Genomic DNA, 57671 nt, shown 5'->3' with positions numbered 1-57671 from the left:
GAAACATTGTGCGAATAAATTCGCACCTACATCGCTTAGGCCACGGCTGTTTTCTTTTGCGGCTTAAATCTGATGTAAAAGGAGGTTCCCCCCGGGCCGGTTTCAACTTCTATGGCGGCCTGGTGCCTGGCTGCTATGCTGTAACATACGGCCAGTCCCAGACCGGTACCGGAATCTTTGGTGGTAAAGAATGGAGTGCCTATTTTTTCAAGAACTTCAGGCTCAATGCCTTTGCCCTGGTCCTCTACCGACAGAACCACATTTTGGCCGTCCATAAATGTCCTTATGGTGATGTAGCCACCGGGAGACATGGCTTCGAGCCCGTTGCGCACCAGGTTGAGAATCAGCTGGCGAATCTCCTTTTCATCCAGGAGTAAATCCGGTGTGACTTCAAGCGCCGCTTTAACGTACTTATCGGCACGTGTGGCGTCCGACTGGATTAAAGGCAGCATGGTTTCCACTATGTGACTTAAGTTGAGCGTCTTTTTACTCAAAGTTCTGTTTTTAGCCAGAGAAAGGAATTCGGTAATTATTGAATTAGCCCTGTCCAGTTCCTCGATCATTAAATTGTAATATTCCTTGAATTGGCTGCATTCCTTTTTGCTGCCGAGTAATTGCAGGAAGCCGCGTACTGTGGTCATCGGGTTCCTGATTTCGTGACCGATGCCGGCAGCCATTTCACCAATAAGGTTCAGCCGTTCCAGGCGGGCCATCTCCTCTTCCAGCCGTTTGCGCTCGGTGATATCATTCACTGTACTTAAAATGTGTTGTTCTCCTCTAAAATAAACAACCTCCGCCGAGTAGAGGCATGTAATCAACTCACCCGACTTTTTACAGAATACGCATTCCAGGTTTTTTACAGTTTTACTCTCTTGAAACATTTTAATAATTTCAGAGCGTTCCGGGCTGACCCAAATGTTTATATCGGATACTGTGCGTCCTATTACTTCTTCACGATTGTATCCCAGCACCTGTAAAAAGCTTTCATTTACGTTAATAAAGAGCCCTTCTTTGAACGTGGTGATACTGATTATGCTGGGGCTCGCATTGAAGATTTTAAAGAAACGTTCCTCTGACAGGCGCAGCGCTTCTTCCGTTTTTTTGCGCTCAGTAATGTCGCGGCCGCAAAAGATAACCCCCGTAATTTGGCCGTTATTATCAAATAAGAGATTGCCAACCGTCTCCAACCATAAATAATGACCATTGGCGTGCCTGTAACGGTACTCCAACTTTCCCGGCATTTTTGTTTCTCTACACCTTTTGGTGGCATTTAACACGGTTTCTAAATCATCCGGGTGTACAAATTCAAAAGCCGACTTGCCCAACAAGTAGATCAGCTCATAACCCAGGACATCTTTATGCGACGGGCTCACATACTGGTAAACCCCTTCTATATCAGTCTGGCTGATTATATCCAGCATGTTATCGGTTATTCGATTTAAACGGCTCTCGCTTTCCCTGAACGCCTGCTCTGTTTTCTTGTGCTCGGTTATATCTATAAGAGAAGCAACACTCTTTTTTGTACCCGGAATTATGCTCACAGCCAGAAACACGTCTTTTACATCACCATGCCTGTCAATAAACCGGAACTCATAGTTCCTGGGGGGCGAATCAGGGTCAATTCTTCTCATACGGTGGTACTCCTTCATCATCTCCAGGTCATCACTAGCCGCGAATTCGGTCCAGCTTTTCTTGCCTTCCAGTTCTTTCTTGGCATAACCTGAAAGACTTTCAAATTCCTTGTTAGCCAGGGATATGGTCGTGTCTTCTTCGACGATGAACGTTCCCGCGCCGGTGGTCTCAAAAATAGTCCGGTACTTGTCTTCTGACTCTTTAAGCGCTTCTTCCGCTTGCTTGCGCTCCGTAATATCCCGTACCACACCCAGCAGGTTCTCTTTACCCCCGATGACCGCTCGCTTTAAGTTGACCTCAATCGGGAACAGACGGTCCGTATTGTCTTTGGCTAGCCACTCAAAAATCTGGGGTTCCCCGGCGGACGCCACATTTATAAACCAGTTTACTTCCTCTGTGGTGTAAGGGGGTATGCCGGGAACAATCAGATCCATTTGAGCGGTTAAAATCTCCTCCCGTGTGTAGCCATACATTTCACACGTTTTTTGATTGACGTCAATAATTTTTCCACTGAATAGTTCCTGGAGAAATATAGCCTCGTTGACCCCGTTGAAAATAGCGCGGTAGTTTTCTTCGGAGGTTGATATCCGGGCGGTGTATTCAGCAAACCGGTACAAACCAAGGAAAATAAGGATTGTCAGTATCGACAGGCTTAAAGTAATACATATTCCCAGCAGCCAGGCGGCGTTTACTTCATAATCCGGGGTGAGCAGAACTACCGACCAGCCCTCCGGGTTGATGAATTTGCGGGTCACGTAAAAATTCTGTCCTTCCAGTGCTATTTCCGCTCCATCAGCTGTTTCCGGCAAGCCTAAACTATTAAAAGGCCCGTCCCCGAATTGTCTGGAATCTGTTAACGCTTGTCGGGCAGCCTCATCCAACGGCCATAAACTGGTAAAGAGCAGGTCCGGCTTGCTGGAAAAGAACACAATCCCGTTGGGGTCGATGCAGAAACAGTAAGTGTATTGCCTGAAACTGGACTCCACACTTTCAATCTTTCTTTTGATGACAGCCACCCCGATAATGTTTTGGTGACTATCCCGTACGGGATAGCTGGCGTAATACCCCCTTTCCCCGGAGGTTACTCCCAAAGCAAAATAGCGGCCTGGCTGCCCGGTCAGGGGCTGTGTGAAATAGGGGCGGAAACTATAGTTTTTACCAACATAGCTGTCCGGGGAATGCCGGTTGGATGAGGCAATAGTAATGCCCCTGACGTCCATCAGGTAACAAACTGTGGCGTCCAGGGCATCCCGGTACCGGTCCAGAATCAGGTTGGCACGCTCGATATCCGCGGTGTGGCCTGTCTCCAAAGCGGGAGCTACCAAAGGGGTCCATGCCAAAACCATTACAGCGTGGTCAGTCTCTTCTAATTTATCAAGCAGGTGGCCGGATAGGGCGCCTGCCTGGCTGCTGCTCTCATTTTGCAGTTTTTCACGAGTGATGTTTGCCAGGCAGCGGGAAATATACCAGCCGAGGCAGAGTACGATTATCAGTGTCATCCCGGCCAGGAACGCGTACCTGGAGCGTATGGTGTGCTGCTCTAAAGGGTTCATGTGAATGCCTGCCCTTGTTGTATGATCTAATCCGATCTTCAACAATAATTGATTAATAACCTTCGGGAAAAATGTAACATATTGTCAGAATAAAAGAATTTATGAAAAAGAAATTTAATAAAACATAAGAATAAGGCCCTTGTAATCTGCGGCATAAATAGTGAGCATTGAGGCTAAACAGTTTCTGGCTGGTAAAGCAAATGGTGGACTCCGGCAACGCCCTCTACGTCACCGGCAACCACTGCCGCAAGCTTTTTCGCTATCTGGAAGGGCGGAATATAAAAATAGCCAACGGCCTGGAAAAGACCGTGGCTGAAATCAAAGCGCTCAAGGAGGATGAAAGGGAATACTTCAGGGAAGAATTTATGAATCTCTACCGGGATGCGCCGCCGTACCTGATCCTTGACCGGGGCAGGCTGGTGGCGGCGCACGGTGGGATCAAGGAAAATATGATCGGCAGGTTAAATGAGAGGATCAGGAATTTCTGCTTTTTCGGGGACGCTACGGGAGAATTATCCGATGAAGGCCTTCCAATAAGGAGGGACTGGGCACGGGAGTACAGCGGCGATGCGCTGGTCGTGTACGGGCACACTCCTGTCCCTGAGGCTGCATTCGTAAATAATACCATAGACATTGACCAGGGCTGTGTAATGGGTGGAAAACTCACAGCCCTGCGCTACCCTGAACTTGAGATTGTGCAGGTCCCGTCTTTTGCCGCTTACTACGAGAGGGCCGGCTTTGCGGGGAAAGCCCCCACGGCGGCAGGTGAAAAAAACGGCTTAAATCAGCTGCCCTCAGAGTTAATGATTTAAACCGGCGAATTGAAGCTGGCAGATTTTATATTTTACCCACCATGTCCCAGCTGCGTTTAATACCAGGCTGCCCGGGTTCCCAACCTGCCGGCGCGCCCAAACCGGACGCCTCGGTGAACTGCAGAGCCTGCAGTACGCGTATTATTTCGTCAATGTTGCGGCCAACAGGGCCTGGGTACTTGGCAAAAAATTTGATCAATCCATTGGGAGAAATAATTAGAGTGGTCCTGGTCGCAAAGCCGGTTTCCGGATTATAAGCCCCGTAGCATTTTGAAATCTCATGGGTTGGGTCTGACAGTAAAGGATATTGAACCTTTCTCGCTGAAGGTGAAATTTGTGCGAAAATCTTGTGTGCATATACGCTGTCCGTACTGATTGCCAGAACTTCAGCGCCTAGCCTTCTAAACTGGTCATAACGGTCAGCCACGGCCGCCAGTTCCGTAGGTCAGACAAAGGTAAAGTCGGAGGCATAAAAAAATAATACTACCCAGATATTACGGAAGTCAGAAAGTTTAACCTTGATTCTTTCTCCTCTGTAATAAGCTTCGGCGGTGAAATCAGCTGCCGGCACATCCAAAACAATTGGCTCGTGCACGAAGCAGGTAGGCGATAGGACTTTAGACATGGAATTTACCCCTTAAGTTTTATATCCATTATATGGGATCGAGGGGTTTTCGGTGATTTGTCTCTGTGTCTTTCTCAAAAATGAGACAAGGTGAGACAAAAAAACTGCCCCCCCAAAAGGAGCAGTGAGTGTAGGTTCGATTTCAATCGAACAAGGCGCGTTAGCGCCGAATTTATGTGGTTATTGTGACATTGTGCGAATGAATTCGCACCTACAATTTGTAGGCAGGCAGAACGTTATTGGTTATAGAGTTTTTATTTCCCTTCCTTTTTATCCTCGGGGCAGGAATCATCCTTTACGCTTTGACCGTGACATGTTCCATGACCTGTTTTCGCGCTGGGATTAAAAATAGGAGTGCCGGAGCCGAAGCTGGGCTTGTTTGGTCCGAAGCTCGTGCCCGGTCCAAAGATACCGCCGGGCCCCATACCGACACCAGGGCCGGCGGCAATCTCAGGGGGCGCGCCGAAACCTGGCGCTACTATGCCGGGACCCTCAAGAACGCCGGAACCGAAGGTTAAGCCCGGGCTGGTGCCTATGGCGGGACCAACGCCTATACCGGGGGCGGGGCTTATACTGGGACTGACAGTGGGGCAGACTGTGGGAAGGGGGCAGGGCATTTCGGGCATTTCAGGGCAGGGCAGGCCGGGACAAGGCATAACCGGGCAAGGCATGCCCTGACAGGGCATACCCGGCATGAAGCCAACGGCCGCGCCAACGCCAACTCCAACACCCATGCCGGGGCCAACACCGACACACGGCCCCATACCAATGCCGGGGCCAATACCAACACCCGGCCCCATGCCCATGCCTGGTTCTACGACCACACCGGCGCCGGCGCCAACGCCGACTCCGATGCCCATACCTGGACCAATGATTACACCGGCGCCTGCTCCTACACCGACACCCATGCCGGGGACGAGACCTTCACCGGCGCCGGGACATGGCATGCCAGGCATGTATCCGGCTGCCGGGGCTACCTGCATACCTGGTTCGCATGTATCACACGTGCTGCAATGCACAGTGCTCCAGAACTTGGCCTCTGCCAGCTCCTCGCTGATCAGGTCCAGCACCATTTTCCTGGCCACTTCATTCGGCGCAAGCATGGCCAGCTGAGCCAGATGATGGATCTGGCATAATTCTATGTTGATAATTTGTCTTAAGGTATTACACCAAGCTGACACACCAAAAACCTCCTTTATAAATCATTCTTTCTTTTCTTCCACAGAGAAGAATTGAGGGGCCATGCCAATCTGGCCACCGTGCGTCATGGGCGCGGACGCACCCAGGCCGTAAGCTGCCGCCAGCGCAGCCAGCCTGGCGGTATGGCCCGGCTCCTCCATGGCCATCTGCGCGATCATCTGCCGCAGGCAGGGCGTGGGCGCCATCTGGGCGAGCTGGGCGTAAAGAGGCGCCTCACACTGCTCAGACTGCACGTACATGTCAAGCAGCATCTGGGGATTCATAGCACACATATGACTCATCTGGTTGCTGGCCATTGCTTCTGTTTTAGCATCCATATCTGTAGTCCTCCTGTTTTTTTTGGTTTTCTACATCATATGAAAAAAGAATTACTGTGGTTACTGTTTCCTTTTTATCCACTATTTTTCGGAGGTAGCAATTCCGGTTTAATAAATAATCATAAACAAACAAAATTGCTAAAGAATTGATAAAGAATTAAATATTTCTTGACACTTAATGGGGTTTTTTGTATACTGGATAACAAGTTATTGATAAAAAAGGCTGTGAAGGGGACCAGGGACAGCGTATTGAAAGCTTCAGAGAGCCGGGGTAGCTGAGAACCGGCGCTTTTAGCGGGCCCGACATCACCCCGGAGCTGCAGGCTGAAGAAATTTTTAGTAAGCCGTGCCGGATTGGGCGTCCGTTACAATGTCGTGCTGGAAAACAGCACATTTTAAGAGGCTTCCGGTTGACCGGGAGCAAACAGGGTGGTACCGCGGCAGGTTTACAACCTCTCGTCCCTGGCAGTTCATACAACTGCCGGGTGAGGGGTTGTTTTATTTTGTGAAAATATTTAAAATTGTAGGAAAGGTCTTATAACTTACATTATTAGGGAGAGGTGTGCTCATGATTATTTACCTTAACGGAGAATTTGTTCCCAGGGAACAAGCGGTTGTGTCAGTTTTTGACCACGGCCTTTTATACGGAGACGGTGTCTTCGAAGGCATACGGGCCTACCACGGCAGGGTCTTTAAACTGGGCGAGCACCTGGACCGCCTTTATGAAGGGGCGAGGGCCATAGATTTGCAAATACCTGTCAACAAGGAAGAAATGCAGGAAATTGTTCTGGAAACCCTGCGGCGCAACAACCTGCGCGACGCATATATCCGCCTGGTGGTTACCCGGGGAGTGGGCGACCTGGGCCTTGACCCGCGCAAGTGCCCCAAGGCTTTCATTTTCTGTATTGCCGCTTCTATTGTGCTTTACCCGGACGAGTTATATGAAAAGGGATTATCGGTCATTACCGCGTCTACCCGGAGAAATATTCCCACTGCCTGCATACCCCGGGTTAAGTCGCTTAACTATCTGAACAACATTTACGCCAAGCTTGAAGCCAACCTGGCCGGAATGCCGGAGGCCATTATGCTTAATGACGAAGGTTATGTGGCGGAAGCTACCGGAGACAATATCTTCATTGTGAGAAAGGGTGTCTTGATTACCCCGCCGTCCTATGTGGGCATTCTGGAGGGGATTACCCGCAACGCGGTGCTTGACCTGGCCCGCGAGAAGGGTATCCCCGTAGAAGAGAAACTGTTCACCATGTTTGACGTTTACACTGCCGATGAAGTCTTCTTTACCGGCACCGCCGCCGAAATTATACCCTGTGTTAATGTAGACGGCCGTCTGATTGCCGACGGTAAGCCCGGCAAGCTAACCTGGGAACTTATAGCGGCTTTCCGTGAACTTACCAAGGTCGACGGACCCCTTATTTCCCCTGCGGAGGGAGCCTCAAAACAATAGAATTACCTTGTTTAACTTAAAACGGGCGAGCTGGCCGGCCGTGCACCGGCCATTATTTTTTAGTAAATAAGATCATAATTTAATGAGGCAAAAAAACAGTTGGCAAAAGTCAGTATTCAGGAAGGAATGACAGAAATGAGTGCGGTTAAATTATCAGGGGCGGAAATTTTGCTGAAAAGTATAGAGGCTGAGGGTGTTGACACAATTTTCGGTTACCCCGGCGGCCAAGCCCTGCCAATCTACGACGCCCTTTACGATTCCGGCATCCGGCACATCCTGGCACGCCACGAACAGGGGGCGGCGCACGCGGCGGACGGCTACGCCCGCGCCACGGGAAAACCCGGCGTTTGTTTGGCGACTTCCGGACCCGGCGCAACCAACCTTGTTACCGGCATAGCGAACGCTTACATGGACTCGGTGCCCCTGGTGGCTATTACCGGCCAGGTCACCCGTTCCTCGCTTGGCAAAGACTCCTTTCAGGAAGCTGACATCACAGGCATTACCATGCCCATTGTCAAGCATAATTATCTTGTTAAAGACCCGGCTGAACTGGCACAAACCGTTAAAGACGCTTTCCATATCGCCACCACGGGCAGGCCTGGACCGGTGCTGATCGATATGCCGAGCGATGTATCATTGGAAAAAGTGCCTTACAGAAGGCCGGGGCAGCCTGATTTGCCCGGTTACAAGCCACTGCTGGACGGTGACCATTCCCTGATCATGGAGGCGGCCAGGGCTATAGCAAAATCGGAGCGGCCGTTGATTTACTCCGGGGGCGGTGTGGTTATATCAGGCGCGCAGGAAGAGCTGGTCCGCCTGGCGGAGATGCTGCTGGCTCCTGTTACCAGCACCTTGCTGGGTCTCGGCGGTTTTCCCGGCAACCACCCCCTTTCGCTCGGCATGCTGGGAATGCACGGGACCAAATACGCCAACTTCGCCGTTTGTGAATGCGACCTTTTGATAGCGGTGGGGGCCCGCTTTGACAATCGTGTAACCGGTAAGCTGGAAACCTTTGCCCCGGGGGCCAAGGTGATTCATATAGACATTGACCCCGCGGAAATTGGGAAGAATGTAAGAGTGGACATTCCTATTGTAGGAGATGTCAAAAGAGTCCTGAGGCAACTGCTGGAAGTGCTTCAACCGCGGTTGGGCGCCGCCTGGCAGGAAAAAATCCAGGCCTGGAAGAAAGAATATCCTCTGGAATACCGGGAGAACGGAGATTCATTAAAGCCGCAGTCGATCATCCGGGAGATTTACTACCTCACCAATGGCCAGGCCAGGATTGCCACTGAGGTGGGCCAGCACCAGATGTGGACCGCCCAGTATTACAGCTTTACCAAGCCCCGTTCATTTATTACTTCCGGCGGCCTGGGGACGATGGGATTCGGACTGCCCGCGGCTTTGGGCGTACAGGTAGGCTGCCCCGGTGAAACGGTATTCAATATCGCCGGCGACGGCAGTATTCAAATGAACATCCAGGAGCTTTGCACCGCGGTTAATTATGAGCTTCCAGTGAATGTGGCGATTTTGGACAACGGTTATCTGGGGCTGGTCAGGCAGTGGCAGGAAATGTTCTACAACCGGAGGTATTCCCAGAGCGAGCTGCAGAACCCGGACTTTGTCAAGCTGGCCGAAGCGTACGGCGCCGAGGGATACAGGGTGACCAAGAAATCAGAAGTAACCCCGGTGCTGGAGCAGGCCATCCGGTCCAATAAGCCGGTGATGATCGACTTCATCATAGACCGCGAAGACAACGTCCTGCCCATAGTGCCTCCAGGAGAGTCACTGAACAAGATGTTAGGATAATTGAGAAATGGGAAATGGGAAATGGGAAATGGGACATTGGGATATGGGTCGTGAGATGTGGGAAGTGGGTATATCCTGCATTCCACCAGGGTCATTAATATTGTAGGTCCGGATTTATCCGGACATTGTTCGAATGAATTCGAACCTACAGATTTAATCGCCGGTTGTTAGACTTCAGACGCAGGTGCGAATTCACTAGCGCAAACCAATGGTTATTATTTGTATGTAATTCTGTCCGAATGAATACGGACAACACTTTTCAGCGAGTAATGGGTCAAGGGTATCATTTTTTCTCACGTCCCACGACTCACGGCTCACTTCTCAAACAGGAGGGGAAAGAATGAGGCATACCCTGGCGGTATTGGTAGAAAATAATCCTGGGGTGCTTGCGCGGGTAGCCGGCCTTTTCAGCAGGCGGGGTTTCAACATCGACAGCCTGGCGGTAGGCAGGACAGACAATCCGGCTGTATCCGCGATGACCATTGTGGTGGAGGGCGACGACAGGTACCTCGAACAGGTGAACAAGCAGCTTCATAAACTGGTCGACGTTATAAGGATCAGCGATATTACCAGAGACGCCTATGTGGACCGGGAACTGGTCCTGATCAAGGTCAGCGCCGACTCCAACAAGCGTGCTGAAATCATGCAGCTGGTGGATATATTCCGCGCCCGCATAGTTGATGTGGGTCCCAAGTCACTTACTATCGAGGTCACCGGCAACGACGGTAAAATCAGTGCTTTTGAGGAATCACTGCGACCTTTCGGCATTAAAGAACTGGTCCGGACAGGCAAAATTGCCATGCTGCGGGGGTTTAAAGCCAGTTCTAAAAATAACGTTCATAAAGAGGAGGATGAAAGTTAATGTTCAAAGTGTACTATGATCAAGACGCGGACCTGGGTTTATTAAAAGGGAAAACCGTGGCCATCATCGGTTACGGCAGTCAGGGCCACGCCCAAGCGCAGAACCTCGTGGACAGCGGTATTAATGTGGTGGTAGGACTGCGCAGGGACCTGCCCGACTGGGAAAAGGCCGAGTCTGACGGGCTTAAAGTGCTAACTGTGCCCGAGGCGGCAGAAGCCGGGGATATTATCCAGATCCTCGTCCCTGACGAACTCCAGGCCGGAATCTACAAAGCTGAGATCGAGCCGTATCTTAAAGAAGGAAACGCCCTGATGTTTTCACACGGGTTTAACATCCACTTCGGCCAGATTGTGCCGCCGGCTAATATAGACGTCTTTATGGTAGCGCCGAAAAGCCCGGGCCATATGCTGCGGCGGATGTTTGTGGAAGGCAAGGGAGTTCCCTGCCTGGTCGCGGTTTATCAGGATTACTCAGGCAAAACTAAAGAAATAGGCCTGGCCTATGCCAAAGGTATCGGCGGCACCAGGGCCGGCGTTTTTGAAACAACTTTCAAGGAAGAAACCGAAACCGACCTCTTCGGGGAACAGGCCGTGCTGTGCGGCGGCGTTACCGAGCTGATCAAAGCCGGCTTTGAAACCCTGGTGGAAGCGGGCTACGCTCCTGAAATAGCTTATTTTGAGTGTCTCCACGAGATGAAGCTGATCATCGACCTGGTCAATGAGGGCGGTCTCAGCACGATGCGCGACTCCATCAGCAATACGGCTGAATACGGCGACTACATATCAGGGCCGCGGATTATTACCCAGGAGACCCGCAAGGAAATGAAAAAGATCCTGACCGAGATCCAAAACGGCGAGTTCGCCAAGAACTGGATCCTGGAAAACCAGGCCGGCCGCCCGGTATACAACGCCATTGCCAAACGTGAAAAAGAAACTTTAATTGAAAAAGTGGGAGCCGAACTGCGCAAAATGATGCCCTGGCTCAAAAAATAGACGTGGGAAATGGGACGTGAGAAATGAGACGTAGGACGTGAGAATTTAACGTGGGAGTGGGGCATTAACCGTAGGTGCGACTTTAGTCGGCTAAGGTCGGGGGACACACCTCAATTTGGGTATTACTTTATGGCCGAGGAATGTCCCCACTGGAGTGTTCGGATAAATCCGAACCCACAGTTAATGCGCCAACTAATCTATACCAGGAAAGTTCTATGGTTTTTCCTGTGAGGAATACCTGGGTACCCACTTCCCACGTCTCACGGCCCACGACTAATATTGGGGGAATTTGCTTTGGAGATCACTGTTGCGGAAGCCCTGATCCGTTGTTTAGAGCAGGAAAACGTTGAACTTGTTTTCGGGTATCCGGGCGGGGCGATCCTGCCTGTATATGATGCCCTGAACAAGACCACCATCAAGCACATTTTGGTGCGGCATGAACAAGGCGCCGCCCATGCCGCGGACGGCTATGCCCGGGTGACCGGGAAGGTCGGGGTCTGCCTGGCCACGTCGGGACCGGGCGCCACCAACCTGATTACAGGTATTGCCAACGCTTATATGGACTCGGTCCCGATGGTGGTAATAACAGGCCAGGTGTCAACCGGGATGGTGGGTACAGACGCTTTTCAGGAAGTTGATATCACCGGTATTACAATACCGATCACCAAGCACAACTTCCTGGTAAAAGACCCCAACCAGCTGCCTGTAATAGTAAAAAAAGCGTTTCACCTTGCCTCCACCGGCCGTCCCGGACCTGTCTTAATCGACCTGCCCAAGGATGTGGCCATGGAAAAAATCAAATTCAAATATCCCAAGACGGTAGTTTTGCCAGGATACAAGCCAACTTTTAAGGGGCATCCCTCCATGGTGCAGCAGGCCGGCAGGATCATCATGGAATCCGAACGGCCCGTTATTTACGCGGGTGGAGGAATCCGTATCGCCAACGCTTCGCCGGAACTGCTGCAGTTGGCGGAAAAGATCAACGCCCCGGTGACCCATACCCTGATGGGCCTGGGCTGTTTCCCCGGCGATCACCCGCTTTTCCTGGGCATGCTGGGGCTGCACGGCACCAAGTACGCCAACCAGGCGGTTACGGAATGCGACTGCCTGATAGCCGTCGGCGCCCGTTTTGACGACAGGGTTGTTTCCAAGATCAGCGGCTTCGCGCCTACCGCAAAAATAATACACATAGATATTGATCCTGCCGAGATCGGCAAAAACGTGCGGATTCAACTGCCCATAGTGGGCGACGTCAAAAATGTCCTGGGCGCGCTATTGCCACAGCTGGAAAAGAAAGAGAACGCTCCGTGGCTGGCCAGGATCCGGCAGCTGAAAGAGGAATTCCCTCTGCACTACGACCGGAACGGCTGTCTTAAGCCGCAGTTCGTGGTGGAAAAGCTTAACGAATATAAAGATGACAGGGCTATTGTGGTGACAGATGTCGGCCAGCACCAGATGTGGGCGGCCCAGTACATGCGTTTTAAAGAACCCCGCTGCTTTTTATCTTCAGGCGGCCTGGGGGCTATGGGCTTCTGCCTGCCCGCGGCTGTCGGCGCCAAGTTGGGAGCGCCGGACAGGACGGTTATAACGGTAATAGGCGACGGGGGCATTCAAATGACCATGCAGGAATTGGGCACCGCGGCTGAGCAGAAGCTGCCGCTTAAAATATTTGTCTTAAACAACCAGCGGCTGGGTATGGTCCGTCAGCTTCAGGACTTTTACTGCCAGAAAAGGCACGTCGCCGTAGACTTTCAATTCAACCTGGATTTTGCTGAGCTCGGACGTCTCTACGGTATGGAGGGCTATACAGTGGAAACGGCACAGCAGCTTGAAAAACTGCTGCCTGAGGTACTGGCCTCACCAAAGCCGGTACTTGTGAATTGTATGGTCGACCCTGAAGAAAACGTGCTGCCGATGGTTTTGGACGGCGCCAATATTAACGAGGCTGTTGATTGAGTTCTGGAAGGATGGGAGGATTTATGAGCCAGCGAGTTTACATCTTTGACACCACCCTGAGAGACGGGGAGCAGTCGCCCGGTGTGAGCCTGAATGTGCCCGAAAAGGTCCAAATTGCCAAACAGCTGGCCAGATTGGGAGTTGACATTATCGAGGCCGGTTTTCCAATCTCCTCACCGGGGGATTTTGAGTCGGTACGCGCTATTGCCCGTGAGGTAAAGGGAGTAACAGTGGCCGGCCTTTCCAGGGCCAACTTTCTTGACATCGACCGGGCCTGGGAAGCATTGCGCGGCGCCGAGCAGGCCAGGATTCATACTTTTATCGCTACTTCTGACATTCACCTTAAACACAAGCTGTGCATGACCAGGGAGCAGGTGCTGGAAGCGGCTGTGGCGGCGGTAAAGCACGCTAAAGCTTATACCAGCGACGTGGAGTTTTCAGCCGAAGACGCTTCCAGGTCAGACTTCGATTTTTTATGCCAGGTGCTTGCCGCGGCCATAGAAGCCGGGGCCACCGTTGTCAATATACCTGATACTGTCGGCTACTCCATTCCCCTGGAGTGGGGCAGGCTGATTAATGATATTTGCCACAAGGTTCCGGGGATTGAAAAAGCAGTTGTAAGCGTGCACTGCCATAACGATCTCGGCATGGCCGTGGCCAACTCGCTGGCCGCGGTGTTGAACGGCGCCCGCCAGGTGGAGGGCGCGATTAACGGCATTGGGGAGCGGGCCGGCAACGCTGCCGTTGAGGAAGTGATTATGGCCCTGCACACCCGCAAGGACCAGTTCGGAGTTTTCACCAGAGCCCATACGGAGGAAATATACAGGACCAGCAGGCTGGTGAGCGCCCTGACGGGGATGAAAGTCCAGGCCAACAAAGCCATAGTGGGAGACAACGCTTTCGCTCACGAGGCTGGTATTCACCAGGACGGGATGCTGAAAGACCGCACCACCTATGAGATCATGAACCCGGCTATGATCGGGATCAGCAAGAGCAACCTGGTGCTGGGCAAGCATTCCGGGCGGCACGCTTTTCGCCAGCGCCTGGAAAGCCTGGGCTATGTCCTTTCCAAGGAAGAGCTGAACAGCGCTTTTAACAGCTTTAAAAAGCTGTCAGATAAAAAAATGAATATAACCAGTGAGGATATAGAGGCGATTATTGAGGAAGAAATGAGCCGCCTGCCGCATGCCTTTGCGCTGGATTATCTGCATATCTCCAGTGGTACCGCGGTAGTGCCGACCGCCACTGTGGGTTTAAGGCGGGACGGGCAGCTTTCTGAGGAGGCGGCCTGCGGCAACGGGCCCGTGGACGCCATCTGCAAAGCGGTGGATAAGATCACCGGGATCAACTGCACCATGATCAGCTGGGGAATCAATGCCGTCACCTCCGGCAAGGACGCTCTCGGGGATGTTAACCTGAAGGTCACCACCGACGGTTGCAAAGTATTTACCGGCAGAGGCATCAGCACCGATATTCTGGAAGCGAGCGCCAAAGCCTATATCAACGCAGTCAACAAACTTATCTGGGACTCAATGCACACAGAAAGAGAAGTGGGAAGTGAGAAGTGAGACGTGGGATATTGGGATATGGGCCGTGAGACGTGGGACGTGGGTATATCCTGCATTCCACCGGGGTCTAATATTGCAGGTACGGATTTATCCAGACGATTGTTCGAATGAATTCGAACCTACAATTTGTGTAGTCAGACGTTAGACACAGGTGTTATGCTTATATTCCTGTGGTCTTTAACCCATAAGGGTGTTTTTTAGTCCCGTGTCTCAACTTTACAAATATTAGGTGCGGATTTATCCACACAAGACAGGAAATTAGGAGTTGAGCTAAGATGCCGATGACCATCACGGAAAAAATTCTTGCGGCGCACGCCGGCAGGGAAAAGGTGGAGCCCGGCGAGTTGATTAACGCCAGGGTAGACCTGGTGCTGGGCAACGATATCACCGCGCCTGTGGCTATCAAAGAGTTCGAAAAAATAGGCGCCCCCGGTGTTTTTGACCGGGAGCGGGTAGCACTGGTGCCGGACCATTTTGTTCCCAACAAGGATATTAAATCTGCCGAGCAGTCCAAACAACTGCGGGAATTTGCCAGGGAACACAATTTGGTTAACTACTTCGAAGTGGGTGTCTCAGGTATAGAGCACTGCCTGCTGCCCGAGCAGGGACTGGTAGGACCCGGCGACCTGGTTATCGGCGCCGACTCGCACACCTGCACCTACGGCGCGCTCGGGGCTTTCTCCACCGGCGTCGGCAGCACCGACCTGGCGGCGGCCATGGCTCTGGGTGAAACCTGGCTTAAGGTGCCGGAGTCGATCAAATTCATATTTGACGGGGAACTGCAGCCCTGGGTGGGCGGCAAGGATTTGATCCTGCACATCATCGGTGATATTGGAGTGGACGGGGCGCTGTACCAGGCTATGGAATTCGCCGGCCCGGCTATTGAGAAACTGTCCATGGACGGCCGTTTTTCCATGTGCAACATGGCTATAGAGGCCGGCGGCAAAAACGGCATTATCGCTCCCGATGAGATTACCCGCGCCTATGTAGAAGGCCGCTGCAAGCGCCCGTATAAGTTTTACAAGAGCGATCCGGACGCGCGGTACGCCAGGGTTTACCGTTATGACGCTTCACAGATTGAGCCCCAGGTAGCCTTTCCCCACCTGCCGGAGAACAGCAGGCCGGTCAGGGAGGCGGGGCACGTGGAAATCGACCAGTCGGTAATCGGCTCGTGCACCAACGGGCGGATGGAAGACTTGAGAGAAGCGGCGAATATTTTAAAGGGCAGGCAGGTCCACAAAAATGTGCGCTTGATTGTTCTCCCCGGCACCCAGGAGATCTACCTCCAGGCCTTGCGTGAGGGATTAATTGAAATCCTGGTCAAGGCCGGCGCCGCTGTGAGCACTCCCACCTGCGGGCCCTGCCTGGGCGGGCATATGGGCATCCTGGCCAAGGGCGAGCGCTGCATCGCTACCACCAACCGCAACTTCGTGGGCCGGATGGGACACACGGAGAGCGAGGTTTACCTGTCCAACCCGGCGGTGGCTGCCGCTTCAGCCATACTGGGCCGGATTGCCGGACCATGGGAGGTGTTATAGTATGGAAATTAAAGGAAGAGTGTGGAAATACGGTTCAGATGTGGACACTGACGCTATAATACCGGCCCGTTACCTTAACACCTCCGACCCGGAGGAACTGGCCAGGCACTGTATGGAAGACGCCGATCCGGCCTTTCCCGCCGGTTTTAGGGCCGGCGATATTTTCGTGGCCGGCAAAAACTTTGGCTGCGGCAGTTCCAGGGAGCACGCTCCCATCGCAATTAAAGCAGCCGGCGTTTCCTGTGTAATCGCCAGGACCTTTGCCCGGATTTTTTACCGCAACGCCTTCAACATCGGCCTGCCTATCTTTGAGTCCCCCGAGGCGGCCGAAGATATCCACGAAGGGGATGAGGTGCTGGTGGATGTCGACAGTGGCGTTATCAATAACCTAACTACCGGGAAAACCTACCGGTTTGCCCCGGTACCTCCATTTATGCAGCAGATCATCGCCGCCGGCGGTCTGATCAACTATGTCGCAAATAAATTGGACGTGAGAAGTGAGAAGTGAGAATTGGGAAGTGGGACTGAAGGATAGTGTCTTATGGGTTAAAAGACTCCGAAGGAATGTAAGTACCTACGCCTGACGTCTAACGACCGATTAAAATTGTAGGTTCGAATTCATTTGAACAATTATCCGGATAAATCCGGACCTACAATATTAATGACCCGGGTGGAATGCAGGATATACCCACGTCCCACGTCTCACGGCCCACGACTAAATATAAGGAAGGTCTGGAAATGTACAAAATTGCTGTTTTGCCGGGTGACGGGATCGGCCCGGAAATAAGCGCCCAGGCTGTCAGAGTACTGGAAGCCGTGGCGCGCCGGTTTAACCGGGACTTCTATTTTACCTCCGGACTGGTTGGCGGAGCCGCTTATGATGAAACGGGTTCCCCGCTGCCTGAAAAAACCCTGGCCCTGTGCCGCGACAGTGACGCTATCCTGTTTGGAGCGGTAGGGGGGCCGCGCTGGGACCACCTGCCGGTCAACCTGCGTCCCGAAGTCGGTGGGATCCTGGCCCTGCGCAAGGAATTGGGCTTGTATGCCAACCTGAGGCCGGTAAGAGTATTCCCGGCCCTGGCGGGCGCTTCCACCCTCAAACCGGAGGTTGTGTCCGGGGTGGACCTGGTTATTGTGCGTGAGCTGACCGGTGGGCTGTACTTCGGGAAAAAATACAGGGAGCCGCTGCCTGACGGCGGTACCCGTGTGGTTGACACGCTGGAATACACCACCTCCGAGATCGAGCGGATCGCCCGTGTGGCCTTCAACCTGGCCCGGCAGCGCCGCGGTAAGCTGACTTCTGTTGATAAAGCCAACGTTCTTGAAAGCTCCCGCTACTGGCGGGAAGTAGTGACCGGCGTCAGCCGCGATTACCCTGATGTGAGCCTGGAACACATGTATGTCGACAACTGCGCCATGCAGTTGGTTAAAAACCCGAAACAGTTTGACGTCATGGTTATGGAAAACATGTTCGGCGATATCCTGAGCGACCAGTCCTCAGTGCTGTCAGGTTCCCTGGGCATGCTGGCATCCGCCAGCCTGGGCGGCAATACAGGACTTTACGAGCCGATCCACGGATCGGCGCCGGATATTACCGGGACGCGGCAGGCCAATCCCATTGCTTCCATCCTGTCCGGCGCCATGCTGCTGCGGTTCTCCCTGCAGCTGTCAGAAGAGGCGGACTGTATTGAGAAAGCGGTCGCTGAGACGCTTAACCAGGGCTATCGCACCGCCGACATCGCCCAGCCGGGCATGCCGCTAGTCAACACAACCCAAATGGCCGACCAAATCATAGCACAAATAGAAATGAGAAGTGCCCACTTCCACATCAGCTAAGAGGTGCAGGCATATGTCATCAGTGCAAATTTACGATACAACCCTCCGTGACGGTTCACAAGCGGAAGGGATCTCCTTTTCCTGTGAAGACAAGATTAAAATAGCCTTGAGTCTGGACAAAATAGGCTTTCATTATATTGAGGGCGGCTGGCCCGGTTCCAACCCCAAGGACCTTGATTTTTTCAGCTTAATCCGGAGCCACAGCCTGAAAAACGCGAAGCTGGCGGCTTTCGGCTCTACCCGCAAGGCTTCCCTGGCCGCTGAAAACGACCCGAGCATCCTGGCCATTCTTGATTCCGGCGTCCAGGTGGCGACCATCTTCGGCAAGTCCTGGGATTTTCATGTGCGCGAGGCCCTGGGCACCACCCTTGAAGGCAACCTGGCCATGATCAGGGATACGGTGGCCTTTTTAAAGAGTAAAGGGCTGGAGGTTTTTTACGATGCCGAGCACTTCTTCGACGGGTGCAAGGCCAACCTGGCATACGCCCTGAAAACTATTGAGGCGGCGCAGGAGGGCGGCGCTTCAACAATTATTCTATGCGACACCAATGGGGGCAGCCTCCCCCTGGAGATAAAAGAGTTTGTGGAACTGGCCGCCGGGCGGCTCAGCTTACCGTTGGGCATTCACGCCCACAATGACGGGGACCTGGCTGTGGCCAACTCACTCGTGGCGGTGCAGGCCGGGGCGGTGCAGGTGCACGGCACTGTCAACGGCTATGGTGAAAGGTGCGGCAACGCCAACCTCTGTTCCATTATTCCGAACCTGACCTTCAAGTGCGGCCTGGAGACCATTCCGCGGGAGAATTTAGCCCATCTCACCGAGCTTTCCCGTTTTGTCAGCGAGGTAGCCAACGTGCATCCCGACACCCGCCAGCCGTATGTGGGCATGAGCGCCTTTACCCATAAGGGAGGGGTGCATGTCAGCGCTCTCCTGAAAGATTACAGGTCTTACGAGCACCTGCCCCCGGAACTGGTGGGCAACCGGCGCAGGGTGCTGGTATCGGAGCTGTCCGGCATGTCAAACATGTTGTATAAATATAAAGAGTTAAACCTCCAGGTCGATAAGCAAAGCCCCGAGGGCAAGCGTGTCCTGGAAGAAATAAAAAACCTGGAAAACCAGGGCTACCAGTTCGAGGGCGCCGAGGGTTCTTTTGAGCTGCTTCTGAAAAAGGCCTACAATGGCTACATTGAGCCCTTTACCCTGGAGGCGCTGCGCCTGATGATCGATGTGAAACAGGACGGGACGGCCTATTCCGAAGCTATTATCAAGATGAGAGTCGGCGATAGAGTGGTGCACACCGCCGCCGAAGGCAACGGTCCGGTGAACGCCCTGGACAACGCCCTGCGCAAGGCCCTGGAAAGCTTTTACCCGTGTATCCGGTCCATGCGACTTACTGACTACAAGGTGCGTGTGCTCGACGAAAAGGACGGTACGGGCGCCATGGTGCGGGTGCATATCGAGACCGGCGACGGCCATAGTTCCTGGGGTACGGTGGGAGTTTCCGAGAATATTATCGAGGCCAGCTGGCAGGCGCTGGCCGACAGCCTCGCTTACGGGCTGCTTAAAGGAGATAATCTAGAACAGAAAAAAGATGATAAAGAAGAATAAACACATTAACATGCCGGGGGTGACGCGCTGGTGATCCGTAAATGCGGCAGCAGCGATTTTACACGAATGTATACCATTATCAATGACGCCGCCAGCGCTTACCAGGGGGTTATCCCCGAGGACTGCTTTCATGAGCCTTACATGTCTGAAGATGAGCTGCGGCATGAGATCGACGATGGAGTAGTCTTTTGGGGCTACGAAGACAATGGCGAACTGGTTGGCGTGATGGGTATGCAAAATGTCAAAGATGTTACCCTGATCAGGCACGCGTATGTGCGCACAATCATGCGCAACCAGGGTATCGGCGGCAAACTGCTGTCCTTCCTGCGCACCAAAACTGACCGCCCGGTCCTGATCGGCACCTGGGCGGACGCTGTCTGGGCCATCCGCTTTTATGAAAAACACGGCTTCCGCCTGGTTTCTCAGGCAGAGAAGGACCGGCTGCTCAGGACTTACTGGGTGATCTCCGACCGCCAGATTGAGACCTCTGTAGTCCTCGCTGAACAAAAAACTGTCTAACCGGTTAAAACACCCAGAAAAATTAAACTTCTCCTGCAGGAAACAGCTTCCCCGCTACCGAAATAGGGCACTGCGGGTTTTTTCCATATATAGTGACATAATATTGCTGTTTAAGGATAAAGGAGGTTTCCCCCTTGGAGCAGTTCTGGCTGCCAAGCCTGGACTATCTGAAAGCTGTGCTGAAATTTAATTTGAGCAGCGTGATCGACATCCTGCTGGTAGCTTTTGTCATGTACAGGATTATGATCATGATCAAGGGCACCCGGGCGGTTCAACTGCTCAAAGGAGTCGCGGTCCTGCTGCTGGTTACCGCGATCGCCAGTTTTTTCAACCTGTACACCATCAACTGGCTGCTGGGCAAGGCCATGACCGCGCTGGTCGTGGCGCTGCCGGTGGTGTTTCAGCCTGAGCTGAGAAGGGCGCTGGAAAAGCTGGGGCGCGGCAGGTTTTTAGGCCACAACGTCCTGATTCAGGGGGAAGTCGACGAGACTAAAGTTATCGCGGAAATCACCCGGTCAGTGACTGTCCTGTCGAAAAACAAGATGGGGGCGCTGATCGTTTTAGAGCGGCAAACCGGCCTGGAGGAGTATATCGACACCGGTGTTAAAATTGACGGTATTGTTTCAGCCGAATTCCTGATTAATATTTTCGTGCAGAAGACACCGCTCCACGACGGGGCTGTGATTATCCGGAGAGACAGGGTGGCCGCGGCGGCCTGTTTCCTGCCGCTGAGTGAAAACCCTCACCTTTCCAGCGCCCTGGGCACAAGGCACCGGGCCGGTATAGGCATCACCGAGCATTCCGACGCTGTGGCTGTGATTGTTTCCGAGGAAACAGGCGCCATGTCCGTCTCTGTTGAGGGTATCTTAAGCAGGTATCTGGACGAGGCTGGATTGCAGAAAAAGCTTACTGAGCTTTTAAGAGGCCAACAGTCCGGCTCGCGGTCCTTATTCCGCTACGGGAGGGAGTAGCTTGGCTCGTTTTGACTTGCGCAACAATTCACTCAGGCTGCTTTCCCTGCTGCTGGCCTTTGCCCTGTGGCTTTATGTCAGCAATGAGCAGAACCCGCTCAGGGAAAAAGTCCTGACCATAAATTTGGAGGAAACCGGTCTCTCCCAGAACCTGATCATCACTGGAGGTATGCCTGAGACCGTCAAGGTGAGGGTCCAGGGCAACCGCAACCAGCTGACGAATCTCTCTCCAGTGGATTTCAAGGCCGTGGTGAACATTCCCGAGGGGAAGACCGGTGACTTTTCCGTGCCCGTCCAGGTGAGCACTCCCACGGGGCTGCGGGTGGCCCAGGTTATTCCCGACCAGGTGAACCTGTCTGTCGACAGGATCGTTGAAAAGCAGATTACCGTGGCTGTAAGTCTCAGGGGAACGCCGGCCGAGGGCTTTACCGCCCTGGCCCCGGTCTACCAGCCCAACATTGTTGTGGCCAGGGGGCCTTCCCGCGACATAAACAGCATCAGCCAGGCCACCGCGCTGGTTGACATCCAGGCCGCGGCAAAGGATGTTGACCAGACCATCCAGGTGAACGTGGGCAGTGCCAACGTTACCATAAATCCCGCTGTAGTGCATGTTACGATCCCGATCGTCAGCGCTGTGGCCAACAAAACCGTCCCGGTTGCGCCCCAGGTAAGCGGCAGCCCGGCGGCGGGCTATGCTGTGAAACGCCAGAGCGCTGAGCCTGCGACAGTCCAGCTGTCCGGCGCGGCTGAGGCGCTCAGCGCCATTACCAGCATTAAGACCGAGCCTGTGGATATACAGGGGGCCGACAAGAACATCACTAAAGAAGTGGGACTGACTGTCCCGCAGGGGGTCAGCGCCCAGCCCGGGCGGGTTAAGGTTACTGTGGAAGTGGTCAAGAGTGACTCTGCCGCCACACCGTCCGGCGACAGCGACACCACCAAGCCCAAAACCTGATTTTCAGGGAATTTGACAACAGTTTGCCGCAAAGTTATAATTAGGTGTATTTTTTCGTTGGAAGGGGACTATTTTTGATGGCTGTTTTGTTTGGAACTGACGGTGTGCGAGGGGTTGCCAACCGCGACCTGTCTCCCGAATTGGCCTATAAACTCGGCCGGGCGGGAGCGCATATCCTCACCCGCGAATCCTCCAATAACTGGGTAGTATTGGGAAGGGATACGAGGATTTCCGGCGACATGTTGGAGGCGGCTCTGATCGCCGGAATCTGTTCAGCAGGCGTAAATGTTTTTAAAGTCGGGATCATGCCGACTCCAGTTATTGCTTACTTAACCCGGAAACTTACCGCGGCCGCCGGAGTGGTGATCTCCGCTTCCCACAACCCGGTGGAAGACAACGGTATCAAATTTTTCAGCGCCAGCGGCTACAAGCTGTCCGACCAAATCGAAGCAGAAATCGAGGCACTGGTCCTGGATGAATGCGCCGGGGTGTCCAGCCCCACAGGCGGGGAAGTAGGGCGAGTGTACATGGTGCGTGACGCTCCCGACCGGTATGCGAAATATGCCTGCAGTTCCATCAACACGGATTTGAAAGGGCTTAAAATTGTGGTTGATTGTGCCAACGGCGCGGCCTCCGCTGTTGCCCCGCGCATCTACAGGGAACTTGGCGCGGAAGTGATACCGGTTTTCAGTAATCCTGACGGGTTGAACATCAACCGCGGGTGTGGTTCCACCAACCCTGAGGCGCTGATGGAAGCCGTGGTGTCATCGGGCGCTGATTTGGGCCTGGCCCATGATGGCGACGCCGACCGGGTGCTCGCTGTTGACAGTGCCGGCAGGCTGGTGGACGGCGACCAAATTATGGTCATCTGCGCGCGCAATTTGAAAAAGAAAGACTTACTGGCAAAAAATACGGTTGTAGTGACGGTAATGAGCAACCTGGGACTGCACCTGGCCATGCGGGAATCAGATATCAATGTTGTGGAAACTAAAGTTGGTGACCGCTATGTGCTGGAAGAACTCCTGCGCACGGGAGCCAGGTTTGGCGGAGAACAGTCCGGGCACATCATTTTCCTGGACCACAACACCACCGGCGACGGCATCCTGACCGCCCTGCAACTGCTGTCTGTGGTAAAAGAAGAGGGTCTGCCGCTGGATCAACTGGCCGCACAGATGGAGCGGTTTCCTCAGCTGCTGGAGAATGTGCGGGTACAGGATAAAAACCTGGTGATGAGCAGCCCCGTCCTGGCCAGCGCGATTAAAGAAGAAGAAAAGGCGATGGGCGGTAGCGGTCGCATTCTGGTGCGGCCTTCCGGCACGGAGCCCCTGGTGCGGGTGATGGTGGAAGGAAGAAATTTGGACCAGCTGAAGGAAATAGCCCGCAGGCTGGCGAATACCATATCAGAAATAAAGTAACAGTAAGTTGACATATTTTAGAAAGCCGGCATAATATATTTAATAGGTTGATAGTTCCCGGCTTTTTATCTTTAAGGAGGTGGTAACCGGAAAATAATTCTGACATCCGGCGACTGACGACCGGATTTGCAGGTGCGGCTTCAGTCGCACAATCTATCGTTGGAATCCTGCCCGACAACTAAATACAAGCGCCAGAATCCTTATTCAGTCTCTAACGTCCGACATCCGACATCTGACGACCGAATTGGGGTTGACGAGGAGGGGGTTAATCGAATTTTTCGGCGGGTGCCCCCCGGTCCGGCCGGACCGTCAACGGTATTACAAAACCACCGGGCAACCGGTGGGACAAAATTGCCAGCGGCCAGCGACGGTGTTACCAATACAGGGCAAGTATTGTCATTTTGGCGTGCCCTTAAAAAGTAGCTTTTTTGCCGTGCTTAAAAGAGCCCGGCTTTTTTATTTCTATGTAGTGATTTTATTCACACAAAAGGAATCCAGAATATACCGGCGTCCGGTGTTTGACGCCGACGACCGAATCCGTAGTTGCGACTTCAGTCGCACAACCTATCGTTTTAATCTCTCTTAAAGAAAGAGCAAATTATTGCGATAAGATAAACAAACAAAGCAGATTCTTTTCAGAGCACATTCACTTAGTCAACAACAAGGAGGAGCAAATAAATGTGCGGTATTGTAGGATATATCGGTCCCAAAGAAGCTGTTTCCATTCTGATTGACGGGTTGGAGAAACTGGAATACCGGGGCTACGACTCCGCCGGCGTGGCCGTACCCGGCGACGACAACATCGAGGTATTGAAAAAGGAAGGGAAGCTGGGCAACCTTAGAGAAAATCTGAACGGCCACAACTACAGCGCCAATGTCGGCATCGGGCACACCCGCTGGGCCACCCACGGCAGGCCGTCTGATGAAAACGCCCACCCCCACACTGATTGCACCGGCAAGTTTGCCGTGGTGCACAACGGGATCATTGAAAATTATCTCAGTTTAAAAGAATGGCTTCAGTCACAGGGCCATGTTTTCAAATCTCAGACCGACACTGAGGTGCTACCCCACCTGATCGAGCAGTTTTATGAGGGGGACCTGGTGGACGCGGTGCTGAAAGCCGTTGCCAAACTGGAGGGTTCATTTGCCATGGCAGTGGTTTCCTCTCACGAACCTAACAAACTGGTTGCCGTCCGGCAGGACAGCCCGCTGGTGGTGGGTCTTGGTGAGGGAGAATACTTCCTGGCCTCGGATATCCCGGCCTTACTCAAACACACCCGGATGACTTACATCCTCAACGACGGCGAGGTAGCGGTGCTGGAAAACGACCAGGTCGAGGTTATGGACCTCTCCCGCAACAGAATTAAAAAGAACGTGCTGGAAGTGAACTGGGAAGCCGGGCAGGCCGAAAAGGGCGGCTACGATCACTTCATGCTGAAAGAGATTTACGAGCAGCCCAAAGCCCTGCGGGACACCCTGAGCGGCCGGATCTCGCACGATAGCTCTGAAGTGACCCTGGATGAGGTGAAAATTACCCCGGAAGAAATCAGAGGTTTGAAAAAGATCTTTATCACCGCCTGCGGCACCGCTTATCACGCCGGGTTCGTGGGCAAATACGTCATTGAAAAGCTGGTGCGGCTGCCGGTAGAGGTGGACATTGCCTCAGAGTTCCGCTACCGCCAGCCGATTATCGAGCCGGGCACGCTGGTGATTATTATCAGCCAGTCCGGCGAAACCGCCGACACCCTGGCCGCCCTCCGGGAAGCCAAAAGGCAGGGAGCGCGCATCGTGGCCGTGACCAACGTGGTGGGCAGCTCGGTTTCCCGTGAGGCCGACGACGTGATTTACACCTGGGCCGGCCCCGAGATTGCCGTGGCTTCAACCAAGGCTTATACCACCCAGCTGGCGTCCATGTACCTTTTAGCCATGCACCTGGCCGCCGTCCGCGGCACGCTGCCGGCTGAGGAAATAAAAGAAATCCTCCAGGAAATGAAGAACCTGGCCGCCAAGGCCCAGACAATTGTGGACGACGCAGTTGAAATCAAGGATTTCGCCAAAGAAATATCAACCTGCAAAGACCTGTTTTACCTGGGCCGCGGCCTGGACTATGCCGTTGCTATGGAGGGCTCTTTAAAGCTGAAAGAAATCTCCTACATTCATGCTGAGGCCTACGCCGCCGGTGAGCTGAAGCACGGCACCCTGGCCCTGATCGAGGATAACGTGCCGGTGGTGGCCCTGGCCACCCAGCAGGACCTTTTCGACAAGACGGTCAGCAATATCCAGGAAGTCAACGCCCGTGGCGCCTCTGTACTGGCCCTGGCCATGGAAGGGCACAGGGAAGTGGAAAAGGTGGCCGACAAGACCATCTACATCCCGCAAACCCACTCGATATTGGCGCCGATTCTGACCGTGATTCCGCTGCAGCTGCTGGCCTACCATACTGCAGTGGCGAGAGGGTGCGACGTGGATAAGCCACGCAACCTCGCAAAATCCGTTACTGTGGAATAGAGGGGTATCTGTAATACAACAGCTCTGGGTAAAGGCGGTCTGATCAGCATTCCCGATATCTACATCAAACTTCCCTATGACACCACAAACCGGAGAGGTCAGCCCATGAGACGCTGGCGGTATGTTCCAATTGCAGCTGTTGCATCCACGTACCGGAAAGAGCCGGTTAATGTGGATGGTATTATTCAAGAGGAAGATGAAAGTGCCACTTACCAGGATGCCTATTTGTTGATCAGCAACCGGCATGATGTGCCGGAAGAAGTTGCAGCTGTTTATGTCAAACGCTGGCGAATTGAAGTGTTTTATCGCACGATTAAACAGGAACTGGGACTTACAAACTGCCATTCGTGGTCGGAAGAAGCACATTTTGCGCACATGGAACTACTTTTTACTGTAGGAACGCTATTATGCTACGCAAGATGGGAATGCAATAAAGAAGGCGCCGAAGAAGCCCTATCCCACCGCGAAATGGTCAGGTACTTATTCAACGCCAGTCACCGGATTTGCTGTTACGAACAACAAATCCAAGTCTATTTTGACACAACTGGCGATCGGTTTTCAAGGTTCATCGAAAAATTTTGGCCTCCACATCCATTTTTGTGGTTGTGGAATTGGTGTCATTTACCTATAACTGCATAACTCATGTAGAGCAATATAGCAGTATTTATAGAGCAAAATTTTGTCCGGATAAAAACCGGACAAAAATCTTTCCTTTTTTCTCACGTCTCAAACCGCAGGTACGAATTTATTCGTACAATGGCTTTGTTGAAGCAAAAAGAACGTCCCCTTGCTTCCCCCTTATTAGAACAACTTGGCGGCGTCTTCCTGAGTGAAACAGATCGGGAAGATGGCGGTAAAACCGGCAATGTCGAAGACCTCTTTGACGTGCTCTTTGAGGCATGACAGCGCCACTTTGCCACCGATGCCGTTGGTTTTCTTCGCGGCCATGAGGAGCACCCTTAAACCCGCGCTGCTGATGTAATCCAACTGGTTAAAATCCAGGATGAAAAACTTTTCCCCTCCGTCCAGGGAATCCATCAACTTTTTCTCCAATATACCTGAAGTGCTCGCATCAAGCCTCCCGTTAAGCTCCAGAATAATAACAGACCCGCTCTTGCTTTCCTGGATTTTCATAGTGATTCCCCCTGCGAAAATTTTGTTCAGTTTATTAGGCGCCTGGTACCTAACTTATGAATTTATTAACTTATTGAGTACCTGACGCAAATATGATATCTTGGGCCGGTGTCAATTCAACTTCTTCTTAAGCAGCAGTACATTTTTCCCCTGTTGTCTTTCATATTTCAACTCCTCCATCATTTTCCGGACAAAATGAATTCCCAATCCCCCTGTCTTTCTTTCTTCCAATGGCGCGTTTAGGTCCGGTTCAGGAACTTCTAAAGGATTAAAGGGCGTACCGTCGTCTTCCACTCTGATGTTCAGCTCTTTCCCTTTAATTAACAGGTAAATACTGATCAGGTGTTCGTCATGATCCTCAAATCCATAGGATACGATGTTGGTAAAGATCTCGTCCAGGGCCAGGTTTACGTCCATGATGGTTTTTAGCGGCAGGTGGTGAGAGTATCCGAATTCTTCCAAAGCAAGGCTTAACCGCTCCAGTTCGGAAAGGTTGTTTTTTAGTTCGATCCAAGCTTCATTGACCAAGGTAACTTACCATCCCTTCCTTTGGACCACTGCTTTTCGCCTATCGCCCGGGCATTCCCTTTTTATTTTAAAACATATCACAGTTAAAAGATATTCTCTTTTTCCACTGAGAAACAAATCTATAATCCCTGATTATTAAAAACCTTCATGAAGAAGCCCGGCAGGAGGAGTTGGAAACACCGGCAAAGAATAATTTAGCATAAGATCAAAGTTTTGAGAACTCAAAATCGAATGGTAGCGATTTATGAAGGAGCAGGTTCAAATTCATGCAGATGAATTTATACCGCAAAAAAGCCCTGGACCATCTTGAAACACCTGGGCAACTGGATACGCTGATGACGGTAACCACCCCGCGCGGGTGGCTGGCGCTGGCCGCCATCGGCTTTTTGCTGGCCGCGGCCATTATCTGGGGAACACTGGGCAGTTTGTCCGTCCACGTGGCCGGACAGGGAATTATCCTCCGGCCGGGGGGAATTGTCCAGGTCGCTGCAATGACCGGCGGGCAGGTCAGCGAAGTCCGGGTGGCGCCCGGTGACCTGGTCCAGCCGGGCGAGGCGTTGATCAGTGTCGACCGGCCTGAACAGGCTGAAGACCGGCCCGCCTCGCAGGGCCAGCCCGGGGAGGAGGCGCAGGGGTCGCGGGTAGTCAGCCCCCGGCCCGGCCGGGTACTTGACGTGCTGGTGAAAAAGGGCGACCTGCTCCAGGCCGGGGAGCCGGTTTTGATCCTGGAGCCTGACGCCGGCGGGGAGGACCTGGAGGCTGTCATTTACGTCCCTGCCGAAGAAGGCGAGAAGATCAGCCAGGGTATGGACGCCCTGATTTCGCTCAGCGTGGCCAAAAAGGAAGAATACGGGTACCTGCGGGGCCAGGTCAAGTCCGTGGCCGGATATCCGTCCACCTTTGAGGGTGTGGCCCGCGAAGTGGGCAGCAAGGAACTGGCCCGGCAGTTGATGGGAACCGGGGCGCCTATTGCGGTGCGCGTAAGCCTTACGCGGGACCCCGGCGCCCCCAACGGCTACCGCTGGACCAACGGGCAGGGGCCGGACATGCGGATCAACAGCGGGATTCTTTGTCAGGGATTGATTACCGTGCGCAAGGTGCGGCCGATTGCCTTGCTCTTTCCCGCGTTAGCGGAAAGGGGACACGTAACCATTCAGTAAACCCGGTGGAGGCACGGCGTTATCGTTAGCGAACGATACGGGGACACACCGTCATTTGAAGGTAGGGCATGAGATGTAAGAACCCACGGTTAAAATGTCTCACGTCTCACGATCCCAAACGAGAGGTTTAAAATATGAATTTCTCTTTATGGCCAAGCCGCCCCGGCCTAGATAAAGAGCCGTCCAGAGAAACGAAACGATATAAAAAGGCCAAGCCGCCGGCGCGGCGGGTCAAGACCCCCACGGTCCTGCAAATGGAAGCCGTGGAGTGCGGGGCGGCCAGCCTGGCCATGATCCTGGCTTACCACGGGCGCATTGTTCCCCTGGAGGAATTGCGCCACGCTTGCGGAGTGTCCCGGGACGGCAGCAAGGCCAGCAATATTGTGAAAGCGGCCAGAAGTTACGGCTTAATAGCCGGCGGCTACCGCCGGGATCCCGACGGGCTGAAAGAAATGCGGTTTCCCATGATCATTCACTGGGAGTTCAACCACTTCGTCGTCCTGGAGGGTTTTAAGAAGGGCCGGGTTTACCTGAACGACCCGGGCCAGGGTACCCGGACGGTTTCGGAGGAAGAGTTCGACCGGTCCTTTACCGGCATCGCGCTCACTTTCGAGCCGGGGCCGGATTTCCGGCCCGGCGGGGTGAAGCACGGCCTGATCCCGGCCTTGCGCCGCCGGCTGTCCGGTCTCGAGCCGGCCCTGGCCTACGTCGTGCTGGCCAGCCTGTTCCTGCTCCTCCCGGGCATGGCCATCCCCACCTTCACCCGGGTCTTTGTGGATTATGTCGTTGTTGGTGTGGCGGGCTACTGGCTGCCGGCGCTGCTGGCGGGGCTGGGACTGACGGCCGTCCTGCAGGGAGCCCTGACCTGGTTGCAGCAGTATTACCTGCTGCGGCTGGAGACCAGGCTGGCCCTCAGCACTTCCAGCCGGTTCTTCTGGCACGTGGTCCGTCTTCCCGTGGATTTTTTCTCCCAGCGCTATCTCGGCGACATCGGGAGCAGGGTGGCGCTCAACGACCAGGTTGCCCGGCTGCTGTCGGGAGACCTGGCCAGCACGGCCGTAAACCTGGTGGTGGTGTTTTTTTACCTGGCGATAATGAGCCAGTACGACCTCGTATTGACTGCCGTGGCTGTTCCCCTGGCCCTCTTAAACATAGCCTTTTTGAAATACGTGTCCCACCGAAGGGTGATTGAGAATCAAAAGCTTTTGCAAGAAACAGGCAAGCTGTCCGGGGTTACCTTCTCCGGCCTGCAAATAATCGAGTCCATTATGGCAAGCGGACAGGACACGGAGTTTTTTAACCGTTGGGCCGGCTATATGGCCAGGGTTCTCCGTTCCGAGCAAAGTCTCGGAGTTACCAGCAAGTACCTGGCTGTTTTTCCCACCCTGGTGACCGGTTTTTGCAATACGGCCATCCTGGCTGTAGGCGGGCTGCGGATTCTGGACGGCCATCTTTCCATCGGCATGCTGGTGGCTTTTCAGGGCCTCATAGCAAGTTTCATGGGGCCTTTCGGCAGCATGGTCAACCTGGGGGCCACCCTGCAGGAAGTGGAAGGGAGCATGAAACGCCTGGACGACGTGCTGCAGTACCCGCTGAGCAGAGAGTTGGCAGCAGCCGGGGAGGGCCGCGCCGTTGGCGGTCCGGACACTCTCCCAAATGGAGCGCCCGTCGCAGCGCCGGCAGCCGGGGAGGATGAACCCGGGGCCGTCGGCGAAACCCCGGCCAAACTGGACGGGTACGTTGAATTCCGCAATGTGACTTTCGGCTACAGCCGCCTGGAACCGCCCCTGATCGAGGATTTCAGCATGACTCTGCGCCCCGGCGACCGGGTGGCCCTGGTGGGCGGGTCCGGCAGCGGCAAGTCCACGCTGGCCAAGCTGCTGGCCGGGCTTTACGAGCCTTGGTCCGGAGCTATACTTTTTGACGGAAAGCCCCGCCAAGCCTGGCCGCGCCGGGTGATCTGCAACACGGTGGCCTTGGTGGACCAGGATATCAGCCTGTTTGAAGGAACCATCCGGGAAAATATTACCCTTTGGGACCATTCCGTTCCGGACGCCCACGTGGTCCGGGCGGCGAAGGACGCCTGTATTCACGACGATATTATGGCCCGCGGCGGCGGTTACGCCCACCTGGTGGAAGAGGGCGGGCGCAACTTCAGCGGCGGGCAGCGCCAGCGCCTTGAGATTGCCAGGGCGCTGGCCGGTTCCCCCACCGTTCTGGTTCTGGACGAGGCTACCAGCGCCCTGGACCCCGTGACGGAAAAAGAAGTAGATGACAGCCTGCGGCGCCGGGGCTGCACCTGCCTGATTGCCGCCCACCGTCTCAGCACCATCCGGGATTGCGACGAGATCATTGTTTTGGAAAACGGCAAGGTAGCGCAGCGGGGCACCCATGAAGAGATGAAAGACGTAGAGGGGCCCTATGCCCGTTTGATCAGGGAGCAGTAAATCAGAAGTCAGTAGTTAGAATAAAAATGAATTTTAGAATTTAAAAGAAGAAGTAAGTGAAGTATCTTCTTCGCGCTTATATATTTTAGTTAGTTTTCATTCTGTATTCTGACTCCTGACTTCTGTATTCTTAAAGAACGCCGGAGGTTTCGGACATGCCGGAAGGACTGGAACAAATCATGCTGGGAGCAGCAGCCGTGGAAGTAAGCGGCGGCCGGCCCTTTTTGCTGGCCGGTCCGGACGCGGCCTGGTTCGTCCGGGAGGGCCCGGCCGATATCTTCGCCGTTCAGGTGCGGGACGGTGAGCCGGTGGGCCGGCGGGAACACCTCTTCCGGGCGGAGCCCGGTTCCGTACTGTTCAGTCTGGATCCGGAACGCTACGGCAAGGATCTCGGGCTGCTGGTGGTGGGTAAGGAAGCCTCTTTCCTGAAAGTAGCCGTTACCAGCCTGCGGGAAGCCGCCCGTGACCCCCGCCGCGCCGGGAAAATCGCCGCCCTGATCGACAATTGGGTGGCGGGGCTGGCCGAAGGCATCTGCCGGGAAGTTCCCCCACTGACGTACCGGGAGCTGCAGCCGGGGGATGTAACGGTCGGGGAGGAACTGCCGCTGCGCCCCCGCCGGAAGGTGCTCTGGGTTAAACACGAAGAAAGCAACTTGACGGAGTTTTCCATGCTCCTTTCCAGCATCAGCACGGTGGTCAAAGGAGACGTTTTCTTTCCCGTCACCGCCTACACCTGGCTCTACTCCATCGGCGAAAACCGGATCAAAGTGCTGGACACGGCCGGCTTTCTCCGGCAGGATGCGGACTGGTCCGGCCTGGAAGAGTTCCACAAGCTGGCCCTGGACATCATCGTCCTGAACCGGAAGCAGGCCCGGCTGGACGAACGGCAGCTATTACATAAGAGGACGGACCAGGAGCAGGCTTTCGCCCGGAAGGCCTTCACCCGCCTGGCCGCTTCGGTGGAGGACGGGCGGAAGAAGGCCGGACCGGAGGGCGACGGCAGTGACGCCCTGCTGCAGGCGTGTATGCTGGCGGGCGAAGCGGCGGGCATTAAGATAGTCGCCTCACCGTTTTCCCGCGACGGCCGGAGCAGGGACCCGCTGGGCGACATTGCCAGGGCCTCGCGGGTCAGAACCCGCCGGGTCACGCTGAACGGGGAGTGGTGGACCCGGGACAGCGGGCCCATGGTGGCGTTCATGGAGGAAGACGGCCGGCCGGTGGCTTTGCTGCCCGCTTCCCCCCGGGCCTACACCATTTACGACCCCCGGGAGGGAGCGACTTTGCCCGTGACCGCCGGGACGGCCCGCAGGCTTAAATTATCGGCGTATAGTTTTTTCCGCCCTTTTCCGGCCCGCGCCCTCTCCCTGTGGGACCTGCTAAAATTCTGCGCCGGCGCCGGCTGGAAGAGCGATGTGGACACGGTGGCGCTGATGGGCATGGCGGGCGGCCTGCTGGGCCTGGCCCTGCCGGTGGCCACCGGCTTTTTCTTTGACAGCGTCATCCCGGGCGCGGAGCGGGGGCAGCTTTTACAGCTGGTCCTGTTCCTGCTGGCCGCGGCGGCGGCGGTCGGCCTGTTCAAAATGACCGAGGAAGTGGCTCTGCTCCGCATTGAGGGGAAGATCACCGTCTCCCTGGAGGCCGGCCTGCTGGACCGGCTGTTAAGCCTGCCGCTGCCCTTTTTCCGCCGTTATTCCGCCGGAGATCTGGCGGTCCGGGCCGGCAGCGTCAATACCGTCATTCGTAGTATTTTCCAGATGGGCCTATCCTCCCTGCTTGGAGGTATTTTTTCCTTTTTCAACCTGGGCCTGCTGCTCTTCTACGACGCCAGGCTGGCTTCAGTGGCCGCGGTCCTGGTGCTGGCGGCCGTCACCGTAACCATCGTCCTCAGCCTGGGACAGTTGCGCTATCAAAAGGAACTCGCTGAAATCCAGGGGAAAATATCATCCCTGGTGATGCAGGTGTTGGGCGGGATTGCCAAGTTCCGCGTGGCCGGGGCGGAAAACAGGGCCTTTTACCTGTGGGCCGGGGAGTTTGCCCGGCAGCGCCGGGTGAGCTTCCGCGCCCGCCTCAACGCCAACTGCCTTACTCTGTTCAACACGGTCTTCCCCGCCCTGACCTCCATGGCCATCTTCGCCGCCTACGCCTCCATGGCCGGCTCCGGGCTTTCCACCGGCCGGTTCCTGGCCTTCATCACCGCCTTCGGTGGATTTCTCGCCTCCATGCTGACGCTCTCCTCGACAGTTCTCCAGATTTTGAGCATCGTGCCGGTCTACGACCGGGCCCGGCCTATTTTGGAGACGGCGCCGGAAGTGGACGACAGCAAGGCCGACCCGGGGGAGCTAAAGGGGGACATCGAAGTGAGCCACGTCAGCTTCAGCTACAGCCCGGACGACCCTCCCGTGCTTCAGGACGTATCCATGCGCGTCCGGCCGGGCGAGTTCGTGGCTGTCGTGGGGCCGTCGGGGAGCGGCAAGAGCACCCTGCTGCGGCTGCTGCTGGGCCTTGATCAGCCTTCATCCGGGGCCGTATACTACGACGGCCAGGACCTGGCGGGCCTGGACGTGCGGGCCGTGCGCTCCCAGTGCGGCGTTGTAATCCAGAACAGCCGGCTCATGGCCGGGGACATCTTTACCAACATCGCCGGGCTGGCCAACCTGTCCATGAACGACGCCTGGGAAGCCGCCCGCATGGCCGGCGTCGAAGAAGAGATCCGCCGGATGCCCATGGGCATGTTTACCATGATCAGCGAGGGGGCCACCAACATTTCCGGCGGGCAGCGGCAGCGGCTGCTCATCGCCAGGGCCATTGTCAAAAAGCCCCGCCTCGTCTTCTTCGACGAGGCCACCAGTGCTCTGGACAACCACAGCCAGGCCGTCGTCAGCCGCAGTTTGGAAAAGCTGCAGGCCACCCGGGTGGTGATCGCCCACCGCCTGAGCACCATTATCAACGCCGACCGGATCTACGTGCTGGACAAAGGCCGGGTAGTCCAGAGCGGCAGTTACGAGCAGTTAATGCGGGAGGAAGGACTGTTTGCCGATATGGCCAGGCGGCAACTGGCCTGAGGAGTGAGTCACGGGTACGGTTTAACAGGTTTGCGGAAAGGTAGGGATGAAAAATAGAAAGCATTTTGGAACTACTTATCACCCTGATAAAAAACATGTCTGTTATCATAGTTCTGGCTTATGTCGTAACCAGGAGCCGTGTTTTTACCTCAATATTAAAAGGGGAGCTCGATTTAAAAAATCAGTTGTGCCTGATAGGTGTATTCGGGTTGTTTTCCATTTACGGAACCCTGAGCGGAATACAGCTACTGGGCGCTATTGCCAATATAAGAGATCTGGGGCCGATGATAGCCGGCCTGATGGGAGGCCCTATTGTCGGTTTGGGAGCCGGACTCATAGGAGCGGCGCACCGCTACTTCCTGGGCGGGATGACAGTCCTTCCCTGTACTATTTCCACCGTTATCGCCGGTCTGGCCGGTGGAATGATCTTCGTCCTGCGCCGGGGACAACTGCCCGGGGTGGCTTTCGCCGCGCTTTTTGCCGCCTTGATGGAGTCTTTGCACATGGGGCTGACACTGCTTTTGGCCAGTCCTTACCAGGCCGCCCTGGCCCTCGTTAAACAGCTGTCCCTGCCCATGGTGCTTGCCAATTCACTGGGAATCGGTATTTTTACTTTTATAGTTGCGAACCTGATCAAAGAACGGGAAACTGAAGCCGTTAAAAAGCGCATAGAAGGAGAGCTGCAGGTTGCCCGGGAAATTCAGATGAGCATTGTGCCCAAGATTTTCCCGCCTTTTCCCAACAGAAAAGAATTTGACATCCACGCCGTTCTCGAGCCCGCCAGGGAAGTGGGGGGGGATTTATACGATTTCTTCCTGTTGAATGAGGACACCCTTTGCTTTCTGGTGGGGGATGTTTCCGGCAAAGGGGTGCCGGCGTCTTTATTCATGGCGGTGACCAAGACCCTGTTAAAGGCCAGGGCGCATGAAGAATTAACGCCAGAGCAGATCCTTGACGCTGTAAATAATGAATTGTGTGCGGATAATGACTCTGCCATGTTTGTAACAGTGTTTCTGGGAATCTTACATATTCCTTCGGGGCACGTAAAATGCAGTAATGCCGGACATAACCGGCCCTTTGTCCTGAGAGCGGACGGCAGCCTGGAAAAGCTGCCGAAAATGCGGGGGATCGCCCTGGGGGTTATGGAGGGTTTTTCATTTGCTTCTTACGATTTTAGCCTGCAGAGGGGAGATACTATCCTGCTCTATACAGACGGGATAAATGAGGCCATGAACCCGGCAGGGGAGTTGTTCGGCGAAGAAAGACTGGAAGAAATTCTTAAAAATAACATTAATGCCGCTGCCGCCGGGTTGACCAGGGCATTGAAAGACGCGGTCCGGGATTTCGCCGGCGGGGCGGAGCAGTCCGACGACATTACCGTTATGGCGCTCAAATGGCATCAGGGGACGCCGTTGAAATGTCAGGAGCAACATTCTTGATTCTTCCCTCTATTCGGGCGGTAATACGGCCAGCCTGCCGTATGTTTTCGGCTAAAGCATCCGGAGCAGAATGTGGGTGTCGGAGAAAACAACCGTTTTGCAAACGTCAAATCCATCACCGCCCGCTGCCACAAAGTTGATGGCGGCAACCCTGTATGTTTTGACGGTGTCCCTCATGTCCACGGGCGTGCCGTCGGTTTTGCTGATGCTCTCGCTCCTGCTGCCGGCGGGCGCGCCGGGGTTATAGGCAAAAGTCAGGCCGGCCGCCTGGATGCCTTTACCACCGTCACCCACGGCTTGTTCCAGCAACGCCTTGATCCGGGCGCCGGTCCGGCACAGGACCGAAATTTTAGGCGACTCCTCAACGACTCCTTGTACCCCAGGGACCTTTCAACTTGCGATTTCATTCTGTAACAAAAACTTTATTTATATCTTCTCACTTAACCATCACAAAGTTCTGCGACTTCCATCTTCTCAGGCAATCAAAAATTTTGCGCCACTTAGTATAATTAACAGACTTTACTCTTATTGATCAGGTATTGCTCTCACTGATCATGTAGTGGCATTTGGCGCAAAACTTCCGATTAATCCCTTGGAGAACCTCCATTTCCGCAAGTCTTTGCCATTCCTGTGCGCGTGTATGGTTATCCATACAGCAATAATCCCTCTTGCGCAATTTGTCGCTCAATGGTAGGGGTGGATTTGCGTTGATTAAACTTATTTCTTTTGCTGACGATCACATCCACAGGCATTGTTTTTTTATCCCGAATCGCTCTGTGGATCAACTTCATTGCATCAATTTCTCGAATATCTGTATTCTCCGGTATCACCACATAAATATCCAGGTCTGAATCAGCATGTGGTGTGCCGTTTATATAGGAGCCGAACAGGAATATCTGCTCCACGGGAACGGTATCCACTATGATATCTTTGAGGATGTTCAACTCATCCCTGATCCGTTTTTCCATATCGGTACCCCCATCTGTTTTCAGTATATCCCGATAGCTTCAGTATTACCACCTATCTTAGTTATAATCATTATACCATAATTTCTGGAAAAAAGGTGAGGATTTCGTCACCTAAAATAATCCACCGTTCTCCGTCTAAGTCCTCGAACTTTTCGGTGGTTACATTTTGCTAGAAATAGACTGTCAGCAGCCGTAGCCCCATTTTGATTCCCAGCTCCCGTTCTTCCGGATTCGATTCACAGAAAAATCTCGGCAAGAGCAAAATCATTTCCGTCATCTCGCCACCGTCCTTATCACCGTTCTTGTTATATTGACCGCTGTTTGGGCAAGGTAAAATTTTTTAAGGCCGCAATCCAATATTGCTGCCTCATAGGAATTGAATCATATTTTGCTTTTGTCCGTAAGATTATCCGGGGTATTTATTGTAAACCCTGTACAGGAACACAGCCGCTTCCGCCCTGGTGGTGTTGGCGCGGAGGTTCAGCTTGTCCCCGGAGCCGGCGTTCAGCCTTTCCTTGACCAGGGTGGCCAGGCTGTTTACCGCGTAAGCGGCGATGTCTCCCCTGTCGCTGAATTTATTCTCGCAGGTATAGGTGGAGGGTTTCATGATTATTGCAAGGGGGGAAGCAAGAGAACCGTCCCCTTGCTTCCAGTCCCCTTGCTTCCCCAGGCTACTCGTAAGAAAGCCCGTATCCTGTTCCATACAAAATCCTTTCACCGCTCACATTAGGAATCGAAACCGGTAATTTCCCTTTCGGATTCACCTCCCCGAAAATTGCTCTTATGCCGGCCGGGATATTGGGTCCCTCCGCCGCGCCGTATACGGCAAGATAAGCCTTTACCCCGGGCATGTACATGATGTCGTACGGGTTCCTGATAGCCATGACCGCGAGGGGTTTCCCGGCTGATAGAGCATAGCGGGCCAGGCTCAAGGCAAAGTCCGGCAGCCAGTGTTTGCCCGGAGTCCTGCTGGCCACATCGTAACTGTAGGAGCCCAGCACGACATAATCCGCCGCGTCCACAGCCTGCTTTTGTTCTTCCGTCATAAAAACGAGATCCTGATAAACAAAACCTTTTACCTTTACTTCGCGCAAGCCTTTTTCCGCGATGATCCGGTTTAATTCACGGGTCATCAGGTCAAGCCTGTCGTCCCACGGCGCGAAAAGCACGATATTTTCCCCGTCCGCCAGGGTAAAGGGCAGCATGTTGCCCTCATTTTTGATCAAAGTAACCGCGTCCTCCGCCGCTTTTTTTTCAACCGCCCGGTGGGCCGGTCCGCCCACCACCGATTCGGCGGCTTTTATCCTTTCATCCAGGTCTTCTGTTACTTTGTCTCCCGGAACAAATTTACCGCCTGAAATCTTTACCATGCCTGCGGACAGTTTTAAACGGATTAATCTTTTAACTGATTCGTCAATCCTGGACTCCGGTATCTCGCCGCTTCTCACCGCCGCCAGCAGACCGCTGCAAGCCTGCTCCAGGTCCGCCGGCATCAAGGCGATGTCCGCCCCGGCCTTGATCGCCCTGAGCACTGCCTCCCGCGGCCCGAAATGATCCGTTATGGCCTTCATTTCCAGGGCGTCGGTGATGATGACCCCGTCGAACCCCATCTCTTTTCTGACCAGATCCGTGAGAACCCTATGAGACAGCGTCGCCGGTATGGAAATTTCACTGCCGTTTTTCTGGGAAATCGCCTTTGTGTTATCTACGGCCGGAAATGTGACGTGCGCGGTCATGACCATGTCCACTTTTTGATCAAAGGCCTGCTGAAACGGTTTTAACTCCACCGCTTTCAGTCTGGCCAGATCGTGGGGCACGGAGGGCAGGCCGGGGTGGGAATCGACGTCGGTGTCGCCGTGGCCGGGAAAATGTTTTACCGTGGCGATGACACCGGCGTCGTGCAGCCCGTTTATGTAGGCCGCGCCAAGTTCCGCCACCAGCTGCGGGTCGGAGCCGAACGACCGGATTCCGATGACCGGGTTGTCCGGGTTGATGTTTACGTCAACCACGGGAGCCATATTCACGTTTATCCCCAGGGCGTTCAATTCTTCTCCGATAGCTTTCCCCACTTCGTACGTGTCTTCCGTGGAGCCGGCGGCGCCCAGCGCCATATTGCCGGGCATGACGGCGCCCGTTTGCAGCCTGACCACTCTTCCGCCTTCCTGGTCGGCGGCGATGAAAAGGGGGATATCTACGGAAGCCCTTTGAAGTTGATCCACCAACCTTGCCGCCTGTCCGGCTCCTGCCAAATTTTCCCAAAAGAGGATTACGCCGCCTAAATGATACTTCTTGATGGTCCCGGCGATTTCGCTGTTGATTTCAGTTACGTCCCGGTCCTGCCACTTCCTGAAGGAAATCATGAGCATCTGGCCTATTTTCTCCTCCAGGGTCATTTTGCCGACAAGCCGGTCCAATTCGATGTCCAGCTGGATGGTGGGGTCCGGCCGGCTGATATCCGCCAGGCCGGGAATCTCGCCGGAAGCCCCCGCGCTTAAAGGGGCGGTAAAGAGCGCCAGCAAGAAGCCGGTAAGCCACAAAAAAGATTTTACGCCCCTGTACCGGGCAAATGCTGTTTTATGTAAAAATCCAAGTTTTTCAACAGAAATTCTCACTATTTCATCTCCCCGTAAGATTCATAACTTCACACATAAAAATCCAGACATCCTTGCATCACAGCCTGAAGTCTACAATATTGCATCATCACGTTTTTTGTTTTTACTTATTTTAACTATCACCTAAGATTTTTTTGGCTCTGTTTTCAGATTCTTTTCCCGCCGGTAGCGCGCCTGGACGTAATGCTCCAGGCTGTATTTCCACTCCACGCAGGCCGGCCTGTCTTTGCTGACGAACATGGCCCGGTAGCCGCAGCCTCCCATGCAGATGGGCAGCACCTTGCAGGCCAGGCAGTCCGCGTACTCGAAGGGCTCCCAGGTGAGCCAGCGGATTTCGCGCATCCGTTCACTTTTGCCCCGTTGCCTGAACCCGGCAATATTGCCGATGCGGGCCGGCTTGTCGCCGATCTCGGACCAGCACTTGTACATGTCGCCGTCCGGGTCGAGCACGAAGGCGTTCATCCGGTTGGCCCCGCAGGCGTGGGCGATCCTGGGGTAGTGGGGCGTTTGGCCTTCCTTGAAGCCTCTTTGTCGCAAGGTCTCGCGGAAGGTCTGGTTCAACGCGGTGAACTCTTCCATGCTTGCGCAGGAGCTTTCGATGGACTTGCAGCCCTCCGTGTCGGCCGCAACGTGGCCCAGGTGAATGGAGATGTCTTTCAGGTTGTTTTCCTCCAGGATATCCAGAACTTTTAACGCGTTTTCCATGTTGGAGCGGTCCACGTTGATGCGCAAGCTTACTTCCATCTCATTGGCAGCCAGGAGCTTGACGCCTTCCAGAACCCGGTCGAAGGTGGGGCCGTTGCCGCCTCTGAGCATCCGGCGGCTGTTATGTACATCAGGCGGCCCGTCGAGGGTGATCTGGAAAGAATTAATCCGGCTGTCATTCAGCTTCCGCACCAGGTCCGGGTCTTCAGCGAGCAGGTAGCCGTTGGTGATCATCCCGGCGGAGTAGCTAATCTTGTTCTCCTCGATGACTGCGATTATTTTCTGTGACAGATCAAAGATGATCTCTTGGCCTAAAAGCGGCTCCCCGCCGTACCAGGTAATATGAACGCCTTTTACCGTTTTGGCCGCCTGCTCGATGAACCTCAGCAATTCTTCCCGCACGTTCTCCGGCATGAAGGCGTTTTGCCCGTCCCGCTTTTCGTTTTCCCCCGCCTGTTCGTAGCAGTAGGCGCAGGCGAAGTTGCAGCGCAGGGTGGGGGCGACGGTAAAGCCGATTCCCAGCCGGTCGTATTTGTTGCTGTTATAGGCAAACTTCAGTATTTTCAGCTCGTCGGCCTCGTCGTCCAGGACGAAGCCCCCCTGCTTCAGCGCATCGGCAAAGCGCCTGGCAGGGTCAGGCAGGGTGTCGTAATCGAACCGGGGAAGGTCCAGCAAATCCAGGTGGGTCTTCTTCACTTCGGCCAGGGCGGTGGTGAGGCTGTTGAAGACCATTACCTTCGCCGGGTCGTCCGCGGGCCAGATAAAGTTATACATGGATGGTTTCACTTATTATTACAGCTCCTTAAATGCGTAGTAATACACTATGGATACTTTCGTTTCAGCCAACCGGACAACAAATTCTAAGGCGATAGCTGGATCATGATTATTGCAAAGAGGAAGCAAGAGAACCGTCCCCTTGCTTATGTTGTTTACACATTACCCTGCCTTTAGCTATGAATTTTCTTATAACAGAAGCAACTATAAGTGTCGCCCCCAGCCACGCCGTCCAACTGTTCATCAGTCAACTCGCCGGGATTGACCGGCAGCACCAGGTATACTACCTCAGGCGATTCTTCAACGACTTTGACCTCGACTTCTGCGGGAAGTTGGACACCCAATCGTCCAAGGGCCCCTTTTGGATTCTCGACCAATGCTTTCTTGAATTCCTGGTCTACTTGCGCTTTCTTGATGATTTGTTCCTTCAACTCTTTGCGGGTCACGGGTTTCTTTTCGTTTCCATTCATTTTATTTGCCTCCCTGTTCTTTAAACCTGGCCCGGTTCGACCATCCCGGCTCGCTTTGGCTTACTGTATGTTAATACGTTGCGGCTGGTTTTTTATTACACAAAGCAACAGGATCAACCGGCTAAAATCAACATTTGCTCAAGCCTGCGCACCCGGGCGCTAATAGACCGTATAAGGCCGATCCCGATTTCAGGGTATAACCGGCAGAGGCGCGCCAACTCCCGGCCCTCAAGGGCCAACACCACGGCATCGCCCAGGATAACCTGGGCGCTTACCGGTGAAGGAGACTCGTCGAAAGCACTTGTATCGCCGATGAGCTCTTTGGTCCCCATGACCCCGATGGTGCCTTCACGCCCCGACTGGGATCGGGCGCTGATCTCGATGTGGCCGGCAAGCAGGATATAAACGGTTTGGTTTTGCCTGCCCTCCGTCAACAGGAAACTGCCGTCCGGCCAGGTTTCCACTCTGGCAATGCTGGCGATCAGCCCCAGTTCCTCAACAGAAAGGCCGGCGAAAAGGGGTGTTTCCTTTAATAACAGCACCCGGTCCAACAGTTCAAAATCACGCGCGGTTTCCATATCTTTACGCTCCCTTCTTCGTTCGGCGGCAACCCAGATCTCCTGGAGCCAGTAATCAGCTTTAGCGGCGGCCCTGGCCCGCAAAGCGTCGGGGCGCGGATCTTCTCCATCCAAACTGAGCACGGACGTGAGATACCACGCCAGAGCCTGGGAGAGACTCCGGTCGCCTATCCCTTCGGTCAATATCGCCAAAGCGTTGTCTCTTTTCTCCTCATTCTCCTCCCGCAGGGCCTTGCGTAAAACATTTATGGAGCTTTCCGAACTGAGCCCGGCCAGGACCAGCCAGGAAGCCTCCAGCACTTCCGCCTCTATTTCCTTGATGCGCCGCCCGGCCAGCTCAGCTAAATCGTGGGTCCCCATTTGACGTAAAGCAGGTACCAGGGACAGCATCGACTGGACCTGCTCGACCCGGGTTTTGCATTCATTAAGCGCCAGCTTTTGATTATCCCGGTCGAACAAAAAGTCCTGCAGAGTTTTTATCAATACCTTCCAGGTAGAGGAAGGCGGATTTTTACGCAACTGCTCAATCAGAACCGGTAGAGCGGCCCGGCCCATATCCCGCAGAGCCTTTTCCACGGCGGCGCGATACTCCAGATCGGCCGTCGGGTACCGGGCAAGCATAGCGGGAATCGCACCGGCGCAAGCGAGCTGTCCCAGGGCGGCGGCCGCCGCCGTTCGCGCGCGGGGCGCTTCCCCTTCCGCCAGTTTTGACGTTAACCAGGGGACATACTGCGCATATTTACACTCGCCAATGACGGCACAGGCCAATACCTCACCCTCCGGACCGGAAGCCAGGCAACGCCCAATGACCTGCTCCGCTTTCCCCGGAGGCAATTGCCCGTCCAAACGGCGCAGGGCGACAAGGGCGGCCCTGGCCACCTTCACCTCTAAATCATCCAGGGCCTCGTATAAGCGGGACCGGGCCTGCTCCCGGATCAGCCCGGCGCCTGCGAGACATAAAACAGCCTCCGCCCGCAATTCCGGATCAGGGTCCCTGGCGCAGGTCAACACCCGTTGCCAGTCTTGCGGCCCGGCTTCGGCAGCCGGGAATGACTGCAGCGCCGCCAGCCGTATTTTTTGAGAAGCGTCTCCCAACAGCCGGGTCATTACCGGCAATCTGGTCTTACCCGGGCTATGCCTCAGCAGTTCAACGGCCAAACCCCGTTTGCGGTCATCGGGTTGATGCAGGAAACCTAACATCGCCTCAAGAATTTCAGGCTTCACCAGGCTGCCCAGCGCCGAATCAACATTTGAAGATACGTCATAGTAGCCGTAATTTACCGACACAATTAATCCTCTCATATACAGGTTCCGGACCTGCCCGGCCATCCAGACCAGGAACACCCCGAGCAAAACCCCCACAGCTGACAGCACAGGCAGACTAACCGCCCCGGCGGCATGGAGCAGGCTTAAAGCGCCCCCTCCCAACATGCCGAACAGGATAAAAAACCCTCCCGTTAAAAAACGGACACTACTCCTTTCCCTCGGCGGCACAACCTTGAACCCTAGTTGCCAGGACGACTCGCCCAGAACATCGGTTAAGAGGCGGGTCAAAACGACGCTGATAAAAACACCACCCGAAGGCAGGTTCAAGGCGAAAAGAGAAACCGGAATCAAGAAACAAACAGCCAGCCCCGCTGGCACGACCACCAGAATGTAGCCTACTCCCAGCCAGTGCATGAGTTTATTGAGCAGCCCCACCTCAATCACCACGGCGACGGTATTAAATATAGCCATCAGGGTGGCGAAGAAGGCCATGAGTTGTTTTTCATCCGGAAAAAGAGATTCGGCGACGGTATTGTACTGGTAATCCATCAGGGAGTACAGGAGCATAAGACCGGTCAACAAAACCAGCAGCCGGCTCAAAAAGGGAGATTTAATGAGATACCGGAGGCTGTCTCCCAGACTTAAAGCCTCTTCCTCCGGCGAAGATTCCAGGGGAACCAGATAGCGCCGTGAACATTCCCGCAAGGACAGGAAACCCCCGCCCAGGATGACCGCCCACAACAAATAGATGATTTCTGTTCCCAGGGGCGCCAGCCAGTGGGCTGCCGCGCCGGATAGGATACACCCGGTAGTATAGCAACCGGAGAGAAGGGGAAACAGCCGCCTGGCCTGCTGAGTTGTCGATATATCCGTGGCTGTTAGCCAGATCAGGGGAGCCATCTGAAAATATATTACCGTGGTTGTCACCAGCAGAAACGGATAAAATAAGAGGGGCGAGGCAAAGCTGCCCCACCGGGCGGTCGCTAAGAAAATTGCATTGGTCAAAACCAGCAACCCCATAGTGGCATAAGCGCGTTTGACAAAGGCAGACTTGGCCCAGACACCTGAAAAATGTGCAATCAAGCCGGAGGTAAGCAGTAAAACCAGTGCTTCCAGCACATACATTGCGGGTAAATGCTCTACCCCGTACCGCACGTTGAAAATGGACATAGCCGCGCTAAGGCCCATGACCTCTCCCATACCCAGGGCCAGAAACAAGGGAGCCGTTACCAATAGCTTGGGAACATCGTTACCCTGCAGGGACAAAAATTGCATAATTTTGGTCATCATTATCTCCAGCAAAAATCTAGGCAGTTGATATCAGGCGAAATCAGCTCTGAACAAAGTATTTATGTGTAGATTCCTTAATCCCCCGGTGACTTAATTCAGCCACGCAAACCAGTTCATCCCCGCGTATGTAACCCGGATTCACTCTCGAGAAATACTCGATATGGGGATCCCGCAAATGTCTCTTTTTTATATCAGCCACTCCCGGTTTGACATAATCCCAGACGGAACGGATTATGCCGTTTGCGGGGTCAAACTCGTCAGGAAACTTCAGGTTCGCAAAACCTTCAATCAACGCCCTGACAAACGGAGGCGTGGGAGCGTCGTACCGGGGCCAGAATAGATTGAAATAAAAAGGCAGGTACCGGTAAGTCCTGTATCCCTTGGAAAGTAATATCCAGTAAAAGTCGCCTTCCTTAAACTCCGGGAGTGATGAGATATAGTTGAACCAGTTGTTTTGGAGATGACTCCAATTCCAATATCTCCGGTCCATAACGGTATCACCTGAATACAACAGCTTGGCAACTACACCTTCAATATTAAGTCGAATGATCATGCTGCTGGTAAACCCTGCAATTGTTCCGTCATCATCCCTGAACAACAATACCTGGCTCTTTTCTTTAAGATCATTCCGGAATATGTCGGGGTCAAGGTTGGAGTAATATTTGATCATAAGCTCATACATCTGCAAGATGTCGGTCTCCGCAAGCTCAGAAACCAACAAAACTTCTTTCTTGAGCATTAACTTCTCTCCTTTAACTAAAAAAACTTACCTGAAAAGCCCGGGTAGTTCCGTAATAATGGTTTTGCCTCCCATAACGGCCGTTGTTAAGGCTACAAATACGCCAAAAACCGTCATCCAAAGCGGATGTTTATAATCGCCGATAACCTTCTCCACACGTTCAACTGAGCGCCGATATCAAGAATAATCGACGCCAGGATGACAAAGCCGAAACTTGCCGCCAGTTCCCCGGTAAACACCGCGGTCTGGGTCAAAAAGCCCGGTCCGATGGCAGAGGTGGCCATGATAAAGGCCGCCCCCAGCAATACGCTCCATGATGACTTTTTGGCGGGCTTCAACGCTCCCGCACCCTTAGAAGCTGTCGCCGGATAATTCATGTCCGCCCTCTCTTCTCAAACAGATCTCAACTCCAGTTGAACCGCTATTAAGGCACAGCGTTATCACCGCTCACCCGGTGCTCCGCACCGCTTACTTTACTTCCCGGTATGCACCGTTGACAACTTGCAGCACCATTGCATCCATTAAAGGATTACCGTTTTGGTCAAAGGAAAACTTGCCGGTCACACCCTGGTAATCCTTGATAGCCGCCAGAGCATCTCTGAATTTGGCGCGGTCGCCGGCGGCCCCTTCGGCTTTCAGGGCTTCGGCCATAATTCCCAGGGCGTCGTAAGCCTGGGCGGCAAATTGGTTCGGGGCGGTATTGTAACGCTTTTGATACTCGGCCACGAAAGCCTGCACCGCGGGGTCGGCTTTGCCGGCAAACCACGGACTGCCCACCAGCGCGCCTTCCGCCGCCTCGCCGGCAATTCTCATCAACTCGGGGTCGTTAAACCCGTTGCCTCCCATCACCGGCAGGTTGAGGCCCTGTCGCCTCGCCTGAATTAAAAGCAGCGCAGACTCCTTATATAGGGCGGAAACAGCCAGGGCTTCGGGCTTGGCCGCCGCCACCCTGGTGAGTTGGGCCTGAAAGTTGGTATCCCCGTCGGTAAAGGTCTGGGTTTCCACAATGGCCACTCCCTGCTCTTGCAGGGCTTTTTCAAAGGTTTTGGCGGAGCTGACGGCCCAGTCGTTGTTGGCGGAGTACAGCAGGGCCACTCTGGTAAACCCGAGCTTTTCTTTAGCCTTGCGCACCGTGACGGGTATGACGCTGTCCTCGGGCAGGGAGTTTCTGAACACGTAAGGCCCGATCTCGCCAATCCCTTTGGCGGTGTTTGAGGTGCCCATGATAACCACCCCGGCTTTGTCGGCAACTGGCCCGGCGGCAAACATCTCGCCGCTGTTGGTGGGGCCGATGATCGCCAGCACCCGGTCCTCGTTGATCAGTTTCTGCACCGCTTTTATGGCTTCGTCTTTATCACCGTGAGAATCCTCGATAATCAGGCTGATTTTTCTCCCGTTTATGCCGCCGGCCGCATTGATTTTATCCTGGGCGGTTTCCAGCCCCTGCTTGATGGAAACGCCGTAATCCGCACCGCCGCCGCTGAGGGTGGCCACTACGCCGATTTTGATTTCTACCGCCGCATCCTTCGGCGCGCCGCCGCCCGTCGAACAGCCGGCCAGGATCAGGAGCGCCAAAGATAAACTCAACAATAAAACAATTAATCTTCTTTTGTTGCTCTGCATGTCCAAACCTCCTTTTCATCCAAGTCCCAACAGGAACGACTATTTCTTTTCCTGCGTGCCTGGTCGTATAAAAATGCTGTTTTGTTTGCTCATTACTCTATCCTGCTGGCTTCTTGCCCGTGTTCATAAGGCAAAAAGCCCTGCAGGGAACACTTCGAAGTGCAGCCAGTGGGAAGATTCGCTAAACGTTACTCAACCCAGCGCGATCCACAACTTGGAACACCTTCCGAATTCCAACCCGCACCGCCCGCAACATCACCCAGTTGATCGTCAGTCAACCCGCCGGGCTCGACCGGCAGCACCAGGTATACCACCCCGGGCGATTCTTCAACGACTTTGACCTCGACATCTTCGGGAAGTTGAACGCCTAACCGCCCGATGGCCTCTTTGGGATTATTTACCAGGACTTCTTTAAAGTCTTTGTCTGACAGCGCTTTCTTGATAATTTGTTCCTTTAAATCTTTGCGGGGCGTGGGTTTCTTTTCGTTTCCACTCATTTTATTGGCCCCCTTTCTCCAGATGTATTCTAAAGAAGTCAATGATTTTCGGCCATGAATCCGTGGATGCCGCGGCGTTTCCCTCGGGCGTACCGCCGAGGGCTTCAATAAAACCTCCGGGCAGAGTCAACCAGTTTATGGTGGTGGGGGAATAAGGCGCGCTGATCTGGTGGCCGGCATCCTGGTAGTGGAGACGCACGTCCGGAAACTGGTGCCCTTTTTCCTTAAGCCTCTTCATAACCATTTCCGAAAGCTTACCGGACGGCCAAGCCCCGTCGAGGCCGCCCGAAACCAGCAATACCGGCCCGTTAATCTGCTCCACCTTGATGGCCGCCTTTTCCACGGCCTCCTTGTTCTGCAGCGCGTACTCATACATGGGGGCGGTGGGCCAGGGTTCTTTTTTTGCTACCGCCGCGAAATAGCTCCCGGCCAGCTCCTCGGTGAATACGATGGGCACAAAAGGAACCGGTTCCCCTTTAAACGTCCAGGATGATTTGTGATTCTCTCCAAAATCATCACTGATCCCTTCGAATACCACCGCGCTCGGGGACTTGGCCACCACGGCCTTGATCTGGGGATAATGGGAAGCGGCCAGCAGGGCCAGCTCCGCTCCCTTGGAAGCGCCCCACACGCCGATGGCGTTTTTATCAACTCCGGGATGAACCTCCAGCCAATGGATGGCCCTCTCTACGGTCTCCAGGGGGATTTCCACCAGGGTATCCGGGAGCCCTTCCATCCCGAAATAGGCCAGGGCGAGGGTGACGTAGCCGCGGGAGGCGTAGATCGCCGCGGCGGGTTCGTAGGTCCCGCCGTCCGATCCGCCCAGCACGATAATGGCCGGCCGCTTGCCTTCTCCGGCGGGAAGGAAAAGCGTTCCCACCACTCCGGATTCACGCACTTCCACCCTTTCGACCCCGGGCAAGAGGTAGAGTCTCTCTACGTCCTGAGCAAGGATTCTCTCGCCTTCAACCTCCACGGAGACTGTAATCTTTTGCGGTTCCAGACTTTTGGCAAACGTTCCCACCGGCTTCCCGCCGGCAACCGGGCGCAGGGACCAGAAAAGACCGGCCGGGTCGGCGCCCTCATAGGTGCCGGAAACGGGCGCCTGAACGCCGGGGTCCACCTCCCCGTTGCGGTCCGCCTGGAAAACGGCGTGTGATTCCCATTTAATCCCTTTATTGTCCTGCTGTTCCGCTACAAGAGTCACCGTCGCCCCGGGGGCCAGCCCGGAGACTTTGATGTTCCACGGGTCGCCGGCCAGGGCCTGCAGCGGGCTGATCTCCAGGGCCGGCGCGGTTTTACTTGAATCGCTGTTTTTCTCCATCTTGTATTCCTCCTTATTGCCCGCGGCCTGGATATTACCGTCCGCCGCGTAGTTTACGATCAGCCGCCATTCCGTACCGTGCAGACCCACCGTAGTCCAAACCGACTTTTTGACCGCCTGTTTTTGCAGCGACTGGTCCGGGGGAGCGTATCTCCCCACTCCGGCTCTGTCAGCAACTGTTCTTCCGGCCAGGGCAGGCAGTCCGGTGTAACCCTGATAAAAGGAGTCTGTTAAGACATTGCGGCCGATTTGTGAGCTGTCGCTGTCATAGAGGATATACCCGTCTTTCTGCATGACCATCATTTCCGGCCGCTGTCCCTGCAGATCCGGGACGGTAAAATTTGCAAAGAACAGTTCCGGCCTGATCAGTAAACTGACCGATCCGATCAGTTCGTTTTGCTGGTTGAACACGGGCCGTTCCAGGTCCAATGCCGCAAAACCTTCCACTGCCGTGAACATGGAGCTGATGACCGGACGCCCGGTTTCCCGCAGCCTTGCGACCTGCTCCTGCCCGCTGATATCTGAGCCGGCGAACTCATGGTAGGCGGCAGGTTCAACGTCGACAATCTTTCCATTTTTATCTACGGTGCAGGCGTCCGCCACATAAGAATGGCGGGCCGCCAGTCCGCTTAAGATCCGGCGCGCTTCGTCCCCGTCCAGGCCGGTCCGGGCAAGTTCCCCGGCTGCGGCGGCCAGGTCCCGGTCCATCCGGTCCAGTTCGTTCTGAATGTCGCGCTGCAGATCAAGGACCGGAGCTGGAAAACCGGCGCCGGGGTCCTTCAAAAAGAGCGCAAGGGTCCGGGTCGTGCTGTCCCACTCGGACTCAGCGCCGGTGGCTTCCAAAATGATCTCTGACGGCACAATCAGCCTTCCCTTGTCGATCCCGGCGGCAACCGGCATTGGACACTCCCGGCCGTTGATCCCGGCATATTGGGATCCGCCGGTCACGACAAGTGTCGCTCCCGGCAGGCACGCCACCGCCGTACCGGTGTCGCCGCGCCAGGACACCTTCGCTCCCATGGCCTCCAAAACCGGCCGCAAGGGGACCAGGAACCGGCCGTTTTCCAGGCGCGGGGACACGTCAAAGGCAACCGGCCGGCTGTTCAGTTTCACGCTGAAGCCGGTTCCGGCGACCGGCCCGGGAAGCGCGGCAGCCCCTGTGATCTGGACGCTGTCCTGCCGACAAGCGGCATCTGTTCCACCTTGCTGCGCCATTGCCCGGCCGTTAACCATCACAAGCAGGGATACTGTCAGAAGCAGGAGAAAGAGTACCGGATAAATCTTGTTTTTCATCTATAAAGCCTCCATTCCCAAAAGATATGTAGGACAAAGATTTGGCGGGTAATCCGGCCGCTATGGGTATTTTTATTCCAGCCGGCCGGACAGCAAATTCCAAGGAAATAACCGACCATTATTGGTATAAAGGAAGCAGGAGAACTGTCCCCATGCAGTACCCTTTAACAGGAACTGATCATTTCTTTTCATGTGTCCCAAACGCGTTGACACTGTTATTACACATTACCCTGCCAATGAGCCGCACTTCGTCATCGCGGTATCTTCATCGTGTTACTCCTGTCCGGGCAAGTAATAGGAACTTCTTCGTAACTATATTCGACATCGCCATTCCCACCCGTAACATTATCCAGTTGTTCATCAGTCAATTCATCAGGATTGGCCGGCAGCACCAGATAAACTACCTCTGTTGATTCCTCAACGACTTTGACCTCGACTTCTGCGGGAAGTTGGACACCTAATCGTCCAATGGCTCCTTTTGGATTCTCGACCAATGCTTTCTTGAATTCCCGGTCTACTTGCGCTTTCTTGATGATTTGTTCCTTCAACTCTTTGCGGTTCATGGGTTTCTTTTCGTTTCCAGTCATTTTGTTTGCCTCCTTGTTTTTTAAATCCGGCCTGGTTCGAACATCCCGGCTCGCTTTGGCTTACCGTATGTTAATACGCTGCAGCCGGTTTTTCATTACACAAAGAAACACCATAATTGAGTTGGCATAAATAGAAATGGAGAAAAGAAAGAAGAATCTCAGGGCAAAGTTTTTATTAGTTGTATCACTTTTTAATTTTAGCAGCAGCTACCTTAAATCTAAGAGAAGGCAACCTTAACTGAACCTTAAATCTACCTTAAATCTGCTTTATGCCGGTAATTTGCCGTGATTTGCCGGCGGGGTGGATTCGCCGGATCAAAAGAGAAAGCCCCCGCCGGCGAACCGTGGGGCCTTTTTTTGGAGGAAAGAGACTTTAAGGGGTGGTCTGATATGTCGGTAGTTTTATCGGACAGGATCTACACTGTTGAGGGTTAAATGAAAATGGATGACGGCAGGCGGTATGAGTTGATGGGGGAAATTGTTTGGCTTACTGTTTAATTCTTGTGGCGCCGCAGAAGGTTTTTATGATAAAAGGACACTGGAAATACATGTCGAATATGAAATATTGTGATAATACCTGTTCATCTTTCTTTATTCAACACGATCCATAATAATCCTTCATAAAACTATGTCAATTGATAACACAAGTTTTTCGGGAGGGTAAAGAAGAAATGGAGATTACAGTGCAAAAAGAAAGCCATTATGTGGTGGTTAAAGCGGCAGGAAGACTGGATACCAACACGGCGCCCGGATTTGAGCGGGAGTGCGCCGCCTGTCTGACCGGCTCTAAAGGCAAGATTATTCTTGATTTTAGTAAGCTGGAATATATCAGCAGCGCAGGATTACGGTGTATTTTGAGCATGGCCAAAAAACTCCGGGCCAACGGGGGCGACCTGGTCCTCTGCAGCTTAAGCGGATTTGTGGAGGAGGTTATTCGCATTTCCGGTTTTGACATTTTCCTGCCCATTTTTGCCGATGTGGCCAGCGCCGCGCATGAAAATTGACACTGTCTTCAACCGGCAGGGGGTGATTTAATGAAAAAGGCTGCTGTTTTGGTTTTTATCTGTTTAATGATGGCTGTTATTCCGGCGGGATGCGGCAAGTCTGAAAAAGTGATTACGAAACTGGAAGACGCCGGTGAGGCGAGAATCGGTGTCATGACCGGCACCACCGGGGAGCAACTGGCCAGGGCCAGGTTCCCCAACGCGGACATCAAAAGCTTTGATGATGTCATGGACGCCGTGGCCGCATTGAAATCCGGGCAGATTGAGGCGGTGATTCTGGCATATTCGAACGCAATGAATGTGGCGAAACACAATCCGGAAATGTGGTATCTGCCCGAACCGGTGGAAAAAGAGGACATGGCCGTCGGGGTGAGAAAGGGCAATGATGAGCTGCTTGCGGCAGTAGACAAGATTATTGCAGAGCTAAAAGGCGACGGGACATTGGAAGATATGAAGAGACGCTGGTTCAAAGAAGACTTGTCCCCTTATGAACAAGTTGATCTTGCTGTGCCCACAGATGGGGCAATTTTGAAAATCGGCGTAAACGCCGCCCGGGAGCCTTTTTGCTTTACTGATGAAAATGGAAGAATCACGGGCTATGACGGCGAACTTGCACGCCGCATCGGGATCAAGCTGGGCAGGCCGGTTGAGTTCTCGGACATGAAGTTTTTAGCATTGATCCCGGCCCTGCAATCAGGCAAAGTGGATTTGGCAATCAGCATGGCTCCTACCGAGGAGCGCAAAAAATCAATCAATTTCAGCCAGCCGGTTTTTGCCAGCGCCCAGGTGATGCTGGTCAAAAAGGCCCCGGGGGCGAAGGCAAACAGCGGCAAAATGGCGTCACTGGATGATATAGACGGCAAGAGGGTGGCGGTATATACGGGAACCATTCATGACGCTTTTGTGGCAAGTCACTATCCAAAGGCGGAGATTATGCGATTTGACAGCACGGCCGACATGATCCTGGCTTTGAAAAACCGAAAGGCCGACGTGGCTTTTCTTGATTTAACATCGGCTAAGGTAATGTTGAAGAGCAATCCGGAATTGGGGATCCTCACGGATGAAGCGCTGACTAGACCCCTTGGCGTAGGGTTTAATAAAAACAATCCGGCGCTGCGGGAGAGGTTTAACAATTATTTAAAAACAGCCGGGGCGGACGGCACTTACGATGAGATGTACCGGCGCTGGTTTGAAAATGATCCCGAAAAAGCGGAAATGCCTGAATTTAAAAACCCTGAGACCGGGGAAGAAATTGTTTTGGGGGTTGCGGTGGGGGATTTGCCTTATGTGGCGTATATGAATGGGGAATACGTGGGTTTCGATATTGAAATGCTGCAACGGTTTGCCCGGCACGAGGGATTGAGGCTGAAAATCATGACCATGGAGTTTTCCTCCCTGGTGGCGGCCCTCGCCTCCGGGAAAGTCGACATGATTGCCGACGGCATCGCCATTACCGAAGAAAGGCAAAAGCAAATCGATTTTTCCGCCCCCTACATGGAATTCAAAACAGCTGTCATTGCCTTAAAGCAAAATATCGCGGCATATGACGGCAAGGAGGCGGCCGGGACGGGCACGTCCTTTCTGCCAAGGATTGCCGCCAGTTTTCACAACAACATTATTCTGGAAAACCGCTATTTGCTGATTTTGGACGGGTTGAAAACCACGGCCGTCATCTCCGTACTGGCGACTGCCTTCGGCACTATGCTCGGCGGACTGGTCTGCTTTATGCGCATGTCACGAAACAAGGCGCTCCAGCAGCCGGCCAAAGTCTATATCTCCATTCTGCGCGGCACTCCTGTGCTGGTCCTATTGATGATCATATTCTATGTGGTGTTCGCTTCGGTGAATATTGATCCGATTATCGTTGCGGTGGTCGCCTTCGGCATGAATTTCGCGGCCTATGTCTCCGAGATGTTTCGAACAGGGATCGAGGGTGTGGACAAAGGGCAAACCGAAGCCGGCATTGCCATGGGATTTACCAAAGCGCAAACTTTTCTCTACATCGTCCTGCCCCAAGCGGTAAGACAAATTCTGCCGGTCTATAAAGGGGAATTTATTTCCCTGGTGAAGATGACTTCTGTGGTGGGATACATCGCCGTGCAGGATTTGACCAAGGCCAGCGACATTATCCGCAGCCGCACCTTTGATGCCTTTTTCCCGCTGGTTATGGTGGCGGTGCTGTACTTTTGCATTTCGTGGTTGCTGGCCCTTTCCCTGGGGTATGTGGAAAGGATCACCGACCCGAAAGCAAGAAGAAGGCAGGTGCTTTAGAGGATGATTAAAGTCGAACATCTGTCCAAGCAATTTGGCGAACTTACAGTGCTGAGAGAGGTAAACGCCGAAATCAAAAAAGGCGAGGTAATATCTATTATTGGCCCCTCGGGCACGGGTAAAAGCACATTCTTGCGCTGTCTCAATCTCCTTGAAATGCCAAGCGGAGGCAGAATTTTTATAGACGGTACCGATATCCTGGACAAAAGCGCCGATGTGCCGAAATTGCGGCAGAAAATGGGGATGGTTTTCCAGTCCTTTAATCTTTTCGCCCATCTTACAGCGCTGGAAAACCTGACCATCGGGCCGGTAAAACTGCTTGGCAGGAGTAAAGAGCAGGCGGGGAAAAAGGCAATGGAACTGCTTAAAATGGTCGGGCTGGCTGAAAAGGCCGGGAGCTTTCCGGATGAACTGTCCGGCGGGCAGAAGCAGAGAGTGGCCATTGCCCGCTGCCTGGCCATGGAGCCGGAGATTATCCTGTTTGATGAACCCACATCGGCCCTTGATCCGACGATGGTGAGCGAAGTGCTGGCCGTAATCCGCCGCCTGGCCAAAGAGGGGATGACCATGGCCGTTGTCACCCACGAAATGGACTTTGCCCGTGACGTGTCAAACCGGGTGTTTTACATGGACGAGGGGATTATCTACGAAGAGGGCCCGCCGCAGCAAATTTTTGAGAACCCGCAAAAAGAAAAAACCAGGGTGTTTATTAACCGGGTGCGCAGTCTTACATATCATATTCGCAACCAGAATTACGACTTGTATGCGATAAACGGTGAAATTGAACACTTTTGCGAAAAGCACGTGCTGCCGAAAACGACGAGGAATAAAGCGCTGCTGCTGGTGGAAGAGCTGCTGGCAATTTTTAGCGCCGGACAGGTCACCCGGCAGTTTGAAATTGATTTAACCCTGTCTTATTCCGAAAAGCGGGACAGTCTGGAGCTTGTGGCCGAAAGCGCAGGCGACTATTTTAACCCGTTTGAAGAAAACACCTTGCCCGATCAACTAGGGACCACAATTATCAAAAATTTGAGCGAAAACATGGAATACCAAAGGGTGAGCGACCGGAACAGATTTAGTATGACGGTTAAAAAACAATAATTTAATGATCACTTGTAACTGCTCAGGTATTCAGAATTCAGTTTACTCATTGCTTTTTTCTTTTTAATTTGCTTATTTGGTTCACTGGCGCGTTTGCCCCGCCGGCAATTTTCAAAGGAAGCAAGAGGACCGTTCCCTTGCTTCCCTTGCTTCTTAAGGATTAACGCGGATCAGGTATTCGACAGTGTTGTCCGCGGTTGTAGATGCTTCTCCTTCCCACTCCCTGTAGTATTTGAAAGTTACACTCGTCCGTCCTGCTTGCAAAGCTCTAAAATTCCATATAAAGGTACTGCCCGCGCCGATCATGTTGGAATCCCGGACCTCATATTCAGAGTCAAGCTTTACAAGATCACTATTTTCAATAGTGTAATGCCAGGTATAGCCCGTCGTCGGGTTTCCTCTCAGAATAACCCTGCCTGTCTCACCAATATTTAATGAATTCTGGGTTCCAGACGCTTCAAGCAATTTTGCGCCATCGAGCAAAAAGCTGAAATCCAGTTTTAACATATCTTTCAATACAGAAAAGTCAACCGGGAACTCCAGTATGCCGGCAGCGTACGGGAAATATTCGTATTGCTGGAAATAGACCACGACCGCGCTATTGGACAGGTAGAAATCCTGGTCGTCTTTAATCGCTTTAAAAGGTGTAATTGAATGTTCAGGCAGTCTTCCTTGCTTCACCCTTTCATTTATCTCACTACTGACAATGTCGCTTATAAACGAAACATAATCCGCGCCATTTCTGAACAGGTCCTTAAGCTTGTATTCTACGCCTGTTTTCAAATTAAAGGTGTGAGAGCTTTGCGCTGTCAATCCGTGCGCTCCTCCGGTATACTGGTAATTCATGAATACCACGCTCAACAGTCCGTTCTGATTATATTTAACCCTGTAATCGAAGTACGTCTCGCATTTGTTCGGGCTGCCGGCGGACCCGGCATCATCCTGCGCCATATTATCCGCGTTTTTCAGTCCCTCATTCCTGGCGGCCCCGGCTGAATTTTTGAAGATGGAGTTTATGCTGTCCTGCACTGCTTTGTCATCCAATCCTTCAATCTGTGGATACTGCAGGGTTATTTTGATTTTATCGGTCTCAGAAGCCTCTTTCGCTGTTTTTATGGAAATGGCATTTTCCTTTACGCTTTCAAGTTCGACCTTTCCGTTTTGCCTGTCCCATAAAACTTTAAGTCCTAAATTAGCGGAGAAGAAACCTGCTCCCATGTATGTTCTGTCTCCGACGATTGTGCCGCCATCGGCCGCATCCCCGCTCATATAGTAAACATGGTCATTTGCGGTTACTTTGTTGTTCTTCAAATCAATCATAATGTTTTTACCGGACCCGGAGACAGATACCGTGCCGTCCTTTTCCGACCAGTCTATTTTATATCCGAGAGCTTCACCAACCGCCCGCAGCGGCAGATAAACATTTCCTCCGTCAATATAGGCGGCGGCTTGAATTTCGACGCCGTTCAGCTCTATTGCAGGCTGATTGTCAACCGCCGCAAAACCAAACGCAGGCACAAACAGGATGAGCAAAACAACGGCTCCAATAATAACTTTTTTATTCATAGCATTTACACTCCTTTACTAATACTAATGTATGACCCAACCATTCCTCGAGGATTGACGGGCAGCACCGGATATATAATCTCAGCCGATTCTTCAATGGATATTTTCATTCCAGCCGGCCGGACAGTTAAAAGAACATAGGGATTGGGTTTAAATCTTCTTCCTGCAGCGGCTCTTTCAGCCAGCCCATCCTGACCGGCACGTCGTAGAGCCGGCCCGGGGCAAAGCGTGCCCAGAAGTGGCGCAGGCCCGGCACCACCACCTTGACTACCGGCATCCCCACATCGGCCCGGGTCTGATCCAGCACCAGCATCTCCATGCCCCGCGCCTCGATGATTTGCCGGCAGTAAGCAATATCCTGCAGGAAATCGCCGCTGTGCCGCTGCGGATAGTCTGTCAAGCGCCGCGGCGGCTGTGCCGGGCCGGGCGCCAGGTAAGGTTGACTGGCCAGCGTCGCCTCACGCAGCCAGGTCAGCGTCTCATGATCCTCCAGAGGCTGCTTGCCGTCTTTGCCGGCGTAGACCGCTATGCCCAGCATCTGGTTCATCTCCGCAAAGGCCCGCTGCAGGGCGATCCGGGCGTCGAGATGGCAGCCCAGGCCGAAGAGGATTTGCTCCTCCGCACCCTCCATTTGGCGCGATACCGCCACAAAAGCCGGTATCCCCAGGTCGCTGGTAATGTCCAGCGCCCAGGTTTCGCGCCGGTAACGGGTGCGGTAGTGCTCCGCCAGCTCCAGCAGGTAGGGTTCGCCGAAGGTCGCACCTGGTGTCTTTCTATGGCCAGCTCAATTAAACGGTCGAGTAATTCCTGGTAACCGATGCCGGTTGCCTCCCACAGCTTGGGGAACATGCTGAACCGGGTAAAGCCCGGCATGGTGTTGATTTCATTTACCAATATCTCACCGTCTGACTTGCGTATGAAAAAATCAACTCTGGCCAAACCTGCGCAATCAAGCACCTTAAAAACTTTTACCGCTATTTCCTGCAGCTTGATAACCATACCGGCGGGCAAATCTGCCGGGATCTCCAACCTGGTCATACCATCCAGGTATTTGGCCTCATAGTCATAGAACTCCTTCAGGGGGATGATCTCTCCCG

Annotated in this window: 44 protein-coding genes, 2 pseudogenes and 1 other annotated feature (1 of these 47 only partly in view); of the genes and pseudogenes, 24 read left to right on the top strand and 22 right to left on the bottom strand. The window is 53.7% G+C overall.

Annotated features, from left to right (window positions below; translation table 11 throughout):
• Positions 1–35: 35 nt before the first annotated feature.
• Complete coding sequence (locus tag Pmgp_RS02475) at positions 36–3185, bottom strand: PAS domain S-box protein (RefSeq protein ID WP_153189178.1); 3150 nt, start codon at positions 3183–3185, stop codon at positions 36–38.
• Positions 3186–3352: 167 nt separating this feature from the next.
• Between Pmgp_RS02475 and prpE the strand changes: the two genes are divergently transcribed.
• Complete coding sequence (gene prpE, locus Pmgp_RS02470) at positions 3353–3997, top strand: bis(5'-nucleosyl)-tetraphosphatase PrpE (protein WP_134212381.1); 645 nt, start codon at positions 3353–3355, stop codon at positions 3995–3997.
• Between the two features lie 25 nt (positions 3998–4022).
• Here prpE and Pmgp_RS02465 read toward each other — a convergent pair whose 3' ends face one another.
• The 3 genes from Pmgp_RS02465 to Pmgp_RS02450 form a co-directional block, all read right to left on the bottom strand.
• Positions 4023–4622, bottom strand: a complete 600-nt coding sequence (locus Pmgp_RS02465) for a peroxiredoxin (RefSeq protein ID WP_205077917.1) — start codon at positions 4620–4622, stop codon at positions 4023–4025.
• A gap of 254 nt (positions 4623–4876) precedes the next feature.
• Positions 4877–5803, bottom strand: a complete 927-nt coding sequence (locus Pmgp_RS02455) for a hypothetical protein (RefSeq protein ID WP_134212378.1) — start codon at positions 5801–5803, stop codon at positions 4877–4879.
• 21 nt (positions 5804–5824) lie between these two features.
• Complete coding sequence (locus tag Pmgp_RS02450) at positions 5825–6139, bottom strand: hypothetical protein (protein ID WP_134212377.1); 315 nt, start codon at positions 6137–6139, stop codon at positions 5825–5827.
• 216 nt (positions 6140–6355) lie between these two features.
• Positions 6356–6606: a binding site (T-box leader), on the top strand.
• Positions 6607–6707: 101 nt separating this feature from the next.
• Here Pmgp_RS02450 and ilvE point away from each other — a divergent pair.
• From ilvE to Pmgp_RS02370, 16 genes are all read left to right on the top strand, one after another.
• Entirely contained in the window at positions 6708–7601 is an 894-nt protein-coding gene (gene ilvE, locus Pmgp_RS02445) for a branched-chain-amino-acid transaminase (RefSeq protein ID WP_205077916.1), read from the top strand.
• A gap of 135 nt (positions 7602–7736) precedes the next feature.
• A complete protein-coding gene (ilvB, locus tag Pmgp_RS02440; RefSeq protein WP_134212375.1) occupies positions 7737–9407 on the top strand; it encodes a biosynthetic-type acetolactate synthase large subunit in 1671 nt (556 codons plus the stop codon).
• A gap of 340 nt (positions 9408–9747) precedes the next feature.
• Positions 9748–10269, top strand: coding sequence for an acetolactate synthase small subunit (gene ilvN / locus Pmgp_RS02435; RefSeq protein ID WP_134212374.1), 522 nt, complete (start codon positions 9748–9750; stop codon positions 10267–10269).
• A complete protein-coding gene (gene ilvC / locus Pmgp_RS02430; RefSeq protein WP_134212373.1) occupies positions 10269–11261 on the top strand; it encodes a ketol-acid reductoisomerase in 993 nt (330 codons plus the stop codon). Before ilvN ends, ilvC begins: the two co-directional genes overlap by 1 nt.
• Before the next feature lie 294 nt (positions 11262–11555).
• Positions 11556–13217, top strand: a complete 1662-nt coding sequence (gene ilvB, locus Pmgp_RS02425) for a biosynthetic-type acetolactate synthase large subunit (RefSeq protein ID WP_134212372.1) — start codon at positions 11556–11558, stop codon at positions 13215–13217.
• Between the two features lie 23 nt (positions 13218–13240).
• Positions 13241–14785, top strand: a complete 1545-nt coding sequence (locus tag Pmgp_RS02420; RefSeq protein ID WP_134212371.1) for a 2-isopropylmalate synthase — start codon at positions 13241–13243, stop codon at positions 14783–14785.
• A 275-nt stretch (positions 14786–15060) separates the two neighbouring features.
• Positions 15061–16323, top strand: a complete 1263-nt coding sequence (leuC, locus tag Pmgp_RS02415; RefSeq protein WP_134212370.1) for a 3-isopropylmalate dehydratase large subunit — start codon at positions 15061–15063, stop codon at positions 16321–16323.
• A gap of 1 nt (position 16324) precedes the next feature.
• Positions 16325–16831: a 3-isopropylmalate dehydratase small subunit gene (gene leuD, locus Pmgp_RS02410; protein WP_134212369.1), complete on the top strand. Its 507-nt coding sequence runs from the start codon at positions 16325–16327 to the stop codon at positions 16829–16831.
• Positions 16832–17061: 230 nt separating this feature from the next.
• Positions 17062–18159 (top strand): 3-isopropylmalate dehydrogenase, encoded by a 1098-nt coding sequence (gene leuB / locus Pmgp_RS02405; protein WP_134212368.1) that lies wholly within the window; start codon positions 17062–17064, stop codon positions 18157–18159.
• Positions 18160–18172: 13 nt separating this feature from the next.
• Complete coding sequence (gene cimA, locus Pmgp_RS02400; RefSeq protein WP_134212367.1) at positions 18173–19768, top strand: citramalate synthase; 1596 nt, start codon at positions 18173–18175, stop codon at positions 19766–19768.
• A 30-nt stretch (positions 19769–19798) separates the two neighbouring features.
• Positions 19799–20287: a GNAT family N-acetyltransferase gene (locus Pmgp_RS02395; protein ID WP_192902742.1), complete on the top strand. Its 489-nt coding sequence runs from the start codon at positions 19799–19801 to the stop codon at positions 20285–20287.
• Positions 20288–20421: 134 nt separating this feature from the next.
• Positions 20422–21258, top strand: coding sequence for a diadenylate cyclase CdaA (gene cdaA, locus Pmgp_RS02390; protein WP_134212366.1), 837 nt, complete (start codon positions 20422–20424; stop codon positions 21256–21258).
• Between the two features lies 1 nt (position 21259).
• A complete protein-coding gene (locus Pmgp_RS02385; RefSeq protein WP_134212365.1) occupies positions 21260–22213 on the top strand; it encodes a CdaR family protein in 954 nt (317 codons plus the stop codon).
• Positions 22214–22290: 77 nt separating this feature from the next.
• Positions 22291–23628 (top strand): phosphoglucosamine mutase, encoded by a 1338-nt coding sequence (gene glmM, locus Pmgp_RS02380; protein WP_134212364.1) that lies wholly within the window; start codon positions 22291–22293, stop codon positions 23626–23628.
• Between the two features lie 678 nt (positions 23629–24306).
• Positions 24307–26136, top strand: a complete 1830-nt coding sequence (glmS, locus tag Pmgp_RS02375; protein WP_134212363.1) for a glutamine--fructose-6-phosphate transaminase (isomerizing) — start codon at positions 24307–24309, stop codon at positions 26134–26136.
• A 6-nt stretch (positions 26137–26142) separates the two neighbouring features.
• Complete coding sequence (locus tag Pmgp_RS02370) at positions 26143–26775, top strand: transposase (RefSeq protein WP_345789118.1); 633 nt, start codon at positions 26143–26145, stop codon at positions 26773–26775.
• 162 nt (positions 26776–26937) lie between these two features.
• Here Pmgp_RS02370 and Pmgp_RS02365 read toward each other — a convergent pair whose 3' ends face one another.
• Both Pmgp_RS02365 and Pmgp_RS02360 read right to left on the bottom strand, forming a co-directional pair.
• Positions 26938–27270 (bottom strand): STAS domain-containing protein, encoded by a 333-nt coding sequence (locus Pmgp_RS02365; RefSeq protein ID WP_134212361.1) that lies wholly within the window; start codon positions 27268–27270, stop codon positions 26938–26940.
• A 111-nt stretch (positions 27271–27381) separates the two neighbouring features.
• On the bottom strand, positions 27382–27798 hold the full coding sequence (locus Pmgp_RS02360) for an ATP-binding protein (RefSeq protein ID WP_134212360.1): 417 nt from the start codon (positions 27796–27798) through the stop codon (positions 27382–27384).
• Positions 27799–28064: 266 nt separating this feature from the next.
• Between Pmgp_RS02360 and Pmgp_RS02355 the strand changes: the two genes are divergently transcribed.
• The 4 genes from Pmgp_RS02355 to Pmgp_RS02340 all read left to right on the top strand — a co-directional run bounded on the left by Pmgp_RS02355 (position 28065) and on the right by Pmgp_RS02340 (position 35906).
• The gene (locus Pmgp_RS02355) at positions 28065–28958 is read left to right on the top strand and encodes an NHLP bacteriocin system secretion protein (protein ID WP_134212359.1); all 894 of its coding nucleotides are present in this window, start codon (positions 28065–28067) and stop codon (positions 28956–28958) included.
• A gap of 134 nt (positions 28959–29092) precedes the next feature.
• A complete protein-coding gene (locus Pmgp_RS02350) occupies positions 29093–31405 on the top strand; it encodes an NHLP family bacteriocin export ABC transporter peptidase/permease/ATPase subunit (protein ID WP_134212358.1) in 2313 nt (770 codons plus the stop codon).
• A 155-nt stretch (positions 31406–31560) separates the two neighbouring features.
• Positions 31561–34467 (top strand): NHLP bacteriocin export ABC transporter permease/ATPase subunit, encoded by a 2907-nt coding sequence (locus Pmgp_RS02345; RefSeq protein WP_134212357.1) that lies wholly within the window; start codon positions 31561–31563, stop codon positions 34465–34467.
• A gap of 95 nt (positions 34468–34562) precedes the next feature.
• Positions 34563–35906 (top strand): PP2C family protein-serine/threonine phosphatase, encoded by a 1344-nt coding sequence (locus Pmgp_RS02340; RefSeq protein ID WP_243119698.1) that lies wholly within the window; start codon positions 34563–34565, stop codon positions 35904–35906.
• Between the two features lie 51 nt (positions 35907–35957).
• Here Pmgp_RS02340 and Pmgp_RS02335 read toward each other — a convergent pair whose 3' ends face one another.
• From Pmgp_RS02335 to Pmgp_RS02275, 13 genes are all read right to left on the bottom strand, one after another.
• Complete coding sequence (locus Pmgp_RS02335) at positions 35958–36254, bottom strand: 5'-nucleotidase C-terminal domain-containing protein (protein WP_134212355.1); 297 nt, start codon at positions 36252–36254, stop codon at positions 35958–35960.
• A 296-nt stretch (positions 36255–36550) separates the two neighbouring features.
• The gene (locus Pmgp_RS02330; protein ID WP_427910006.1) at positions 36551–36898 is read right to left on the bottom strand and encodes a nucleotidyltransferase domain-containing protein; all 348 of its coding nucleotides are present in this window, start codon (positions 36896–36898) and stop codon (positions 36551–36553) included.
• A gap of 382 nt (positions 36899–37280) precedes the next feature.
• Entirely contained in the window at positions 37281–37577 is a 297-nt protein-coding gene (locus Pmgp_RS02325) for an S-layer homology domain-containing protein (RefSeq protein ID WP_153189176.1), read from the bottom strand.
• Positions 37546–39486 carry a glycoside hydrolase family 3 protein gene (locus tag Pmgp_RS02320; protein ID WP_134212352.1) on the bottom strand — a complete coding sequence of 647 codons (1941 nt, stop codon included), beginning with the start codon at positions 39484–39486 and terminating at the stop codon, positions 37546–37548. The genes Pmgp_RS02325 and Pmgp_RS02320 overlap by 32 nt, the downstream gene beginning before the upstream one ends.
• 123 nt (positions 39487–39609) lie before the next feature.
• On the bottom strand, positions 39610–40977 hold the full coding sequence (locus Pmgp_RS02315) for a radical SAM/SPASM domain-containing protein (protein ID WP_243119694.1): 1368 nt from the start codon (positions 40975–40977) through the stop codon (positions 39610–39612).
• A 161-nt stretch (positions 40978–41138) separates the two neighbouring features.
• Positions 41139–41435, bottom strand: coding sequence for an NHLP leader peptide family RiPP precursor (locus tag Pmgp_RS02310; protein ID WP_134212351.1), 297 nt, complete (start codon positions 41433–41435; stop codon positions 41139–41141).
• A gap of 113 nt (positions 41436–41548) precedes the next feature.
• On the bottom strand, positions 41549–44569 hold the full coding sequence (locus Pmgp_RS02305; RefSeq protein WP_153189175.1) for an Npt1/Npt2 family nucleotide transporter: 3021 nt from the start codon (positions 44567–44569) through the stop codon (positions 41549–41551).
• A gap of 40 nt (positions 44570–44609) precedes the next feature.
• Positions 44610–45308, bottom strand: a complete 699-nt coding sequence (locus tag Pmgp_RS02300) for a hypothetical protein (RefSeq protein WP_134212349.1) — start codon at positions 45306–45308, stop codon at positions 44610–44612.
• 113 nt (positions 45309–45421) lie between these two features.
• Complete coding sequence (locus tag Pmgp_RS02295) at positions 45422–45685, bottom strand: hypothetical protein (RefSeq protein ID WP_205077923.1); 264 nt, start codon at positions 45683–45685, stop codon at positions 45422–45424.
• A gap of 91 nt (positions 45686–45776) precedes the next feature.
• Positions 45777–46931 (bottom strand): ABC transporter substrate-binding protein, encoded by a 1155-nt coding sequence (locus Pmgp_RS02290; protein ID WP_134212348.1) that lies wholly within the window; start codon positions 46929–46931, stop codon positions 45777–45779.
• Between the two features lie 188 nt (positions 46932–47119).
• Positions 47120–47428, bottom strand: a complete 309-nt coding sequence (locus Pmgp_RS02285; RefSeq protein ID WP_134212347.1) for an NHLP leader peptide family RiPP precursor — start codon at positions 47426–47428, stop codon at positions 47120–47122.
• A gap of 1 nt (position 47429) precedes the next feature.
• Entirely contained in the window at positions 47430–50045 is a 2616-nt protein-coding gene (locus Pmgp_RS02280) for an acyl-CoA thioester hydrolase/BAAT C-terminal domain-containing protein (RefSeq protein WP_134212346.1), read from the bottom strand.
• Between the two features lie 251 nt (positions 50046–50296).
• Positions 50297–50632, bottom strand: a complete 336-nt coding sequence (locus Pmgp_RS02275; protein WP_134212345.1) for an NHLP leader peptide family RiPP precursor — start codon at positions 50630–50632, stop codon at positions 50297–50299.
• Between the two features lie 671 nt (positions 50633–51303).
• Here Pmgp_RS02275 and Pmgp_RS02270 point away from each other — a divergent pair.
• From Pmgp_RS02270 to Pmgp_RS02260, 3 genes and pseudogenes are all read left to right on the top strand, one after another.
• A complete protein-coding gene (locus tag Pmgp_RS02270) occupies positions 51304–51636 on the top strand; it encodes an STAS domain-containing protein (RefSeq protein ID WP_134212344.1) in 333 nt (110 codons plus the stop codon).
• Between the two features lie 30 nt (positions 51637–51666).
• Positions 51667–53907 (top strand): ABC transporter permease subunit, encoded by a 2241-nt coding sequence (locus Pmgp_RS02265; RefSeq protein WP_134212343.1) that lies wholly within the window; start codon positions 51667–51669, stop codon positions 53905–53907.
• Positions 53908–53910: 3 nt separating this feature from the next.
• Positions 53911–54627: pseudogene (locus Pmgp_RS02260) on the top strand (amino acid ABC transporter ATP-binding protein); the annotation flags it as partial.
• A 534-nt stretch (positions 54628–55161) separates the two neighbouring features.
• Here Pmgp_RS02260 and Pmgp_RS02255 read toward each other — a convergent pair.
• The 3 genes and pseudogenes from Pmgp_RS02255 to Pmgp_RS02245 all read right to left on the bottom strand — a co-directional run.
• Positions 55162–56574: a stalk domain-containing protein gene (locus Pmgp_RS02255; RefSeq protein WP_134212341.1), complete on the bottom strand. Its 1413-nt coding sequence runs from the start codon at positions 56572–56574 to the stop codon at positions 55162–55164.
• Positions 56575–56701: 127 nt separating this feature from the next.
• Positions 56702–57304: a YcaO-like family protein gene (locus Pmgp_RS02250; RefSeq protein WP_243119697.1), complete on the bottom strand. Its 603-nt coding sequence runs from the start codon at positions 57302–57304 to the stop codon at positions 56702–56704.
• 41 nt (positions 57305–57345) lie between these two features.
• Positions 57346–57671 (bottom strand): annotated as a pseudogene (locus tag Pmgp_RS02245) (D-alanine--D-alanine ligase); its annotated part runs 760 nt beyond the window's last position; the annotation flags it as partial.

Source organism: Pelotomaculum propionicicum, from assembly GCF_004369225.1.
GTDB classification, from domain to species: Bacteria; Bacillota; Desulfotomaculia; order Desulfotomaculales; family Pelotomaculaceae; genus Pelotomaculum_B; species Pelotomaculum_B propionicicum.
The sequence above is the reverse complement of the archived record's forward strand: the minus strand, read 5'-3'. Positions and strand labels throughout refer to the sequence as shown.

Excerpts from the sequence above, each read along its gene's own strand:
- Pmgp_RS02290 (WP_134212348.1), bottom strand. The coding sequence starts at position 46,931 with ATGCAGAGCAACAAAAGAAGATTAATTGTTTTATTGTTGAGTTTATCT.
- leuC (WP_134212370.1), top strand. The coding sequence starts at position 15,061 with ATGCCGATGACCATCACGGAAAAAATTCTTGCGGCGCACGCCGGCAGG.
- ilvB (WP_134212375.1), top strand. The coding sequence starts at position 7,737 with ATGAGTGCGGTTAAATTATCAGGGGCGGAAATTTTGCTGAAAAGTATA.
- glmM (WP_134212364.1), top strand. The coding sequence starts at position 22,291 with ATGGCTGTTTTGTTTGGAACTGACGGTGTGCGAGGGGTTGCCAACCGC.
- leuB (WP_134212368.1), top strand. The coding sequence starts at position 17,062 with ATGTACAAAATTGCTGTTTTGCCGGGTGACGGGATCGGCCCGGAAATA.
- Pmgp_RS02295 (WP_205077923.1), bottom strand. The coding sequence starts at position 45,685 with ATGAATTATCCGGCGACAGCTTCTAAGGGTGCGGGAGCGTTGAAGCCC.
- Pmgp_RS02280 (WP_134212346.1), bottom strand. The coding sequence starts at position 50,045 with ATGAAAAACAAGATTTATCCGGTACTCTTTCTCCTGCTTCTGACAGTA.
- leuD (WP_134212369.1), top strand. The coding sequence starts at position 16,325 with ATGGAAATTAAAGGAAGAGTGTGGAAATACGGTTCAGATGTGGACACT.
- Pmgp_RS02275 (WP_134212345.1), bottom strand. The coding sequence starts at position 50,632 with ATGACTGGAAACGAAAAGAAACCCATGAACCGCAAAGAGTTGAAGGAA.
- Pmgp_RS02420 (WP_134212371.1), top strand. The coding sequence starts at position 13,241 with ATGAGCCAGCGAGTTTACATCTTTGACACCACCCTGAGAGACGGGGAG.
- Pmgp_RS02270 (WP_134212344.1), top strand. The coding sequence starts at position 51,304 with ATGGAGATTACAGTGCAAAAAGAAAGCCATTATGTGGTGGTTAAAGCG.
- Pmgp_RS02355 (WP_134212359.1), top strand. The coding sequence starts at position 28,065 with ATGCAGATGAATTTATACCGCAAAAAAGCCCTGGACCATCTTGAAACA.
- Pmgp_RS02310 (WP_134212351.1), bottom strand. The coding sequence starts at position 41,435 with ATGAATGGAAACGAAAAGAAACCCGTGACCCGCAAAGAGTTGAAGGAA.
- ilvN (WP_134212374.1), top strand. The coding sequence starts at position 9,748 with ATGAGGCATACCCTGGCGGTATTGGTAGAAAATAATCCTGGGGTGCTT.
- Pmgp_RS02255 (WP_134212341.1), bottom strand. The coding sequence starts at position 56,574 with ATGAATAAAAAAGTTATTATTGGAGCCGTTGTTTTGCTCATCCTGTTT.
- Pmgp_RS02285 (WP_134212347.1), bottom strand. The coding sequence starts at position 47,428 with ATGAGTGGAAACGAAAAGAAACCCACGCCCCGCAAAGATTTAAAGGAA.
- Pmgp_RS02325 (WP_153189176.1), bottom strand. The coding sequence starts at position 37,577 with ATGGAACAGGATACGGGCTTTCTTACGAGTAGCCTGGGGAAGCAAGGG.
- Pmgp_RS02450 (WP_134212377.1), bottom strand. The coding sequence starts at position 6,139 with ATGGATGCTAAAACAGAAGCAATGGCCAGCAACCAGATGAGTCATATG.
- Pmgp_RS02475 (WP_153189178.1), bottom strand. The coding sequence starts at position 3,185 with ATGAACCCTTTAGAGCAGCACACCATACGCTCCAGGTACGCGTTCCTG.
- cimA (WP_134212367.1), top strand. The coding sequence starts at position 18,173 with ATGTCATCAGTGCAAATTTACGATACAACCCTCCGTGACGGTTCACAA.
- Pmgp_RS02340 (WP_243119698.1), top strand. The coding sequence starts at position 34,563 with ATGTCTGTTATCATAGTTCTGGCTTATGTCGTAACCAGGAGCCGTGTT.
- ilvC (WP_134212373.1), top strand. The coding sequence starts at position 10,269 with ATGTTCAAAGTGTACTATGATCAAGACGCGGACCTGGGTTTATTAAAA.
- Pmgp_RS02300 (WP_134212349.1), bottom strand. The coding sequence starts at position 45,308 with ATGCTCAAGAAAGAAGTTTTGTTGGTTTCTGAGCTTGCGGAGACCGAC.
- Pmgp_RS02265 (WP_134212343.1), top strand. The coding sequence starts at position 51,667 with ATGAAAAAGGCTGCTGTTTTGGTTTTTATCTGTTTAATGATGGCTGTT.
- glmS (WP_134212363.1), top strand. The coding sequence starts at position 24,307 with ATGTGCGGTATTGTAGGATATATCGGTCCCAAAGAAGCTGTTTCCATT.
- Pmgp_RS02350 (WP_134212358.1), top strand. The coding sequence starts at position 29,093 with ATGAATTTCTCTTTATGGCCAAGCCGCCCCGGCCTAGATAAAGAGCCG.
- Pmgp_RS02345 (WP_134212357.1), top strand. The coding sequence starts at position 31,561 with ATGCCGGAAGGACTGGAACAAATCATGCTGGGAGCAGCAGCCGTGGAA.
- Pmgp_RS02305 (WP_153189175.1), bottom strand. The coding sequence starts at position 44,569 with ATGATGACCAAAATTATGCAATTTTTGTCCCTGCAGGGTAACGATGTT.
- ilvE (WP_205077916.1), top strand. The coding sequence starts at position 6,708 with ATGATTATTTACCTTAACGGAGAATTTGTTCCCAGGGAACAAGCGGTT.
- Pmgp_RS02365 (WP_134212361.1), bottom strand. The coding sequence starts at position 27,270 with ATGAAAATCCAGGAAAGCAAGAGCGGGTCTGTTATTATTCTGGAGCTT.